General features: G+C 33.7%; 43 protein-coding genes. 41 read left to right on the forward strand and 2 right to left on the reverse strand.

What is annotated here, in order from left to right:
- Positions 1–290 precede the first annotated feature (290 nt).
- The 29 genes from BMX60_RS04785 to BMX60_RS04925 all read left to right on the forward strand — a co-directional run bounded on the left by BMX60_RS04785 (position 291) and on the right by BMX60_RS04925 (position 30,836).
- Entirely contained in the window at positions 291–1,037 is a 747-nt protein-coding gene (locus BMX60_RS04785; protein WP_091349727.1) for a hypothetical protein, read from the forward strand.
- Positions 1,038–1,158: 121 nt separating this feature from the next.
- Positions 1,159–1,506: a phage holin family protein gene (locus BMX60_RS04790; RefSeq protein WP_091349729.1), complete on the forward strand. Its 348-nt coding sequence runs from the start codon at positions 1,159–1,161 to the stop codon at positions 1,504–1,506.
- Between the two features lie 22 nt (positions 1,507–1,528).
- A complete protein-coding gene (locus BMX60_RS04795; protein WP_091349731.1) occupies positions 1,529–2,539 on the forward strand; it encodes an alpha-hydroxy-acid oxidizing protein in 1,011 nt (336 codons plus the stop codon).
- Positions 2,540–2,614: 75 nt separating this feature from the next.
- Positions 2,615–4,183: a bacillithiol biosynthesis cysteine-adding enzyme BshC gene (gene bshC / locus BMX60_RS04800; protein WP_091349733.1), complete on the forward strand. Its 1,569-nt coding sequence runs from the start codon at positions 2,615–2,617 to the stop codon at positions 4,181–4,183.
- 30 nt (positions 4,184–4,213) lie between these two features.
- Complete coding sequence (gene bshB1 / locus BMX60_RS04805; protein ID WP_091349735.1) at positions 4,214–4,915, forward strand: bacillithiol biosynthesis deacetylase BshB1; 702 nt, start codon at positions 4,214–4,216, stop codon at positions 4,913–4,915.
- Between the two features lie 2 nt (positions 4,916–4,917).
- Entirely contained in the window at positions 4,918–6,030 is a 1,113-nt protein-coding gene (gene bshA, locus BMX60_RS04810) for an N-acetyl-alpha-D-glucosaminyl L-malate synthase BshA (RefSeq protein WP_091349737.1), read from the forward strand.
- Positions 6,031–6,128: 98 nt separating this feature from the next.
- Complete coding sequence (locus BMX60_RS04815; protein ID WP_091349740.1) at positions 6,129–6,509, forward strand: hypothetical protein; 381 nt, start codon at positions 6,129–6,131, stop codon at positions 6,507–6,509.
- Between the two features lie 135 nt (positions 6,510–6,644).
- A complete protein-coding gene (locus tag BMX60_RS04820) occupies positions 6,645–8,270 on the forward strand; it encodes a putative manganese-dependent inorganic diphosphatase (protein ID WP_091349741.1) in 1,626 nt (541 codons plus the stop codon).
- A gap of 226 nt (positions 8,271–8,496) precedes the next feature.
- The gene (locus BMX60_RS04825; protein ID WP_207648393.1) at positions 8,497–8,955 is read left to right on the forward strand and encodes a HutP family protein; all 459 of its coding nucleotides are present in this window, start codon (positions 8,497–8,499) and stop codon (positions 8,953–8,955) included.
- A gap of 1 nt (position 8,956) precedes the next feature.
- Entirely contained in the window at positions 8,957–9,325 is a 369-nt protein-coding gene (locus BMX60_RS04830; protein ID WP_091349744.1) for a PRD domain-containing protein, read from the forward strand.
- 304 nt (positions 9,326–9,629) lie between these two features.
- Positions 9,630–10,049, forward strand: a complete 420-nt coding sequence (locus tag BMX60_RS04835; RefSeq protein ID WP_177159703.1) for a PTS sugar transporter subunit IIA — start codon at positions 9,630–9,632, stop codon at positions 10,047–10,049.
- A 3-nt stretch (positions 10,050–10,052) separates the two neighbouring features.
- Entirely contained in the window at positions 10,053–11,159 is a 1,107-nt protein-coding gene (locus BMX60_RS04840) for an ABC transporter ATP-binding protein (protein WP_091349748.1), read from the forward strand.
- A 62-nt stretch (positions 11,160–11,221) separates the two neighbouring features.
- A complete protein-coding gene (locus BMX60_RS04845; RefSeq protein ID WP_091349751.1) occupies positions 11,222–13,387 on the forward strand; it encodes an alpha-amylase family glycosyl hydrolase in 2,166 nt (721 codons plus the stop codon).
- A 63-nt stretch (positions 13,388–13,450) separates the two neighbouring features.
- Positions 13,451–15,178, forward strand: a complete 1,728-nt coding sequence (locus BMX60_RS04850) for a glycoside hydrolase family 13 protein (protein WP_091349753.1) — start codon at positions 13,451–13,453, stop codon at positions 15,176–15,178.
- Between the two features lie 171 nt (positions 15,179–15,349).
- Positions 15,350–16,591, forward strand: coding sequence for an extracellular solute-binding protein (locus BMX60_RS04855; RefSeq protein ID WP_091349756.1), 1,242 nt, complete (start codon positions 15,350–15,352; stop codon positions 16,589–16,591).
- A gap of 81 nt (positions 16,592–16,672) precedes the next feature.
- Positions 16,673–17,989: an ABC transporter permease subunit gene (locus tag BMX60_RS04860; protein WP_091349760.1), complete on the forward strand. Its 1,317-nt coding sequence runs from the start codon at positions 16,673–16,675 to the stop codon at positions 17,987–17,989.
- Complete coding sequence (locus BMX60_RS04865) at positions 17,986–18,831, forward strand: sugar ABC transporter permease (protein WP_091349763.1); 846 nt, start codon at positions 17,986–17,988, stop codon at positions 18,829–18,831. Before BMX60_RS04860 ends, BMX60_RS04865 begins: the two co-directional genes overlap by 4 nt.
- 342 nt (positions 18,832–19,173) lie before the next feature.
- The gene (locus BMX60_RS04870; RefSeq protein ID WP_177159704.1) at positions 19,174–19,605 is read left to right on the forward strand and encodes a PTS sugar transporter subunit IIA; all 432 of its coding nucleotides are present in this window, start codon (positions 19,174–19,176) and stop codon (positions 19,603–19,605) included.
- Complete coding sequence (locus tag BMX60_RS04875; RefSeq protein WP_091349767.1) at positions 19,577–20,056, forward strand: PTS sugar transporter subunit IIB; 480 nt, start codon at positions 19,577–19,579, stop codon at positions 20,054–20,056. The genes BMX60_RS04870 and BMX60_RS04875 overlap by 29 nt, the downstream gene beginning before the upstream one ends.
- Before the next feature lie 3 nt (positions 20,057–20,059).
- On the forward strand, positions 20,060–21,166 hold the full coding sequence (locus BMX60_RS04880) for an ABC transporter ATP-binding protein (protein ID WP_091349770.1): 1,107 nt from the start codon (positions 20,060–20,062) through the stop codon (positions 21,164–21,166).
- Positions 21,167–21,262: 96 nt separating this feature from the next.
- Positions 21,263–22,150 carry a glucodextranase DOMON-like domain-containing protein gene (locus BMX60_RS04885; RefSeq protein WP_091349773.1) on the forward strand — a complete coding sequence of 296 codons (888 nt, stop codon included), beginning with the start codon at positions 21,263–21,265 and terminating at the stop codon, positions 22,148–22,150.
- Positions 22,151–22,245: 95 nt separating this feature from the next.
- Positions 22,246–23,940, forward strand: a complete 1,695-nt coding sequence (locus BMX60_RS04890; RefSeq protein ID WP_091349776.1) for a baseplate J/gp47 family protein — start codon at positions 22,246–22,248, stop codon at positions 23,938–23,940.
- An 11-nt stretch (positions 23,941–23,951) separates the two neighbouring features.
- A complete protein-coding gene (locus BMX60_RS04895; RefSeq protein ID WP_091349780.1) occupies positions 23,952–24,794 on the forward strand; it encodes a carbohydrate ABC transporter permease in 843 nt (280 codons plus the stop codon).
- A 23-nt stretch (positions 24,795–24,817) separates the two neighbouring features.
- Positions 24,818–26,101: an extracellular solute-binding protein gene (locus BMX60_RS04900; RefSeq protein ID WP_091349783.1), complete on the forward strand. Its 1,284-nt coding sequence runs from the start codon at positions 24,818–24,820 to the stop codon at positions 26,099–26,101.
- Positions 26,102–26,225: 124 nt separating this feature from the next.
- Entirely contained in the window at positions 26,226–27,458 is a 1,233-nt protein-coding gene (locus BMX60_RS04905; RefSeq protein WP_091349788.1) for an MFS transporter, read from the forward strand.
- A gap of 67 nt (positions 27,459–27,525) precedes the next feature.
- The gene (gene trxB, locus BMX60_RS04910; protein WP_207648394.1) at positions 27,526–28,440 is read left to right on the forward strand and encodes a thioredoxin-disulfide reductase; all 915 of its coding nucleotides are present in this window, start codon (positions 27,526–27,528) and stop codon (positions 28,438–28,440) included.
- A gap of 12 nt (positions 28,441–28,452) precedes the next feature.
- Positions 28,453–28,776 carry a thioredoxin gene (gene trxA / locus BMX60_RS04915; RefSeq protein WP_091349791.1) on the forward strand — a complete coding sequence of 108 codons (324 nt, stop codon included), beginning with the start codon at positions 28,453–28,455 and terminating at the stop codon, positions 28,774–28,776.
- A 167-nt stretch (positions 28,777–28,943) separates the two neighbouring features.
- A complete protein-coding gene (locus BMX60_RS04920; protein WP_091349794.1) occupies positions 28,944–29,792 on the forward strand; it encodes a DegV family protein in 849 nt (282 codons plus the stop codon).
- A 408-nt stretch (positions 29,793–30,200) separates the two neighbouring features.
- The gene (locus BMX60_RS04925) at positions 30,201–30,836 is read left to right on the forward strand and encodes a 4Fe-4S binding protein (protein ID WP_091349797.1); all 636 of its coding nucleotides are present in this window, start codon (positions 30,201–30,203) and stop codon (positions 30,834–30,836) included.
- 109 nt (positions 30,837–30,945) lie between these two features.
- On the opposite strand, the gene BMX60_RS04930 is transcribed toward BMX60_RS04925, so the two are convergent.
- The gene (locus tag BMX60_RS04930; RefSeq protein ID WP_242945711.1) at positions 30,946–31,131 is read right to left on the reverse strand and encodes a 4Fe-4S binding protein; all 186 of its coding nucleotides are present in this window, start codon (positions 31,129–31,131) and stop codon (positions 30,946–30,948) included.
- Positions 31,132–31,329: 198 nt separating this feature from the next.
- Here BMX60_RS04930 and spoIIP point away from each other — a divergent pair, with 198 nt between their 5' ends.
- The 10 genes from spoIIP (at position 31,330) to BMX60_RS04980 (ending at position 40,189) form a co-directional block, all read left to right on the forward strand.
- Positions 31,330–32,493, forward strand: coding sequence for a stage II sporulation protein P (gene spoIIP, locus BMX60_RS04935; protein WP_091349802.1), 1,164 nt, complete (start codon positions 31,330–31,332; stop codon positions 32,491–32,493).
- Between the two features lie 87 nt (positions 32,494–32,580).
- The gene (locus BMX60_RS04940; protein WP_091349805.1) at positions 32,581–33,327 is read left to right on the forward strand and encodes a PTS sugar transporter subunit IIC; all 747 of its coding nucleotides are present in this window, start codon (positions 32,581–32,583) and stop codon (positions 33,325–33,327) included.
- Positions 33,320–34,054 carry a PTS system mannose/fructose/sorbose family transporter subunit IID gene (locus BMX60_RS04945; RefSeq protein ID WP_091349808.1) on the forward strand — a complete coding sequence of 245 codons (735 nt, stop codon included), beginning with the start codon at positions 33,320–33,322 and terminating at the stop codon, positions 34,052–34,054. The genes BMX60_RS04940 and BMX60_RS04945 overlap by 8 nt, the downstream gene beginning before the upstream one ends.
- Positions 34,055–34,070: 16 nt before the next feature.
- The gene (locus BMX60_RS04950) at positions 34,071–34,805 is read left to right on the forward strand and encodes a phosphatase (RefSeq protein WP_091349809.1); all 735 of its coding nucleotides are present in this window, start codon (positions 34,071–34,073) and stop codon (positions 34,803–34,805) included.
- Positions 34,806–34,819: 14 nt separating this feature from the next.
- Entirely contained in the window at positions 34,820–35,758 is a 939-nt protein-coding gene (locus BMX60_RS04955; RefSeq protein WP_091349812.1) for an ROK family protein, read from the forward strand.
- A 54-nt stretch (positions 35,759–35,812) separates the two neighbouring features.
- Complete coding sequence (locus tag BMX60_RS04960) at positions 35,813–36,535, forward strand: PHP domain-containing protein (RefSeq protein ID WP_091349813.1); 723 nt, start codon at positions 35,813–35,815, stop codon at positions 36,533–36,535.
- A 12-nt stretch (positions 36,536–36,547) separates the two neighbouring features.
- Positions 36,548–37,396 (forward strand): RNase adapter RapZ, encoded by an 849-nt coding sequence (gene rapZ, locus BMX60_RS04965; RefSeq protein WP_091349816.1) that lies wholly within the window; start codon positions 36,548–36,550, stop codon positions 37,394–37,396.
- Positions 37,397–37,444: 48 nt separating this feature from the next.
- Positions 37,445–38,779 carry a gluconeogenesis factor YvcK family protein gene (locus BMX60_RS04970; protein ID WP_091349819.1) on the forward strand — a complete coding sequence of 445 codons (1,335 nt, stop codon included), beginning with the start codon at positions 37,445–37,447 and terminating at the stop codon, positions 38,777–38,779.
- 180 nt (positions 38,780–38,959) lie between these two features.
- On the forward strand, positions 38,960–39,928 hold the full coding sequence (whiA, locus tag BMX60_RS04975; RefSeq protein WP_091349821.1) for a DNA-binding protein WhiA: 969 nt from the start codon (positions 38,960–38,962) through the stop codon (positions 39,926–39,928).
- 3 nt (positions 39,929–39,931) lie between these two features.
- Positions 39,932–40,189 (forward strand): HPr family phosphocarrier protein, encoded by a 258-nt coding sequence (locus tag BMX60_RS04980; RefSeq protein WP_091349823.1) that lies wholly within the window; start codon positions 39,932–39,934, stop codon positions 40,187–40,189.
- Between the two features lie 24 nt (positions 40,190–40,213).
- Here the strand turns inward: BMX60_RS04980 and rpmE are convergent, their stop codons facing one another.
- Complete coding sequence (rpmE, locus tag BMX60_RS04985) at positions 40,214–40,417, reverse strand: 50S ribosomal protein L31 (RefSeq protein ID WP_091349825.1); 204 nt, start codon at positions 40,415–40,417, stop codon at positions 40,214–40,216.
- Positions 40,418–40,726: 309 nt separating this feature from the next.
- Between rpmE and rpoN the strand changes: the two genes are divergently transcribed.
- The gene (gene rpoN, locus BMX60_RS04990) at positions 40,727–42,121 is read left to right on the forward strand and encodes an RNA polymerase factor sigma-54 (protein WP_177159705.1); all 1,395 of its coding nucleotides are present in this window, start codon (positions 40,727–40,729) and stop codon (positions 42,119–42,121) included.
- Positions 42,122–42,192: 71 nt separating this feature from the next.
- On the forward strand, positions 42,193–42,705 hold the full coding sequence (locus BMX60_RS04995; RefSeq protein WP_091349830.1) for an HD domain-containing protein: 513 nt from the start codon (positions 42,193–42,195) through the stop codon (positions 42,703–42,705).
- Positions 42,706–43,028 lie beyond the last annotated feature (323 nt).

Consider the following 43,028-nt stretch of genomic DNA (forward strand, 5'->3'; position numbering starts at 1 on the left):
TATTTTCTGAGGGGATAGAGGGTGTGGGGTTACACCCAATCAGAGTAAACATAGCTTAAGCTGTGTTGACTGATAAATAATTTTGTTAAAATATTTGATTATTTCTATTGATTTTAACAAAATTAATAACCTTGGAATTGTAGATGGTAATCCTTCTGGAGTTTTAGTAACTCAATTATTTATTCAAAGATAATTTTCATCACCCCATTTGGCTGGGGTGTTTTTTATCACCTTTTTTCTTCACCTACATACTATGGTAGAGAAGATAGAAGAAAAGGAGGTTATCCGGTATGGAAGATAAATTTTTTGAGGAAAACATTTTAGAAGATGTAAATGAAGAAGATATGACTAGACATTATAAGCCTAAGCCACCAATTCCACCAAAACCCTTTGAAATTGATTGTATTATAGTTAAAAAAGTATATGATGCTTGCCGTCAACAAGAATGTCAGTTCTTTGAGTTTCCATGGTATTTACCAAATGGCTGGGATGAAGAGGATGTAGCTTATGCTTATACTAAAATAGTACCAAGTTCTGTGACCTATGAAGTAATAGATAGGGAGTTAATCGATGGAGGTCCTTTAGCAAGGGTGCAAGTAGAAGTTTGTGCTCAAATTGAAATGTATGTTGTGAATCAACAAGGAGTTAAAGTAAAAGTAATACCACCTGTTAAAGTTAATAGTAATAATAGTAACAATAACAATAATAATTACAACCTTATTAAGAATATAGTTTGCTTTGAAAAAGATGTTATACTATACATGCCAGATTTAGACAAGATGGAAGTAATAGTAGAAGCTATTTTCCAAGTAGCAGGGGAACCAGTTTTAGAATATCCAGAAGAAGGTCCTGCTCTAGCCTTTATCCCAATTGGTGCTTTCATAATTTTAAAATCTGTAGCTCAAGTACAGCTTCTTGTTCCAACTTATGGTTTCTGCCCTCTTCCCCCTCTTTGCGAAGAGTTCCCAGATACAGACCCATGTGATGATTTCCAACAACTACCATTCCCAGATTTCTATCCACCACAACCTAAATAATCTTAGAGGTCACAGGCTATCCTGTGACCTTATCAATTTAAACATAAATTTTGGCAATTGGTGGTTAATTTCAACATTTTATGATAAAATTAATGTAAAATAATGTAGAGGAGTGGCGGAAATGAGAGGATTAGTTTGGAGATGGGTAATCAATGGTTTAGCCTTATTTTTAACAGCACAGCTTTTTGCAAGTATTGAAATTAAGTCTTTTGGTTCAGCCTTAATCGCCGCTTTAGTATTAGGGTTAGCCAATGCTGTAATCAGACCGATAATTAAAATAATAACTTTCCCTATAACTATCTTGACTTTAGGATTGTTTACTTTTATCATCAATGGTTTTATTTTGTGGTTGGTACAAGCTAATGTTACTGGTTTTGTTATCACCAATTTTTGGTCTGCAGTATTGGGAGCTATTGTTTTAAGTGTTATTAGTGCAATTTTAACTTCTTTAATTTCTGACCAAAATTAAAAAGTGCAAGGAGAGATCTAATATGCCTACAGAAATCAGAAAAAAAGCAAGGGAATTGATGACTGGCTATTGTAAAGTTTGTCCTGTTTGTGATGGTAGGGCATGTAAAGGCCAAGTACCAGGTATGGGTGGTGTCGGTACAGGAAGTTCTTTTTGGGCTAATTTAGAGAGTTTAGCAAAAGTTAAACTTAATATGAGGACTATCCATGATAAAAAGGATCCTGATACTTCCACAACTATTTTTGGAAGGAAAATTTCCCTTCCTGTAATGGTTGGGCCTATGACAGGGACTACCTATAACATGGGTGGAAAAATAGGGGAAAAGGAATTTGTTTCATATCTCGTTGAAGGAAGTTTAAAAGCTGGGTCCCTTGCTATGACCGGCGATGGAGCGGATCCTGCTATGTATAATTCTGGCCTTGAAGCTATTAAGGAATTTGGCGGAGGAATTCCCATTATTAAACCCCGTTCACAACAGGAAATTATATCTAGAATTAAAGAAGGGGAAAAGGCAGGGGCAGTTGCAATAGGTGTAGATATCGATGGGGCCGGTTTAGTAACTATGGCATTAAAAGGTCAGCCGGTAGGTCCTAAAACTGTTGCAGAACTGAAGGAATTAGTTCAATCAACGGCTCTTCCTTTTATTTTAAAAGGGGTTATGACTGTTGATGAAGCGGAATTGGCAGTGGAAATTGGAGCACAAGCTATAGTTGTATCTAACCATGGTGGCAGGGTATTAGATAGCTGCCCAGGGGCTGCAGAAGTTTTACCAGAGATAGCAAAAAGGGTAAAAGGTAAAATAACTATTTTTGCTGACGGTGGTGTAAGAACGGGAATAGATGTCTTAAAAATGTTAGCTTTAGGTGCTGACTGTGTATTAATTGGCCGACCCTTTGTTACTCAAGCCTTTGGTGGAGGTGCCCAAGGGGTAGAGGAATATTACAAGGTTATTCAAAGTCAGTTATACCAAGGTATGATTTTAACTGGCTGTGGTAGTATAAAAGAAATTGATGAAAGAATTATAAGGAAATAGGTAAGATAACCCTATGTATGCTTTTTGGGCATCCATAGGGTTTAACTTAAATGATTAAAAATAAGGGGTGCAAAAATGGAAAATATTTACTACAATTACATAGAAAAGGATCCTAAAGCCCTGTCTTTATTTTCTTATCCCCCTAATTTCCAAGGTTTAAAGGACAAAGTGGCGGACTTAAAGGATAAAAGGGTATCAATAAAACTATGTCATTATTTAAGGGAATATAACAAAAGTTTAGGTTGTAGTGAAAAAACATTGAGAAATATTGATAAGCTGGAATCTGGTGCAAAGGTTGTAATTACAGGACAACAATGTGGCTTACTAGGTGGTCCTATGTACACTATCTATAAAGCTTTGACAGCGGTAAAGTTAGGGGAAAAAATAGAGAAAGAAACAGGGGAACCTATAGTACCAATTTTTTGGGTAGCTGATGAAGATCATGATTGGTTAGAGATCAATAATACGATCCTTTTAGATCGAGAAGGTAACCCGAAAAAATTTATTATAGAGGGAGAGGGTAGTGATTTACCTGCTTACAGGCGGGAAATAGGGGAAGAAACCCTTAATAGATTAATTTCTTTTATTCAAGATTTAGGTTTTTCCACCGAGTATTTACCGAAAATCATCAACTTATTAGAAGTCACCTTTGATAAAAATTACAGTAATTGGTTTGCTAAGTTACTTACTAAATTATTGGAAGGAACAGGTATAGTTTTGGTGGATTCTAAGGCAAAGGTTATCAAAACTGAAAGTAACGGAATATTTCAGGAAATGGTACTAAAGAGAGAGGAGTTAATGAAGGAACTGGAGAAGACAAATAAACAAATCCAGTGCCTAGGCTATCCTCTGCAAAACCCTATTGACTATAATTCTGAAACTAATCTCTTTTTACTAAAGGGAAATTATAGATATAAATTAAGAAAGGAAAAGGAAGTTTTTTTAATTAAAACTGGGGAAGTTTTCAATCAAGGGGAAATAATTCAATATATCGATGAGGGGTTAATAAGCCCTAATGTTTTTTTAAGACCGGTAATTCAAGATGTAGTTTTTCCAACTTTAGCTTATGTGGCAGGTCCTGGAGAAGTAAATTATTTAGCTCAAATAAAAGATATGTATAAAATCTTAACTGGATTTAATTTACCTGTTATTTATCCAAGGCAGAGTTTTTTACTTATAGAACCCCATGTAAAGAAATTTTTAGAAAGATATTCACTGAATTATCCACATATCCACAGTTTAGAACGGTTTAAAAGGGAAGTTATCCACAATAGCCTTTGGGAAGGATTAGAAAGGGATTTTCAGGAGTTAAGAACTGACATTATCCACCAATATAACAGACTTATCGACAAAATATCAACAATAAATCCACAGTTATCCACACTTGGTGATAAAAATCGACAGTTAATTCTCAAGCAAATTGATTTTTTACAAAACAAAACTTATAATGCCCATAAAGAGAAATATCAAGGAATGATCAGAAATATAGAGAAAATCCAAAACAACTGTTATCCTTACAACATTGAGCAGCAGAGAATTGTAAGTCCCTTTTATTTCCTTTTAAAGTATTATCCTAATTTAATCGAAAAAATTACTGAAAACATCCAGTTGGAAAATTTTAAACTACAATATGTTGAATTATAATTCTAATATAAGGTAAAGGGAGGTATTTTTGTGATAGACATTATGGCAATTGGAGCCCATCCCGACGATGTGGAAATTGGGGTGGGAGGGATTTTAGCAAAGTATAAAGGGTCAGATGTAAAAACAATGATCGTTGATTTAACAAAGGGGGAAATGGGGACAAACGGGACACCTCAAATAAGGGAAAGGGAAGGGAAAAGAGCTGCGGAAATCTTAGGCTCTAAGCGGGTGGTTATGGACTTACCCGATGGAAAAATTAAAGTAAGTGAGGAAAATTTAATAAAGGTTATCGAACTCATTCGCCAGTTTAGGCCTCGAATAATCTTAACCCACTATCCTGATCCTGAGCAACATCCCGACCACTATAATAGTGCCCTTTTAGTTAGGCAAGCTGCCCACTTAGCAGGTCTTGCCAAGTATCCTGCCCAGGGAGAAAGATTTCGACCAGAGAGAATATATCATTTCTTTTTACCAAAGTATCTTCAACCTTCCTTTATAGTTGATGTAACCGATAGCTTCCCTATTAAAATGGAGGCTTTAAAGGCCCATGAATCCCAGTTTTTATCTAGGGATAAGGGATTGCCAACTAATGTCAATAGAGAAGATATTTTCGAGGGAATTGAAACTATCGCTAGATACCATGGCCAATCTATCGGTGTTAAATTTGGTGAAGCTTTGTATTATAAAGGGGTATTAGGGGTAGACAATATTATGAATATAGGTATGTTGTAAAGATGTTGAAAATAGGAATTACTTGTTATCCTTCCTATGGGGGCAGTGGTGCTATGGCCACAGAATTAGGAAAGACTTTAGCTGATAAAGGTCATATTGTCCACTTTATTAACTATGAAGTGCCTTTTAGATTAAATGGCTATCACCAAAGGATAGTCTATCACCATTTAGAAATTCCCACTTACCCTTTGTTTAAATATCCACCATATACCTTGGCCTTAGCTTCCCGGATTGCAGAAGTAGCCCTTAATGAGAAATTAGATATAATCCATGCCCATTATGCCATCCCCCATTCAATATGCGGTTATTTAGCTAAGCTTATGGTACCTAATTTAAAATTAGTTACTACCCTACATGGTACCGATATTACTTTAGTAGGTAACGATCAGACTTTCTTCCCTATAACTAAATTTGCCATAGAAGCTAGTGATGGAGTAACCGCAGTTTCCCAAAGTCTTAAAGAAGATACATACAAAATTTTTGATATTAAAAGGGATATCCAAGTTATTTATAATTTTGTCGATACTGCTAGTTATAAAAGGGAAAGAAATTCTAAATTAGTTAATTGTTTAGGTCTTAATGGGAAAAAAGTTGTAATTCACATTTCAAACTTTCGACCTGTCAAAAGAATTACCGATGTTATAGAAATATTTAAAGGAATTAGTGAAAAGGTAGATAGTGTTTTATTGATGATTGGTGATGGGGTGGAAAGGAGTAAAGCTGAAAAGCTGACAGCCAAGTATAATTTAGATGTAAGGTTTTTAGGGCAACAAGCTAATATCATTCCCTTTTTATCAGTAGCAGATCTTCTACTTTTACCATCGGAACAGGAGAGTTTTGGCCTCGTTGCTTTAGAGGCCATGGCTTGCAATGTACCCGTTGTAGGAAGTAAAGTGGGAGGTTTACCAGAAGTGATAAAAGATGGAGATAACGGCTATTTAGTTGAAGTTGGGAATATAGGCCTTTTTGTTCAAAAAAGTTTAGCTATTTTAACTAATGATAATTTAAGAGAGATAATGGGTAATAAAGGAAGGGAGAGGGCAGTTAAATATTTTGACCAAGGGAAGATTATAAAAGAATATGAAGAATTTTATTACCAAATTTTGAAAGGATAAGAGGAATTTTAACTTTTTTATAGTAATATATATTTAATAGAATTTGATCACTTTTAACTTTTAAAGTGAAATTTATAGATAAAGGAAGGGAAAAAAAAGTGAATGATTCGTGGCCTAGGTTTAAAAGTTTTGTCTTTTGTACTATGATATTTGTAGTTTTCGGTACCCTAATGAGTTGGGTACACATCATGGGGGAAGTAAAAGGGATAGATGAACCTGTTGGAAAAATAGTATTTCTATTAGCAGTTATATCTATCGCCTTGATATTATTAGTGCAAAAGCTGGACTTGAGATGGATCGCGAGAATTTCCTCAATTATTGTGTTGTGTATACTTTACTATATTTTTACTGTAAACTCCCGTTATGATTTACCAGTAACAACATATAGAGAAACGGTAGGGCTTTTGGGTGAAGGAATTTACTTTACCACTATTTCTAGCCTACTTACTATTATAATTTCAGCTTTAGGAAGTAAATAATAATATTTAAGCAAGGTGTATTGCAGTATTACCATATACCTTGCTTTTTTTATTCATTTAAGGGAAAGCTAATACTGGACAGTTAGGGAGAGGTGTTATATAATATTTAGGCTAAAATTAAGGAGGTATTGGAAGATGGATGGAGAAATAATTGTTTTAGGTCATAAAAATCCTGATACTGATTCTGTGGCTTCAGCCATTTCATATAGTGCTTTAAAAAACAAATTAGGTCAAAAATGTGTTCCTAAGGTATGTAGTGCTATAACGGGAGAAGCTAAACATGTTTTAGAGTTACTGGGAATTGAACCACCAGAAGTTCTAGATACTATGGAACTAAAGGTAAAAGACTTTATGAATAGGGAGCATCCTTATCTTTCAGAAGAAGAGACCCTAAAAAATATAGGTTATATTATGGGAAAAGAAGGAGTAAAAACTATCCCTTTAGTGAATAAAGAGAATGTTGTAACTGGTATTATAACAGCTGGGGATTTCGCTAAATTATATTTACAAGAAATATCTAGTGGTGAAACTATTTCTACAGGTATTGACCTTGAAAGTGTACAGAAAACTTTAAATGGAACTATATTTTTAGGGGATAAAGATCAATTAATATCTGGACGGATAATTGTAGGGGCTATGGGAGTTGAAAAACTACTTAGTCATTTAGGGGAAAATGATATTTTACTTATAGGTGATAGAGAAGATTGTCAAATTCAAGGATTAGAGTATGGAATCAATGCTTTGATAATAACTGGAGGAGCAAAGCCCTCAAAGAAAGTCTTAGAATTGGCCCAAAGGAAAGGAACCCCTATATTAGGCTACGATGGAGACACTTTTTCCGCTGCCCGCTTAATTTCTTTAGCCCGTAAGGGAAAGGAAATTATGACAAAAGAGCCATTTACTGTCGATGTAAATACTACAGTCACAACAGTTAAGGAACTGTTTAATCAAAAAAAGTACAGGTCTTTTCCAGTAGTTAATGAAAAGGGACAGTATCTAGGAATAGTGACTAAAGGGGAAATTTTAAATGCACAGCCTAAAAAAATAATATTAGTTGATCATAACGAGAAATCCCAAAGTGTTGACGGTTTAGAATGGGGTGAAATAATTGAAATAATTGATCATCACCGTTTAGGAGATGTACAAACGAAAAAACCTATTTTTATAAATTGTAAACCAGTAGGGAGTACTGCTACGTTGGTAACGGAAATGTATCTTCAAAAGGGAATTATCCCAGAGAAAAAAATAGCTGCTTTGCTATTAGCTGCCATTTTATCTGATACCGTCATTTTAAAATCCCCTACTACAACTTCCCAAGACAAAGAGATGGCCCTATATTTATCAAACTTAACGGGACTAGATATCAAAGAATTTGGTGGGAAAATCTATGGATGGTCAGAAAATCTAGAAAAGATTACACCTTATGAAATTGTCACCGGTGACTTGAAAGAGTTTTCCTTTTTAAAAGGTAGAGTGGCTCTGGGTCAATTTGAAACAACCGATGCAAGAAAAATTTTAGAAATGAAAAACTCTATTTTAGGAGAAATGGAACGAATAAAAAATAAAAAAGGATTAGATCATATACTAATGGTAATTACTGACATAGTAGAAGGTAATTCCTACATGTTTTCCATCGGTAGTTTAAATACCTATGTAGAGCTTGCTTTTTCTAAACCAGTAGATGAAATTATTTATTTACCAGGGGTAATGTCAAGGAAATTACAAATTGTACCACCATTAAGTGAAGCATTAAATGTATAATTTGCTGAAATGAGAGCAAAATAGATAATGGTTAATGACTTACTTTCATTAGCCCCCTGTGAATACTCCGAACAGTATAGGCCGCTGTTCGGAGCATTATTTTTTTTTAGTTTTCTGGAAAAAAGTTAATTATAATTGACAGAAATTAGTTTGCATTGTATATTTAAAATGTATTAACATTATTATTTTAATGTATGAAAGTTAGAGAAGATATGGGGTGAAAAATTTGCTAGACATAACTAAAATTCTTGAGGGTGAAGAAGGGAAAATACCTATTGGTAAAGCAGCTTTGGCATTAGCTATGATTGCCGATGATTCAGACGATGCCCTTGTAGAATTACTAAATGGAAAAGACTTATTAGCTGTAATAACCAGGGCAGGTGGTAAAGGGGAAGAGGTAAAAAATAAGGTTTTAAGAAATTCATTAGCTGCAGCAGTAAATAGTGCTGTTATTACTGATAACATTCAAGATAGACGGGTATTAGCCCGCTGTGTAGAAAGGGCATTGGCAGGTTTAGGTGGTCCTATGACTTCCATTTCTGGAGCAGGGATGAAAATTGGTATTGTTAGAGATGATGCCCATTTAGCAGTGGCTATCTATGGGAAAATAGGGATACCTGGACTTAATGTAGACCATGAAATCTCTGGTTTAGGAGTACATTATTACGGTTTATTAGGTGATTAAAATGTGGCTACAAGAAATGGAAGAAAAATTTTTGCCTTTAGTTTCTACTAAGGATAAAGAACAAAAAGATTATTTAATATCTTTACTTAAGAAAGTAGATGAAAGTTTAGCTGCTAAGGGTTTTAAAGGATTGACTTTTTTTCACAGTGTAACTTTGTATAACCACTTAGCTAATCTTTGTACCAGAGGGATACTTGAAGAGCTGGATGAAGGGGTTTTTGGAGATCTTTCTAAAAAATATCCACAGGCTTATGAAATAGCAGAAAGTATACTATCCCTGATGGAAGAAAAGTTTCCTGGTGTAAACCAAAAGGGAGAAAGACAGCATTTAACTATTTTATTATCTGATTTAACTAAAGTCAAAAATTAATTTCAGGAAAACTTGAAACCTTATTGGGTTCCAAGTTTTTTCTTTTTTATGATTATGAGAAATTATTATATATTTTAAAATATAAAATTAAGATGTTTTTTTAAAAAAAATATTTTTTAAAAAAAGGATATTTTGTTTTTATGTAGAATATATAATAACAAGAAAAAATTCTGATAAAGATTATGGATTGATAAGATAATTATAATAATATAATTTTAGGGTATAAGAAAAATAAGTAAAATAATAACCCACCCTTTGTTTAACATTGGGGTGGGTTTGTCTTTTTTAAGGAAGGATGGTAAAAATGGTGGGAATAGTGATTGTTGCCCATGGCAACTTAGCCCAACAATTTATAAAAACCAGTGAGATGATTTTAGGTAAACAAAAGAACTTGTTGGCTGTAAATGTATTACCTGAAGATAGTTTGATAGAGCTTCGAGTAAAAGTAAAAGAAGCTATAGAAAAGGTAAAAACAGCTAATGGAGTCATTATATTCACTGATATTTTTGGAGGCAGTCCCACCAATGCCAGCACTTACTTATTGCTTGATGGAAATGTGAGAGTTATAACTGGAGTAAACTTAGCTATGCTTCTAGAGACTTTGGCAAATAGAAATAAGTCTTTAGATAGATTGACTCAATTGGCTTATAAAGCAGGGAGTGAAGGTGTCCAAATAGTACAAGTAGAACAAAAAGGTGAACAACTTGAATTTAAAGGAGGTTAGAAAATGGCAAAAGTTGTTTTGAAAAACATTTCCAAATACTATGGAGATGTAATGGCGGTAAATGACTTTAATTTAGAAATCCAAGACAAGGAGTTTTTAGTTTTGGTAGGACCATCCGGTTGTGGTAAATCCACTACTTTAAGGATGATTGCAGGTCTTGAAGAAATAACCGATGGGGAGCTGTACATAGGAGATAAAAAAGTAAATGATGTTCCCCCTAAAGACAGGGATATAGCAATGGTTTTCCAAAATTATGCCTTGTATCCCCATATGAACGTTTATGAAAATATGGCCTTTGGACTTAAGCTTAGAAAATTTAGTAAAAGTGAAATTGACCAAAGGGTGAAAGAAGCAGCTAGAATTTTAGGAATAGAGAACTTGCTAAAAAGAAAGCCAAAGGAGCTTTCCGGTGGTCAAAGGCAAAGGGTAGCATTAGGTAGAGCTATAGTAAGGAATCCTCAAGTTTTCTTAATGGATGAGCCTTTATCTAACCTTGATGCTAAATTAAGGGTCCAAATGCGTACAGAAATCAGTAAATTACACCATAGGTTACAAACAACAATGATTTATGTAACCCATGATCAAACAGAAGCTATGACTATGGGAGATAGAATTGTAGTTATGAAAGATGGAGTAGTACAACAGGTGGCATCACCTCAAGAAATTTACGATAACCCCAAAAACGTCTTTGTTGCAGGTTTTATAGGTTCTCCTGCGATGAATTTCATAGATTCTGTCATAGTAGAAAAGGACAGTGACTTGTACTTAAAATTTGCTGGAGTAGAAATAAAAATACCTTCAGGTAAAAGTAAAGTATTAAGAGAAAAGGGTTATGTAGGAAAAGAAGTTATCATGGGTATTAGACCTGAAGATCTCCATGATGAACCGGTATTTATTGAAAGTTCACCGGAAAGTGTCATAGAACCAGTAGTAGAAGTAGTTGAAAAAATGGGAGCAGAAAACTATCTATATCTCGTGTTAGGGGAAGTTCAATTAACAGCTAGGGTAGATGCAAGATCAAAAGCAGTTGTTGATAGTAAAATTAAAGTAGCTTTAGATATGAATAAAGTCCATATTTTTGATAAAGAAAGTGAAGAATCAGTTTTATAAGTTTATCTTTCCTTAATTATTAAAAAAATGAAAAATATCTAGTTAAGAAGGGAGAAGTTTTTATGATAAATAAAAAAAATAGTATAGGTAAAGCAATATGTATTTGTTTATCTATTCTTTTATTGTTTGGAGTGTTAAGCATTTTTCAACCAGTAACAAATGCCACTCAAAATTCACTAGAACATATCAAAGAGCATACAAGTGTTAATAATCAAGTAAATTATGCTACTGATGTTATATATCAGATTGTAACAGATCGTTTTTTAGATGGCGATAAATATAATAATCCAACTTGTGAAAACCTTTATTCTGAGGACGGGGCTGATTTGCGTAAATATTTAGGTGGAGATTGGAGAGGTATTATACAAAAAATTGAGGATGGATATTTACCTGATATGGGAATTTCAGCTATTTGGATTTCTTCACCAGTAGAAAATATATATGCTGTTCATCCGCAATTTGGAACATCTTATCATGGTTATTGGGCAAGGGATTTTAAAAGAAATAATCCTTTTTTTGGGGATTTAAATGATTTTAGAGAACTTATAGCGGTTGCTAATGAACATGATATAAAAGTAATTATTGATTTTGCACCTAATCATACTTCTCCAGCAGAAGTTAATAATCCTAACTATGCTGAAGATGGTAATTTGTATAATAACGGAGAATTTGTAGCTTCTTATTCTAATGATTTAAATGAAATTTTTTACCATTTTGGAGGAACTGATTTTTCAACTTATGAAGATAGTATATATAGAAACCTGTTTGATTTAGCAGGATTAAATTTAAATAATAATTTTGTTGATCAATATTTACGTGATTCGATAAAATTTTGGTTAGATCTCGGTGTTGATGGTATTAGAGTGGATGCTGTTAAACATATGCCGTTAGGATGGCAGAAATCTTTTGTGGATACCATTTATAATCATAAACCTGTATTTGTTTTTGGTGAGTGGTATTTAGGTAAAGATGAATATGATCCTAATTATTATCATTTTGCAAATAATAGTGGTATGAGTTTATTAGACTTTGAATTTGCTCAAACTACACGTAGTGTGTTTCGAAATCATGAAAAAAATATGTTTGACTTATATGACATGCTAAAAAATACGGAAAACAACTATGAACGTGTTGTAGATCAGGTAACTTTTATTGATAATCATGATATGGATCGCTTTCACTATGATGGAGCAACTAAAAGAAATGTAGAAATTGGATTAGCATTTTTACTAACATCAAGGGGAGTTCCAACTATTTATTATGGTACTGAACAATATTTAACAGGAAATGGTGATCCATATAATCGTAAGCCTATGTCGTCTTTTGATCAAAATACAAAAGCATATAAAATTATTCAAAAATTAGCACCTTTAAGGAAGTCTAACCCAGCCCTTGCTTACGGAACAACACAAGAACGCTGGTTGAATAATGATGTTATTATTTATGAACGTAAATTTGGAAATAATATTGTTTTAGTGGCAATAAATAGAAATTTAAGTCAATCTTACTCTATAACTGGTCTCAATACCAAACTTCCTGAGGGTTATTATTATGATGAGCTAGACGGATTGTTATCAGGTAAAAGTATTACTGTTAACCCTGATGGTTCAGTGAATCAATTTATAATTAATCCTGGAGAAGTAAGTATATGGCAATTTGCAGGGGAAACTATTACTCCACTTATTGGGCAAGTTGGACCTATTATGGGTCAAGTAGGCAATAAAGTGACTATTAGTGGTGTTGGTTTTGGTGATAAAAAAGGTACAGTAAATTTTGGAGAAATAGATGCAACAATTATTAGTTGGACTAATTCAGTTATACAGATAGAAATACCATCAGTACCAGCAGGGAACTATGAGATTACTGTTTCAAGTGAAGGTGGGGAAAAAAGTAATAGTTATAATTTTGAAGTGTTAACTAATAAACAAATCCCAGTAAGATTTGTTGTTAATAATGCATATACATCTTGGGGGCAAAATGTATATCTTGTTGGCAATGTTCATGAATTAGGAAATTGGGATCCAAATAGGGCAATAGGACCATTTTTTAACCAAGTAGTTTATCAATATCCTACTTGGTATCTAGATATTAGTGTTCCAGCTGATACAACATTGGAATTTAAATTTATTAAAATAGATGAATCTGGGAATGTGATTTGGCAAAGTGGATTAAATAGAGTGTATACTACACCGGAAAAAGGAACAGATACAATTTATTTTGAATGGTAAATTATTTAATTTTATTTTTCTCTTTATTAGTAATATTAATAGGTATTTTGAAAGGGGTATGTAATGTTAATACAAGCTATTCACCATTTGCCTAAAAATAACTATGCATTTATAGTCAATGATAAGGAAGTAGAGATAAGGATTCAAACTGGGCCAGAAGTTAAAAAAGTGGAGATTATTTACGGGGATAAATATGATTGGGATTCTACTGTCTCACAATTAGATATGACAGTATTAGGACGAGACGAACTTTTTACCTACTGGTATTGTAGACTGTACTGCCCAGCTAAAAGAATAACTTATGGATTTAAAGTTTATGGTCCAGATCAGGTTATATGGGTTAAAGAAACTGGTTATACTAGCGAGCCTATTGAAGGTCATAGAGAGCTTTTTGATTTTCCTTGGGTACATGTAAGTGATGCCTTAACTATTAGTGACTGGGTTCGGGATGCAGTTTTTTATCAAATATTTCCTGATAGATTTGCTAACGGAGATACTAGTAATGACCCCACAAACTTAACACCCTGGGATAGTCCCCCGACTCCTACATCTTTTTATGGAGGGGATTTGCAGGGGATTATAGATAAACTAGATTATTTAAGCGAATTAGGTATAAATGCAATTTATTTGACTCCAATTTTTACTGCGCCTAGTAATCATAAGTATGATACCGTGGATTATAAAACAATAGATCCCCATTTTGGAGACTTATCAACTTTGAAGAAGTTGGTAAATGCTTGCCACAATAGGGGAATTAAGGTGATTTTAGATGCTGTTTTTAATCATATTGGGTGGTATTCTCCTCAGTTTCAGGATGTTTTGAAACATGGAAATCAATCTAAATTTGCAGACTGGTTTAATATTTCCGATTTTCCCCTTCGTACCCATCCCAATCCTAACTATGAATGTTTTGGTTTTGTAGCTTCTATGCCTAAGCTCAACACTACAAACCCTGAAGTTAAAGAATTTTTGTTGGATATTGCTGAGTATTGGATTAAAGAGGCAAATATAGATGGTTGGCGTTTAGATGTGGCCAATGAAATAGACCATCAATTTTGGCGGGATTTTCGCCGTAGAGTAAAAGCAATTAAACCCGATGCATATATAGTAGGAGAAATAATGTTTTTTGCAGGACCTTGGCTACAGGGAGATCAATTCGATGGAGTAATGAATTATAGATTAACAGAAGCATTGATTGATTATGTTGCTGAAGGGAAAATTGACAGTAAAGAATTTACACACCAACTCAATAAAGTATTATTTTATTATCAGCGGTCAGCAATGTTAGGTAACTTAAACCTGTTAGATAGCCACGACACACCTCGGTTTCTTACGAGGTGCAAGGGCAATAAAAAATTGTTTAAGCTGGCGGCAATGTTAATGTTTTCTTTGCCAGGTGCCCCTTGTATTTACTACGGAGATGAGATCGGAATGGAAGGGGGACATGATCCGGATTGTCGTAGGGGGATGATCTGGAACAAAGCCAAACAAGATGGTGAGTTGTTAGATTGGTATAGACGTCTAATAGCAGTTCGACGAAATCACCCTGCCTTTAGTCGAGGAGATATTGAAGTTCTTAATCTTGGAAATTTGGCAGCTTGGAAAAGATGGTGGCAGGGAGAGGAATATTTAGTACTGGCTAATCCTTCCCTTGAGGAAGTTAAGATTGATGGTAATCAGTGCGAAGGATATTATATAGACTTACTTAAAGGAGATAAGGTGAAAATAGATAAGTATTTTTTACTTCAATCTCAGATGGGGCTGATACTAAAAAAATTGGAAACTTATTAGATAAGAAGATTAATCATTGTAGTAATTGGATTTTTAAAAACTGCATATTTTTTATTACAAAATTGTGCAATCGATTTCCCGAAGTATTTGTATGTTAACTTTTATGTAAGGAGTTAAAAGGCTACCACCTTTTAACAATATAACTAAAAAAATTTAAAGGGAGTGATTTTTGTGAGAAAGTTTGGATTAGTAAGTCTAGTTATGCTGCTAGTGATGGGTCTTCTTGCTGGTTGTGTTTCTAGGCCCAGTGATAACGGGGGAGGTGAAACTGTAATACCAGATAAGCCTGAAAAGCTAGTGATTTGGGAATCTGATGAATGGGTGAAGAATGTAGAAAAAATAGCGAAAAAATTTACAGAAAAGTATGGTATAGAGGTTGAAGTTGTTGGAGTGTCAGAGTTAGAACAGCGAGATACACTAAAACTAGATGGACCTGCTGGTTTAGGAGCAGATGTTGTTACTTGGCCCCATGACCAGATAGGGGAAGCAGTGATGGCAGGAATAATTATTCCTATAGATGAATGGATAGAAGAAGGAACTTTGGAACAGTTTTATGAAGGGGCAATAATGGCAATGCACTATGACGGTTACCTCTATGGTCTTCCTAAAACTATTGAGACCACTGCCTTAATTTACAATAAGGATATAATATCTAATCCACCACAAACATGGGAAGAGTTGTGGAGTGTTGTAAAAGAACATACAAATAAAAATGATAATCGATTTGGCTTTTTATTTGATTTTAAAAACTTCTATTTTGTACACGGATTTTTCGCCGGTATGGGTGGATATGTATTTGGTTTTGAAGATGGAGTTTATGATATAGATGATATTGGTCTTAACAATCAAGGTGCTGTAGCTGCTTTGGAACTGATAAAAGAGTTTACAGATGGTGGTTATCTACCTTTATCAACTGATTATGATGTAATGCAAGATCAATTTAACTTGGGAAGGACTCCAATGATCATTAATGGTCCTTGGTCTATTCAGGGTTTTAAGGATGCAGGTATTAATGTTGGGGTTGCTCCTTTACCTACATTACCTAATGGCAACAATCCTATGCCTTTTTCAGGTTATAAAGGTTGGTACCTAAGTGCCTTTAGTGAGCATCCTTATTGGGCGACAAAATTAATTGAGTTCCTAAGTAATAAAGAAAGTTCAGAACTGAGGTTTACAGATACAAATCAGATTCCTCCTCGCCATGATATTACTTTTAATGATGAAATAGCAGCTGCCTTTTTAGCTCAAGGGGAATTCGCTATACCTATGCCCAATATACCTGAAATGAGGGTAGTTTGGGGTAATGTTAGTGATGCTATTGACTTAGCTACTAGAGGAGAAATGGGCTCTCAAGAAGCACTGGATCAAGCAGTTAAGTTTATTAGAGATGGTATTGCAGAAATGCACGAGTAAGGAACATATTCATTACCTGTCCTGTCCTTAGGGACAGGACAGGCAATGAATATAATTAACTTGGGGGTGAGTTTAAAAGTAATGAAAGTTAAAATTGTTTCTCAACAACCGGAACAGATTTATGGCACTAGGCATGCTAACATTGCTACAATTTTAAGCTTGCTGTTTATGGGGCTAGGGCAACTTTATAATCGCCAGTGGATAAAGGGTTTTAGTCTGATGATATTTCAGATTTTTGCTTTAATTATAGGATTTAGACCTATGCATTATGCATTATGGGCGATAACTAGTTTAGGGGAGCAGCCAATGCGAGATCATTCCCTGTTTTTGATGATAGATGCAATTATTATTTTTATTATTTTTGCTTTATTTTTAGCAATATATATTAGTAATGTGGTCGATGCTAGAAAAACAGGGCGATTGCTGGATATGGGAATTCCTGCACCAGGGATAAAACAAAGTTTAAATACTCTAAAAGAAAAGGGTTTTCCTTTATTGCTGCTAACTCCGGGTTTTCTTTTGTTATTGTTTTTTACTGCAATGCCGCTAATTTTTGCTATTTCTATCGGTTTTACCAATTACACTGCTAGTACCTCTCCTCCACGACATATTTTGGAATGGGTCGGTTTTACTAATTTTGTTAGAGTCTTTACACTGGAAGCATGGCGCACTACTTTTTTTCAAGTGTTAGGTTGGACTTTAATATGGACAGTTGTTTCTACTTTATCAACTTTTTTATTAGGTTTGTTGCTAGCGATATTGCTTAATCATCCCAAACTTAAGTTTCGTCGCCTGTTTAGAACACTACTTATATTACCTTGGGCCATTCCGGGGTTTATATCTATATTGGTTTTTCGGGGATTATTTAATGATCAATTTGGTCATATAAATCAAATGCTAATTAATCTTGGATTAGGAAGGATACCTTGGTTTACCGATGGATTTTGGTCTAGAATAATGGTATTACTAGTCAATCTTTGGTTAGGTTTTCCTTGGTTTATGATTCTCTGTTCTGGTGTGCTCCAGAGTATATCTTCGGAAATTTATGATGCCGCTGAGGTAGATGGTGCTTCAGGTTTTCAAAAGTTTTGGAGAATCACCCTACCCCTGGTATTATATAGTGTGGCACCTTTATTAATAATGTCCTTTGCCCATAACTTTAACAACTTTAACGTTGTATACCTATTAACTGGAGGTGGCCCTGCATTGGTAGGATCTAGAGGGGCTGGAGCTACAGATATTTTAATTACCTGGGTATTTAAGATTACTTTTGATGAGTTATTCCGATACAATTATGCTTCTGCTATATCTTTAGTGATATTTTTCTTTGTTGCCGGTGTTTCTATATGGAACTTTAGGAGGACTAGACAATTCCAGGAAGAGGATGTGATATCATGATTCGGTATAAAATAAAAAATCATTCCTTTAATTGGGGGTTAATAGTGACTTATCTGGTGTTAATTATTATGGTAGTCATTGTATTTTATCCAATAGCTTGGATTGTATCAAGTTCTCTCAATCCTGGCAGAAGTCTTTCTGGTAGTCAGTTGATACCCAGAAATCCTACTTTGAATCATTATCGGATTTTATTTACTGAAACAAACTATCTATTGTGGTATAAGAACACCCTTAAGATTGCCGTTATAAATTCTGCTGTATCAGTAGTGTTAACTACTATGACCGCTTATGCTTTTTCCCGTTTTCGATTTTGGGGGCGTAAGGTAGCGATGATGACCTTTTTGATAATTCAGATGTTTCCTGGAGCAATGGGTATGATAGCCATTTACGTTCTCCTTCTTAGACTTAACTTATTAGATTCCCATTTAGGACTAATCTTGGTATATGCTGGGGGACAGATACCTTTTAATACCTGGATTATGAAAGGCTATTTAGATACAATTCCAAAGAGCATCGAAGAAGCTGCCTATATTGATGGGGCAGGGCATTTGACAGTTTTTTATAGGATTATGTTACCTTTAGCTTTACCTATAATTTCAGTAGTTGCTTTGTTTAATTTCTTTGGTCCTATGTTTGATTATATTTTACCTCGAATTGTTCTCAGAAGTCCGTCTAACTACACCTTAGCTTTAGGATTACACCAATTTGTAAGTCATCAGTTTGCAAATAACTTTACACGGTTTGCTGCTGGAGCTGTACTAGTTGCTTTCCCTATAGCTATAGTATACCTTATGTTACAAAAGTTACTTATCTCTGGTCTTACTCGAGGAGCAACAAAGTAGCTGTTTTATCGGATAAATATAAGGGGAGGCTCCCCTTTTTTTGTTATCCTCATTGATGGGAGGAAAATCAATCATATTTTTTTGACATATTTACATATAGATATAATAAAGTTAATACTAATAGATATAATAAAGTTAATACTAAAAGCTTGGTAAAATAAGTTTAGCGGCTATCAAATATGGCATAGTATTTGACATTTTTTAAATTAAGTAATATAATCATATTAGTTAATAAATATAATCATAATAAAATAATTGGGTATAAGGAAATAACGAAAATAATAACCCACCCTTTGTTTAACATTGGGGTGGGTTTGTCTTTTTTAAGGAAGGATGGTTAACATGGTGGGAATAGTAATTGTAGCCCATGGTAATTTGGCTGAACAGTTAATAAAAACAAGTGAAATGATCATGGGTAAGCAAAGGAATTTGATTCCTGTAAATGTTTTGCCTGAAGACAGCTTAATAGAGCTAAGATCAAAAGTAGCCAATGCCGTTAAAAAGGTCAAAACTGATTACGGTGTTTTAATCCTTACAGATATTTTCGGAGGCAGTCCCACCAATGCCAGTACTTATTTGTTATTGACAGAGCCTGTGAAAGTGGTAACTGGAATCAATTTATCTATGCTGTTAGAAACCTTGACAAATAGAAATAAACCTTTAAGCATTTTGGCTGAGATAGCCTATCATGCAGGTAATAAAGGAATACAAATAGTACAAGTTGAACAAAAAGAAGGTGAACAATTTGAATTTAAAGCTGGTACGGATCGATGACCGTTTTATTCACGGTCAAGTTGCAGTTGCTTGGACAAAATTTTTAGATATAAATCAAATTATTGTAGCTAATGATGAAGTTGCCAATGATGAATTTCAAAAAACTTTAATGGAAATGGCTAAGCCACCTAATGTGCAAGTAGATATTTTATCTATTTCTGAAACAATAGAAAAAATTAATGCAGATTTTTTTAAAAACAAAAATATAATTCTACTAGTAGATAGTCCTGGAGATATTTTAAAGATGGTTAATGGGGGAGTAGATATTAAAAAAGTAAATATTGGGGGAATGCGGCATAAAGAAGGCAGGAAACAGATTACCCGTACTGTAGCTTTAAATAATGAAGATAAAGAAACATTTAAAAAACTTGCTAATCTAGGTATTGAATTAGAACTTAGAGCTATTCCTACAGATTCAAAAATAAATTTTATGAAACTATTAGGAGGTTAAAAGATGGCAAAAGTAGTTTTAAAAAACATCTCTAAGTATTATGGAGATGTAATGGCGGTAAATGACTTTAATTTAGAAATTCAGGACAAAGAGTTTATAGTTTTAGTTGGACCTTCCGGTTGTGGTAAGTCTACAACACTTAGGATGATTGCAGGTCTTGAAGAAATAACCGATGGAGAACTGTACATTGGAGATAAAAAAGTAAATGACGTTCCACCTAAAGACAGGGATATAGCTATGGTTTTCCAAAACTATGCCTTGTATCCCCACATGAATGTCTACGAAAACATGGCCTTTGGACTTAAGTTGAGGAAATATAGTAAAGAAGAAATTGACCAAAGGGTTAAAGAAGCAGCTAGAATTTTAGGAATAGAGAACTTATTAAAAAGAAAGCCTAAGGAACTTTCTGGTGGTCAACGGCAAAGGGTGGCACTAGGTAGGGCTATAGTTAGAAATCCACAAGTTTTCTTAATGGATGAGCCTTTATCTAACCTTGATGCTAAATTAAGGGTCCAAATGCGTACAGAAATCAGTAAATTACACCATAGGTTACAAACAACAATGATTTATGTAACCCATGATCAAACAGAAGCTATGACTATGGGAGACAGAATTGTAGTTATGAAAGATGGAGTAATACAACAGGTGGCATCACCTCAAGAAATTTACGATAAACCAAAAAATGTCTTTGTTGCAGGTTTTATTGGTTCACCAGCTATGAATTTTATAAACGCTACTATTATTGAAAAAGGTAGTGAGTTGTATTTAAAATTTGAACAAGTAGAAATAAAAATTCCTTCAGGTAAAAGTAAAGTATTACGGGAAAAGGGTTATGTAGGAAAAGAAGTCATCATGGGTATTAGACCTGAAGATTTACATGACGAACCAGTATTTATTGAAAGTTCACCGGAAAGCGTTATAGAACCAGTAGTAGAAGTAGTAGAAAAAATGGGAGCAGAAAACTATCTATATCTCGTGTTAGGGGAAGTTCAATTAACAGCTAGGGTAGATGCAAGATCAAAAGCAGTTGTTGATAGTAAAATTAAAGTAGCTTTAGATATGAATAAAGTCCATATCTTTGATAAAGAAAGTGAAGAATCAGTTTTATAAGTTTATCTCCTCTTAACCATGGAGGTAAAATATATTTCCTGGACCGGGTAGGGAAGGGAAAATATAAAGCAAAAAAAAATAAGGGGGTAAATCCTAGTGAAAAAGTTTTCTGTTTTACTTGCTATTCTTATGGTTTTATTATTAGCTGTTTCAGCTAGTGCTCAAGAGGTTATTTTTGAAATGGCTGACCCAATTGGAGATGCTAAAGGTGATGGAAATTATACCCATCCAACATCTGGAGACTTCGGTGATAGAGTAGCTGAAATGTTAGACTTAACTAACTTTAGAGTTACTGATTTAGGAAACAAAGTGGAATTTAGATTGAGCTTTGCTTTAGAACCAAACTATGTTAATCCATGGGGTGGTGGAGGATTAAACTTCCACAGAATCGATATCTACCTTGTAACTGGAGAAGAGGGAGGCAAAACTGAAACCTTTAGAGATGGTGCTTTTGTTAAATTCGCTGAACCTTGGAATAAGTTAATTAAAGTATTAGACTGGGATCGATCTAGAATTTTTACAACCTCTGATGATCCTGCCGATGGAGATGCTGGAATTGGAGTAAGTGATGACTTCACTGTTAAAGTAGAAGGTAAAGATATAGTAATAACAGTGGCTAAAAGTATTATTGGTGAAATTGATCAGTCTACTAAATACTACGTATTAGTAGGTCACCAATGTGAATTTGGTGATGACAATTACAGGGCTGTAGCAGAAGTAGCTGGAGAATGGCAAGGTGGTGGCGGTGACGATACTAACTTCAATCCAAACGTATATGATATGCTAGCAGAAACTGCTGACGAACAATATAGACAATTAGGTTCATGGGAAATTGGTAAATTAGCTGTTATTAAACCAGTAGGTGGAAAATCTGCTGGAGCTGCTGGCTCAACAACCACTATCATCGTCGTTGTAGTTGCCCTTGTTGTTATCGCCGGTGGTGTATACTTCTATATGAAAAAAGGTAAAAAGGTAGCTGCTTAATAATTTTCCCCCAGTGGCCAAAAGGCCACTGGGTCCCTACCCAAACCTACCCGGGAAATAAGGGGAGATACTAATTTTTAGTAAGGAGGATTAACATGAATTTAACAACACCTTCTAGCAAAGTACCTACAATCCCTCCCATTAATTTAGAATTACCTACAGAAGGGAAAAAGGTCTACCTAGTAGATGAAAGTGTTTTGCTCTATTCCATTACTGATGTAGGGAAAAAAATCAAAGAAGGTATTGTTGTTGTTGCCACTCCTTTTATCCAAAGAATTAAGGATTTAGCCCTAAATGCTGAGGACGAAGGAGTTAAAAAGAAAGCCCAAAAGGCTCTAGCTTTTATTGAAAAACATAAAGATCAAGGGCAAACTGGGTTTACTGTAAAGAAAAACACCTGGATTTTTGTGGATATCGATTTGCCATATGAAGGAAACGATACCATTTTCCGAGTTTTTCAGGCCTTTAGCAATACCGAAAAAGACTCACAAGTTATAATAACCACATCTAATGTAAAGGTACAGATTAAAGCTGACAGAGATAAATTACCTAACTATAGGTTGGTAATAAAACAGCCGCTGTTTAAACGCTATGATTTAAAAGAAACTATATCAGCATATACTTTTTTAGCACCATTTTTAATTATTTTCTTTACATTCTTAGCCTTTCCTTTCTTTTACTCTATGTTATTGAGTTTTTATGAATGGGATATGGTAAATCCAGCAAAATTTGTTGGACTTGCCAATTATAAAAGGGCATTATTTAATGACCCCCATTTCTTCTGGGGAATCAGACAAACTTTGTTGTTTGTCATTATAGGAATGCCTTTTGGAATCACAGTCTCGTTAATATTGGCTTTACTTTTAAACAACAGGCTAAAATTTAAAGAAGTTTATAGAACTGCATATTTTTTGCCTAATGTATTAGATATGCTTGTTGTGGCAATAATCTGGGTATTTATTTATAATCCCCAATATGGTGTTTTGAAAACTGTTTTAGAAAGTATAGGGATAACCTATTTTTCAGAAACAGGGATTTTAGGAAACCATTTAACAGTAATCCCTGCTATCGTACTAATGACAACTTTAAAAGGGGCAGGGGGAGGTATGATCTTCTTCTTAGCTGCTTTGCAAAATATTCCTAAAGACCTCTATGAAGCGGCGGAGATAGACGGTGCCTCTTCATTTAGACAGTTTAGAAGTATCACATTGCCGATGATTAAACCTATTATGTTGTTTATGGTAGTTACTGGTTTTATAGGATCCTTTGGTATGTTTACTGAAATTTATGCTATGACTGGTGGTGGACCTACTGTTCAAAGGGGAGCTGCTAGGGCACAAGGTGAAGTTGTATTTTATGGAGAGCCAGGAACAGTAATTCCTGAAGGAACAAGGGTAGTTAAACCTCCAGCCTTTGATGGTGATGATACTTATGTTTATATTACCCAAAGAACTGTAACAATTCCTCAAGGAAGTAATCAAGTGACTGCTAGGGTAAGGGCACAACATACAGGAGAATATTATAATACACAACCCTTTACTATTACCCAAATACCTAACCCTCCACCTGGGGTCAATAAAGTGGAAAATCCCGCTGAAATTACAGGTGGTAAAAATGGTGTAACTAGAAGCTTTACAAGAGTTATTGGTTATCACATGATGTCAATGGCCTTTTTAAGTGAAAGTCCACAATTTGGTTATGCCGCTGCTATGTCATTTTTGATACTTTTAATAACTTTAGTAATAACCTTTATAAACTTTAAATTCTTTGGCTCCGGTGTGGAGTACTAGGGGGTGAAGCGATGAGTGTTGAAAGAAAAGATCTATGGTATTACATTAAATATATTCTAATTTACACATTATTGACCCTTGGAGCAATATTTGTCCTCTTTCCCTTCTTTTGGATGTTATCTACTGCTTTTAAACCCTTAGGAACCCACTTTACCATCCCCATTGAGTGGATTCCCCGTAATCCCACATTAGAAAACTACAGAATTGTTTTTAGGGAATATGCTTTTGGTAGGGCATTTTTCAACTCCTTTATAGTTTCAGTTTCAGCTGCGGTAATGGTGGCAACTATGTCTACTATGGCGGGGTATGCCTTTGGTAAGAAGAATTTCCCTGGTAGAGATCAATTGTTTTGGTTGCTGCTTTCAACAATGATGATCCCAGGCTTGATGTTTATGATTCCCCAGTTTATAGTAGTGAGAAACTTGGGGTGGATGAACACCTATAGGGCAATGTTTTTACCCCATACTGCAAATGTCTTTTTCGTCTTTTTAGTTCGCCAATACGTGAAAACAATACCTAATGAGCTTCTAGATGCAGCTAGGATTGATGGTGCAGGGGAGTGGCTAGCCTTTAGAAATATTATTTTACCATTGGCAAAACCAATTATTGCAACAATGTTTTTATTGACCTTTCAAGGTCAATGGACTAACTTCTTATGGCAGTACATCGTTGCACCTAGGGAATCGATGATGACTTTACCCGTAGCTTTAGCCAGGTTTCAAGGGCAATATGGTACTTATTGGACATTGATTATGGCTGCCGGGTCCCTATCTATCATTCCTATAGCTATTATCTTCTTATTTGCCCAGAAGTACTTCATTGAAGGTATACAGATGGGGGCTATTAAAGGTTAATTATGAAAAAAGGAGGAGTTTAAATGAAGAGTTTTTCTAAAATTTTAACCATTGGACTTCTTGCTGTCTTCACTTTAACAGGTTGTTTTGGAGGCAGTAAAACTTCTGGAGAATATGAATTACCTCCAGAGAGAGAACCAGGTACAAAAGTAGAACTTACTTTATGGGAAACCTATAACAATGAAGAGCATGCCGTTTTTATGGAGATTGTTAGAAAGTTTGAAGCTCAAAATCCTGATATTAAAATTAATGTAGAGAGGATTCCGTGGGGCGGTCACTGGGGAAGAATAGCGACAGGTCTTGCTGTTAACGAAACTCCAGATATCGCTAGGGTAGACGTAGCTTATGTAGCTACTTTAGCAGACAGGGGAGCTATAGTTAATTTAGATTTATTAGGTGCTGATAAAGTTGTTAATGAATATGTAGATGCTGCTATTCATTCAAATATTTTCCGGGGTAGTGTGTGGGGCTTACCTGACCAAACAAACACCACAGTACTTTTTTATAACAAAACATTATTTGATGAAGCTGGTGTTGATTATCCAACTTTTGAATGGACATGGGATGATTTAATTGAAGCAGGTAAAAAAATTACAGGAATTAGACCTGGGATATATGGATTTGCTATGGGTAATACCCTTTGGGAAACATTCCCATATTTCGGAACCTTTGGTGCTAAATTTTTAAATGAAGATGGAACTAAATGTATCCTTGATTCTCCTGAAGGTATTCAAGCATTAAGTTTAAAGGTAAGTTTAAACCGTGAACATGGAATTGAAGCTGGAGCTTGGAGAGAAGGTGCAGTTGGGGCGGAAGACGGATTCTTAGCTCAACAATATGCTATGATTATTACTGGTCCTTGGAAAATAGCGGAATATAGAAATGCTGGTATTGATTTTGGAATTTCTCTAGTTCCTAGAGGACCAGCTGGTACTGCATCTAACGTAGGTGGTACTAATATGGTTATTTTCCGTAATTCAAGATATCCAAGGGAAGCCTATCAATTCTTAAGATTCTTAACCAGTGTTGAAATGCAAGCTTACTGGGCAAATGAATTAGGCCAAATTCCTGTAAATAAAGGGGCCTTTGACCTTGTAGATACTGATAAAAATCCATATCTAGAAGTTTTAATGGAACAAGCAAAATACGCCATTGCAAGACCAGTTTTAGTAAACTATGCTAGGGTTGAAGAAATTATCAATGCTGAAATGGCCTTAGCTTTAAGGGGAGAAAAGAGTCCAGCTCAAGCTTTAAGGGATGCCGTTAAAGCGATAAATGAAGATCCAGATATCTTTCCTAAAAATTAACAATTAGGTAAAAAAGCCTTCCTGAATTGGAATTTTTCAGGAAGGTTTTTAAATTAATATTTGATTTAAAAACTAATCATGCTAAAATATATTTAGACTACAAAAAAATTAGGGAGTGGAGTTAATGTCTGAAAGCTACCTTAGCATGATTAGGAAAATGTCCCTTAACTTAAAGTATTATTTTATTGCCTCATTTTTTGCCTATTTAGGTCTTGGGGCAGGGAATGTTTTAGTTAATCTTTTTTTAATGGAAAAAGGGTATGGAGAAAATGTCGTCGGTGTATTTTTATCTATTAAATTGTTTACAACTGGAATCCTCGCTCTACCTGCTGGAATCCTTTGTAATAGAATGGGCTATAAATGGAGTTTAAAAAAAGGTTTATTTTTTATAGGTATAGGGATAATAATCCTTACCTATTTTAATGGTCTAGTAGCTATATATCTAAGTAGTTTTTTGTGGGGATTAGGGTTATCTGTTTTTGCAGTTTCCGCTCCTCCATTTATTCAAGATAATGCAGAAATGAAACATCGTCAGCAGGCTTTTAGTATCAATTTTTCAGTAATGATGTTTTCTAACATGATGGGTAATTATATCTCAGGAAAAATGGCTGAAGTCCTCCCTTATGGAATTTTGAAAAATTATCAAGTAACCCTTACTGTTTTTGCCCTTTCTACTTTTATAGGGATTATTTTCTTAGCTAATATTAAAGAAAAAGTAAAAGGGGAAGAGAAGTTTAATTTAAAAAATCACATTGTAGGAATAACATCTCTAGTTAAAAAAGATAATAATATTGTTAGACTTTTATTGTGCCATGGTATAATTGGTATGGGAGCAGGTTTAATAGTTCCACTACTTAATGTATTTTTAAAAAATAATGTAGGTGCTACTACATCTCAGATTGGGACTATTATGTCTCTATCCCAAACTACAACTGCCATTGCCGGTCTAATCACACCTTATATAGTCCTTAGATTAGGTAAAGTTAAAACAGTTACTACTTTAAGACTTCTTTCAATTCCTTTTTTAATAGCAATTGCCCTTTTGCAAAATATTTATTTAGTAGCAATAGCTGTTTTTGTAAGGAGTAGTTTAATGAATATGACCCATCCTGCTGAATTGGAATTTTCAATGGGATTAGTGGGTAAGAATAACAGGGCCTTTTTAAGTGCACTCTTAAAAACCGTTGAAAGTGTAGGAAGGTCTTTTAGCGTATTAGCAGGTGGATACATTATGGCAAATTTAGGGTACTCCCTTCCATACTATATAACTTGTTGTCTTTATTTCATCGCTGTAATTCTTTTCTATTCTTGGTTTAATTCTGTAGAAATTGAAAATAAAATTACAATAAGTAATTGACAAAGGAAAAAATAACTAGTAAAATAATAGTAAAAGAAATACCCCTTAGGGGTATAGGAGGGATAATATGATTTACGATTGTATAATAATTGGTGCAGGACCAGCTGGCTTATCTGCTGCTTTATATGCTGCTAGGGCAGAGTTAAAAACCCTCTTAATAGATAAACAAGGGCCAGGGGGGCAAGCTGCTACCACCCACCTTGTAGAAAACTATCCTGGAGTACCTTCAATTACAGGACCTGACTTGACATCTAATATGTTTAGCCAAGTTATGGAACTGGGAGTTGAATTAGTTGTAGAAGAAATTCAAAATATCTCCCTAGATGGAAAGATTAAAGAAATAGTGACAGATGGTGGAGAATACAAAGGTAAAACTGTGATTATCGCCACTGGAGTAGAACCTAAAAAGCTCGGTGTAGCTGGAGAAAATGTTTTCAGAGGTCGAGGGGTATCCTATTGTGCAACTTGTGATGGAGCTTTTTATAAAGGGAAAAGGGTAGCCGTTATAGGTGGTGGAGATTCTGCTGTAGAAGAAGGAAATTTTCTTACAAGATTTGTTGATAAGTTATATATAATCCATCGCCGTTCAGAGCTCCGAGCTACAAAAGTGGTACAAAAAAGGGCCTTTAACAATCCTAAAATAGAGTTTATTCTAAATTCTGTAGTTAAAGAAATTAAAGGGGATACAAAGGTAGATGGGGTAATAATTGAAAACCTAGTCACAGGTGAGAAAATGGATCTGGAAGTAGATGGAGTTTTTATTTACATAGGTAATACCCCAAATACTGAATTTTTACAAGGTCAAATAAACTTAGATGAACAGGGTTATATTATAACAAATGAAGAAATGGAAACTAATGTTCCTGGAGTGTATGCAGCAGGGGACATAAGGGTTAAATCTTTAAGGCAAATTGTTACCGCTGCTGCTGATGGTGCTATTGCAGCAGTTAAAGCGGAAAAATATATTGAAAACTTAGAATAGGAGGATGATATTATGTCAAAGGCGTTAGAAATAACCAGTGCTAATTTTAATCAAGAGGTTTTAGAAAGTGAAGTTCCTGTATTAGTTGATTTTTGGGCTCCATGGTGTGGTCCTTGTAAAATGTTATCACCAATTATTGATCAATTGGTTGATGAATATGGTGATAAACTAAAAATAGTTAAAGTTAATGTAGATGAAAACCCAGATTTAGCAGGGGATTATGGAATCATGAGTATCCCTACATTAATTCTTTTCAAAAATGGAGAAGAAGTTGAAACTATTTCTGGATTTATGCCTAAAAATAAATTGATGGAAAAAATTAACCCTAAATTATAATTTAATTAAATAGAAAAATGATATAGAATTCTGAAATTACCAAGGTAATTTCAGAATTTTTTTTGACACTTTTTTATAAAAACACAGGTCATATATATTGAAAGAAACTAAACTTTATTGGGAAAAATAAACAATAAAGTTATTTTGTAAGTTAGAGGAGTGGTAGTGTGAAAATCAAATTTGTTGTGGATAGTACTTGTGATGTTCCTAAAGAATTGGTGGAAAAATACGATATAGCAGTTGTTCCTTTGAGTGTTCAATGGATGGGGGAAACTTTTAGAGATGGTGTAGATATGACTAGTGATGAGTTTTATGAAAAGTTAGTTACGGTAGCAGATCATCCCAAAACCTCTCAACCTCCTGTAGGTGCCTTTTATGAAGTCTATAAAAAGGCCTTGGAAGATGGGTATGAAAAAATTATTTCTATCCACATTACTTCAGGATTTAGTGGAACCTGTCAATCTGCAGAAACAGCAGCGGAGATGGTAGGTAGGGATAAAGTAGAAATAATCGATTCTAAATCTGCTTGTATGGGTGCCGGTTGGCTGGTTGTTAAAGGTATTGAAGGGATGGAAAAAGGCCTTGAATTTGAAAAAATAGTCGAGGAAATAAAAAAGACTATAGAAACCACTAGGGTAGTAATTTATCTTGATACCCTTGAATATGCCATAAGGGGAGGAAGGATTAGCAAATTAAAAGGAATTGTAGGCTCCCTTTTAAATGTAAAGCCAGTAATCTATTTTGAAGATGGTATGGTTAAAGAATATTCAAAATCTAGGGGGAAAAATAAAGCTATAGAATCCTTTATCGATGCCTTTGAAAAATTATTTAATGTAGATGAAAAGAAACCGATTAGAATTGCTTTAGCCTATGGTACAGATAAAGAATACGCCCAAGAAGTGTTGGAAAGATTAAAAGAAAAGTATAATGTTCAACAAGGTTATATATTCCAAACAGGAATAGCTATTGCTGTCCACGGAGGACCTAATCTTTTGGCTGCCTGTGGAACTTGGTAACAGGACTACTGCGGTAGTCCTTTCAGTTTGTAGACAAAGTCTTTTTTAAAAGGCTGTGGTAATTAAACATTCTAACAAAGTTTTGCGTCGAGATTTAAGGCTTCTATCTAAAAGGAAGAAGGGTACCGCTCTAATTCGCCGTCCATGGCTCAATAGAGCTTTCGGAACGTCCTGTTCCTCACCCCTTCTTCCTTTTATCTAATCAGCTCTTAAATCTATCTCCTCAACTTAATCGTATCTTTATTTAATTACCACAGCTGATGATGGCTTTGTCTATAGTTTGTCTTCAGCCTGACAGGACTACTGCGGTAGTTTTTTTTACTTGACAAAAAGTATAAAAAAGCTATAATAATAATTGTACTATACCTATGTAGGGTATACAAAAATTATAAGAAGGAGGAAAAAATTATGATACAAAACATAAGAAAAATATCACAAATTTTTGGGGTAATTTTCACATTAGTTCTTTTGGCTGCTGGTATTTGGTATTTTAATTTTATATTAGTAGCTTCAGGATTATTGCTCTCAGTATTCATGGGTAGGTATTTTTGTGGATGGTTTTGTCCAATGGGAACCTTCGCAGAAAGGGTGTTAGTAAAGATATCTAAAAATAGGCCACCCCATAAAATATTTAGCAGTAAACCCTTTCAATATGCCTTTGCAGTATTCTTTTTTGCTGCTATATTTATTGCAAGGAAAAACTTTCACTCCCTTTATGTTGTTTTAGGGATGATGTTATCTGTTGGGATAATGGCAACTTTATTAGCTATATTTTACCAACCGAGAACCTGGTGTGGATCCCTTTGCCCATGGGGGACTGTTATGACAACAGTAAGCTTTAACAGAAGGTTTAAACTTGAAATCGGAGAAGATTGTAAAAATTGTAGAGTGTGTACAAAGGTATGTAATATACCTCAACAATTACACCAAAGTTTAGATGAAAGAAAAGAAAAATCAGGCAAAGTTTATATTGGAGATCGTTGTATAAACTGTTTGGCCTGTGTAGAAAAGTGTCCAACAAAACAAATTAAAATAAAAGAATGACCAGCAAAAATTGGTCATTCTTTTATTTTTTATTTATACCCTTATTAGTTTAAAGTATCCATTTCCAAATATACTTTTTACATAATCTACTTTAGTGTTGGTAAACTTTTTAAATCATTTCTATGGCCCTTTGTGGGCAAACTTTAGCACATTTACCACAACCAATACATTTTTCTTCATCAACTTTATAAGAATTAATTGTCTCATCAAAATAAATGGCATTAACAGGACAAACCCTTTTAGCTGGGCAAAAAGGAGATTTGTCACACTTAGAAGGTTTTATATATGCTATCAAAATAGTCCCTCCTCTCAGTTGGTGATTTTTATTATAATACTACATATACAGGGTATAGGTATATTATAGCATTGGAAATCACAAAATTCAATATATTATTTTAAACAAAAGAAAGTTTTACTTAAAAAATAAGTTTAATATTTTAGTGGAAAGGAAAACCTATATATAAACTAAAATTTTAAACAGAGGTGAACTTAGTTGAAATCCAAAGTTATTATAGTCTTATTTACAATTTTTCTCTTTTCTTTTTCTGGTATAGTACTTGCAGAAAATGAATTAGAAGATGGTAGTTATTATACTTTATACGATGAGAATAATAATGTCTTATTAAGGACTGGGATAGTTATCCACGTTGGAGATAAATTCATCGATCATAACAATATTCATTATGTAGTATATAAAGTAGATTCGGTAAATTTAAAAGCCTGGGCAAAAAAAATAGATCCAGATGAAGTAACAACATTTACTATAAGTAATTTTGCCCAATTAAAAGGAGCAGATCAAAGGAGAATAGGACTATATTATACCCATAGTGGAGAAAGCTATGTTCCTTCTGATGGCTATGCCCAAACGGATAGAAGGCGAGGTGGCATATACAAAGTAGGAGAAAGACTAGCTCAAAGGTTGGAAGAACTAGAAGTAGAAGTTATAAATAATCGTCGTACCCATTTTCCTTATGCTGGATCCTATCGCCGGTCTAGAAGAACGGCAAAGGAAATAATAGATAAAAAAGTAGATGCTATTTTTGATGTTCATCGGGATGCTACACCAGTAAATGAATATTTAGAAGAAATAAATGGTGAAAAAATTACTCAAGTTTTAATAGTTGTTGGCAGACAAAATCCAGCTTTCAAAGTAAATGAAGAATTTGCTTTAAAATTAAAAGCAGTGGGAGATGAAATGTATCCTAAGCTTGTTAAAGGTATTTTTTATGCTCGAGGTGGGTACAATCAAGATTTACATCCTAGGGCTTTATTGTTGGAAATAGGAGCCCATACAAATAAAAGGGAGCATGCAGAAAGGGGAGCAGAGCTTTTTGCAGAAGTCATTACTAAAACCCTATATGGAGATTTAGAGGTACCAAAAGCTACGGAAGAACTAGAAGAAAACCCTAAATCATTGGAAGAAGAGGAAAACAATGACCCTCCTAAAGTACAATCCACTGTAAACAGTGGTGGCACTGGAAGAGGAGGACTATTAAAAGGCATGATGATAGTTTTATTATTAACAGTTATAGGTGGAGGGGGCTATTTACTAATTAGTGTAGGAGATACTCGGGAGATAGAAAGAAAAATCAGGAATTTTCTATCAAAGGAATTTGCTAATGCTTTAATTGGGAAAAAAGGTAAAAAGGAAAAGTAAAAGTTGACACTATCAGAAAAGGGGTATATCATAAAATTAGAAAATTTTCTTTGAAATGGGTAAAATTTGATTTAGGGGGGAGGAAAAATGTTTTTGAAGTTTTTTTTAGCAGCCTTGATTTCTGCAATTACATATATTGATGCAACAGCTGTAGGACAAACTATGATTTCTCGCCCCATAGTTTCAGCACCTATTATTGGTTTAATTTTAGGTGATTTACAAACTGGTATTTTAGTTGGAGTATTGTTGGAATTATTATGGGTTGGTACACTACCTGTAGGTGCAACAGTACCACCGGAATCAACTTTTGCCGCTGTAAATACAGTGGCTATTGCTATCCTAACTGGTTTTACCGATGTAAGTAGTTTAATCTTAATATTTATCTTTTTAATACCATTTCTTTACATAGCTAGTTTTTTTGAGGATAAAATTAGAGGTAAAAATAACAAATTGACTATAATAGCTGAAAAACTAATAGAAGAAGGGAAACTAGATAAATTAGTCCGATTACATTTTTTAGGTTTGTCTCGATTTTTTAGCAAAACATTTATCATTTCCTTAATTGCAGTTACAATAGGTTATTATATCATCCCCCCAGTTTACCAAGATTTACCACAATCCTTTTATAATACATTGGAAATAGGAGGCAAAATACTACCTATTTTAGGGGTCGCAGTAGTTATAGATTTATTGATAAACAAAAGAAATCTGTATTTTTTATTTTTGGGTTTACTCTTAGGATTATTTAATGTTAATCTTTGGTTATTATTGCTAATTAGTATTGTTGCTGTAATCCTTTACCTTTTATTTTTAAGGGGGGGAGATTTTGAATAAATTTTATCTCTTAGTAAAAACAGTATTTAGAAGTATGTTTATTCAAGGTTCCATGAACTTTGAAAGGATGCATAACCTAGGAATAGTTTATATTTTATTACCAGCATTAAAGGCTATTTATAAAGATGAAGAGAAATTAAAGGAAGTTCTTAAAGGGCACTTAGAGTTTTATAATTGCCATCCATATATGTCATCATTTGTATTGGGAACTGTTATAAAATTAGAAGAGAAAAGACAAAGGGGTGAATTACCTAATCCAAAGTTTATCAGTCAAGTGAAAACTGGAATGATGGGACCATTAGCTGCGATGGGAGACTTGTTTTTTTGGCGTACTTTACGACCAATGGCAGCAGTTATTGCTGTAACCTTTGCTTTAAATGGATATCTATATGCTCCTTTGATCTTTTTAGTACTATATAATATACCCCATATCTATATCCGGATTGTTGGGGTATTTTTAGGGTATAAAGAAGATATAAAAATTATCAATAAAGTACAATCCTTTAATGTCAATAATATTGTTAAGGCATTTGGGGCAGTTGGTATCTTTTTCTCAGCAGTTCTTTTTGCTAGTATAATTAATTGGGATATTATTACAATTTCAGCATTTTACTATTTTGCTGTTTTGTTATTTGCTTTGTTTTTCCTTAGAAGAGGAATTAAAGTGTTAAATGTTTTTGCTATCTTTATGGTAATTACTTTTATTTTTCAAATAATAAAGGGATAATGGGAAGGTGATGATATTGAAAATAGTAGCAGATTTGCATACCCATACCATAGCAAGTGGTCATGCTTATAGTACTTTATTGGAAATGGCTAAAGCTGCCAGTGATAAAGGGTTAGAAATGTTGGCCACTACAGATCATGGACCGAATATGCCGGGAGCACCACACCCCTATTATTTTGGTAATATGAGGGTTGTTCCTAAGGAAATATATGGTGTGGAAATTCTTAGGGGTGTAGAAGCTAATATCTTGGATGAGCAGGGAAATATCGATTTACCCCTTCATTTTCAAAGGAACCTCGATATCTTGTTAGGTGGGTTCCACTTCCCTTGTTATAATTCAGGTAGTGTAGAAGAAAACACAAGGGCTGCAATCCATGCTATGATCCATTCTAAAATCGATGTTTTAGTACATCCAGGAAATCCTGAATTTCAGTTAGATGCAGAGAAGGTAGTTCAAGCAGCTAAAGAAAATAATGTATTAATAGAGATAAATAATAGTTCTTTAGGGGAAGGAAGTAGAAAGGGAAGTTATGATAATTGCTTAGAGATAGCCAAGGCTGTTGCCAAGTATAATTGGATAGTATCTTTAGGAAGTGATGCCCATATTGTTTTTGATGTGGGGAACTTTAGTAAAGCATTAACATTAATTGAAAAAGCTGGGTTAACAGAGGAAAATATAATTAATACTGATATTAAAAAAATAAAAGAGTTTTTAAAATCTCGAAAAAGACCAAGATTCATTGAAGGTTAAGAGGAGGAATAATCATGGAAGAGTTAATTATTGGTGTCGATTTAGGAGGTACAAACATTGCTGCAGCTTTAGTAAAAAAAGATGGTAGTATTATAAAGAAAATTTCTAACCCTACAGAAGCAAACAAGGGTAAAGATGTTGTAATAACTAATTTAATAGCTACTATTGAGGAACTGTTAGGTTATGTAGACCATAATAAAAAAATAAAAGGTATTGGTATCGGAATACCAGGTGTTTGTGATATAGAAAAAGGTCTAGTTAAATTTGCACCAAACCTTTTTTGGGAAAATGTTGAGATAGTGAAGATATTAGAAAGCAAGTTTAATTTGCCAGTCTTTATTGACAATGATGCCAATGCCGCTGCCTTAGGAGAAGTATGGTGTGGGGCTGGTAAAGGGAAAAGAGACATTGTCTGCATTACCCTTGGTACTGGAGTAGGTTGTGGAATTATTTTAAATGGAGAAATTTTTCACGGGGCAGGCAATGGTGCTGGAGAATTAGGACATATAACTGTAAAGGAAGATGGTCCTAAATGTAATTGTGGAAATAATGGGTGTTTAGAGGTATTAGTAGCTGCACCAGCTATAGCAAAAAAGGGTAAAGATGCTTTGTTAAAGGGTGATACTTTATTAAGGGATATCACTGATTTAGAAAAATTAACGGCTAAAGATGTATTTGATGCTGCCAAAAAAGGAGATAAAATCTGTCTAGATATAATTAAGGATGTGGCTAATAATTTGGGATTAGCTATTGCCAATGTCATAAATATATTAAATCCTCAAATGATCATCATTGGTGGCGGAGTAGCGGCAGCAGGGGATATCTTGTTTAAACCTTTAGAAGAAGTTGTTGCTAAAAGGGCCTTGAAAGATTTATATAAAGATGTAGAAATAGTTCCTGCCCAATTAGGAAATGATGCAGGAATTATTGGAGCTGCAGCATTGGTTAAATAAAGTAGTAAATTTATCAAAAAGGGGGAAAATTATTTTAAAAAGGAGGAACCCCCTTTGAAAATAATAGGTGATTATCATACCCATACAAAATATAGTCACGGGAAGGGAACTATAGAAGAAAATGTAGTTATGGCAATTAAGAGAGGTTTAAAAGAAATTGGAATTGCTGAACATGGGCCTAGAGTTTTATTTGTGGGAGTATCAGAAAAAAAATTACATAAAATTGCCGATGAAATAGAAATTTTAAGAACAAAGTATAAAGAGATAAAAATTCTCTTTAATATTGAAGCTAATCTCTTGGATATTCATGGTAATATTGATGTTCCTCCTAGTATTTTACCTCGTCTAGATATGTTACTTTTAGGCTTTCATCCCAATATACTCCCTACTTATCATTATTTGCCTTTAGTATATAACAACTTTTTAGCTTCTCTCAGTTCCCAAAATTTAGAAAAGGCTCGAGATCTTAATACAACGGCTTTAGTTAATGCTGTTAATAAATATAAAATTGATATTATTACCCATCCTGGCCATAGAATCCATATAGATACTGGTCGTTTAGCAAAGGCTTGTGCTAATAGGAAAACTGCTTTAGAAATAAATTGCCGACAGGGTCAGAAAATCGAAGACTTTGTAGAGGTAGCTTTAAAAGAAGGGGTAAAATTTTATATAAATACAGATGCCCATAAACCTGAAGATGTGGGGAATTTTCATGAAGGAATAGAAATTGCTAAAAAGCTAAAGATACCTAAAGAATTCATCGTTAACTGTAACTGAGGAGGAAACTTTATGGAATTTGTTATTGTTACAGGAATGTCTGGAGCAGGGAAAACATTGGCATTGAGGAGTTTTGAAGACCTGGGGTATTTTTGTATTGATAATCTTCCCCCTGCCCTCATTCCCAAATTTGCTGACCTTTGTGCTCAATCGGAAGGTAATATCACAAAAGTAGCAATTGTAGTAGATATTCGGGGAGGTCAGTTTTTTAAAGATTTAAATTTTATCTTACAAAATAATGGCTTCCAATTTAAAATTCTCTTTTTGGAAGCTAAAGATGATGTATTAATAAGGCGTTTTAAAGAAACCCGTAGAACCCATCCTTTAGCTTTAGATGATAGAATAATTGATGGTATTGCTAAAGAAAGGGAAATGTTGGAGGGGCTTAGGGATAAAGCTAATATAGTTATAGATACATCGGATTTCACTGGACATCAATTAATTGCTAAAATAAAAGAACTTTTTAAAGGTACTGATACAAAGGATTTATTGATAACTATTATTTCCTTTGGTTTTAAATATGGAATTCCCTTAGATTCTGATATGGTCTTTGATGTTCGTTTTTTACCTAACCCTTTCTACGATGAAAATTTAAAAAATTACACTGGAAATGATAAAAATGTTCAAGATTATATTATGGCAGCTAAGCAGACATCGGTCTTTTTGCGTAAATTAGAAGATATGATCGACTTTTTGATTCCTTACTACAAAGAAGAAGGCAAAAGTCAATTAATTATCTCTATTGGCTGTACTGGTGGAAAACATCGTTCTGTAACAGTAGCTAATAAATTAAAGGAAAAATTACAAAGGGATGGGAAATTAGCCAAAACATTCCATAGAGATATTGATAAAGGAAAATAATTTGGGAATGTACTATTAGAAGTTCTGGGAAAAAACGGGGGGATATTTATGAAGTGGTTATACCCAGGTTTAGGGATAAAAAGGTGGATTTTAGTTACTATTTTATCCCTATTTCTTTTCTTATTTAATTTTACAACGATAATTATAGGGGTTAACGATATTGCCACTTTAGGAAAGAGGCTATTTGAAGGGGTTTTTAATTATTTAGGAGATTATGTATATATCATTTCTATAATTTCAGGGATTACAAGTCTGTTTATCTTAGTTTTTGCTGTTATTAAGACTAACCAGGCAATAATAAGGGTTATCCTACCTAATGACATTGAAGATGCTAAAGTAGTAGATCTTATGTATAGTAAGCGATTTTTAGGACGGGGGCCCAAATTAGTAGTTATTGGCGGAGGAACAGGGCTCTCTGTTTTATTGAGGGGGCTAAAAAATTATACATCTAATATCACTGCTGTGGTTACAGTAGCTGATGATGGAGGAAGTTCAGGTAGAATTAGGGGAGAAATGGGAATTTTACCTCCTGGAGATATTAGGAATTGTTTAATTGCTTTATCAGAATCAGAGCCTGTTTTAGAAAAGGTATTTCAACATAGGTTTAAAACGGGGATTGGTCTAGAAGGCCATAATTTTGGTAATTTGTTTTTAGCTGCTTTTACTGAATTAATGGGATTTGAGCAGGCGGTAAAGGAAATGGCAAAGGTTTTAGCAGTAAGGGGTAAAGTCTTACCTGTAACTTTAGAAAATATTGTTCTTCAAGCTAAATTAAAAGATGGTACAATAGTTCGGGGTGAATCTAATATTTCTAAAAGTCAAATCCCTATTGAAAAAATAAGTATTATTCCTAGCTATGCAAAAGCATTAGAAGATACTATTCAAGCTATCCAAGAAGCAGATGCTATCATTTTAGGTCCTGGCAGTTTATACACTAGTATCATCCCAAATCTTTTGGTTGCCGGTATTGAAGACGCTATTAAAAAAAGCAAAGCACCGGTATATTATGTTTGTAATATCATGACACAAAGGGGAGAAACGGAAGGGTATACTGCCCCTGATCATCTAGAAGCCATATATAAACATACAAAGTCTAGATTTATAGATTATGTAGTAGTTAACAACAAAGATATAACTTCTCGGCAAAAACATTTATATATTTTAGAAAATTCTATTCCAGTAAAAATAGAGAAAGAAAGGTTAGCAGCTATGAAGATTAAACTCCTTGAGGGTGATTTGCTAGCTCAAGCAAATCAGGTTCGCCATGATCCAGATAAGTTAGCACGAATTATTCTTGCTAACTTGTTAAAAGAACATTATCGGAGTAAATCCTTTATTGATGGAATTCTTTTGGAAAGAAAGTTATCATTAAGGTCTAATTAGTTAATAAATCAAAACCCTAGCTTCATTTTCGGGCTAGGGTTTTGATTTTAAGGGGGTATGAATTTCACTTGTCTATTAGTATTATTAACAATAAATTTAATATTTATTCAGAAAAAATATTTGAGAAAGGGCTGTAATTTGATATAATTTTTCTAAAGAAAATGTTAAGGGATGATAAAAATGGCAATTACTTCTTTTTCTGCTAATATAAAATCTGAATTATGTCGTATCAAAAGCCCCCTTTGCTGTATTAAAAGTGAATTAGCTGCCCTTTGTCTAATTAACGGTACAGTGCAAATAAATTCTCGACAAGGGATTGTATTAAATGTTATCACTGAAAATGCCACTATTGCTAAAAGGATATATACCCTTATTAAGGAAGCCTTTGATATCAACAGTAGTATTTTTGTTCGCCGTAAAACAAAACTTAAGAAGAATAATAGTTATCTAGTTGAAGTTAGCGGGAAGGAAAATGTAGAAAATCTCTTAGATAATCTGTACCTTTTAGGTAGTGGTCAAGGGGTAAAAGAAAGGATTCACAATCAGCTGTTGAAAAAACGCTGTTGTAAAAGGGCTTTTATTAGAGGAAGTTTTTTAGCATCTGGTTCTGTAAATAATCCCGATACAACTTCATATCACTGTGAAATAAATGTAAGTTCAGCTAACCATTGTGAGTATTTAGTAAGTTTATTTAAACTTTTCCATTTACGGGTTAAAAGTTTTCAAAGGAGAAATAATTATGTAATTTACCTAAAGGATAGTGATGATATAGTGGATTTTCTCAATATCATCGGTGCCCATAATGCTTTACTAACCTTTGAAAATGCCAGGGTATATAAAGAAATGCGGAACAATGTAAACAGAGTCGTTAACTGTGAAACAGCTAATTTAAATAAAATTGTCGATGCAGCTCAAAAACAAATAGAACAAATAAAAATTATCGAAAAAACCATAGGTCTTGATAATTTACCACAAACTCTAAGGGAGGTAGCTTTAGAGAGGTTAAAGGATCCTTCCTTAAGCTTAAAAGAAATAGGGGAAAGATTAAATCCGCCTGTAGGAAAATCAGGAATAAATCACAGATTTAAGCGTATACAAAAAATAGCAGAGGATCTTATTCAGAATAATTTAAAAGAGGGGGAGAAATAAAAGGTGGTAGAAACTAAAGGGGTTATAAAGATACCCATAGGGTTACACGCAAGACCAGCTGTAATTTTCATTCAAAAAGCTAGTGAATTTACCAGTAATATAAAATTGATTAAAGATGAATTTGAAGTCGATGGGAAAAGTATAATGGGGGTAATGTCACTAGCCTTAGGACATGGTGAAGAAGTAACTATACGGGCAGAAGGGGAAGATGAACAAGAAGCAGTAGAGACACTAATTAAACTTTTAGAGGAACTAGCATAAAAAGATAAACGGCATTTCAGCCGTTTATCTTTTTTTATTGTATTTTTCTACGAACTTCTCAATTCTACCGGTAGTATCTACAACCTTTTGTACTCCAGTATAAAAAGGATGGCAATTAGAACAAATTTCTACCTTTAAATCTTTTTTTGTGGAACCTGTTTCATATTTTGCCCCACAGGCACATTGAATAGTGGTGGTTTGGTAATTAGGATGGATACCAGCTTTCATAAATTTGACCTCTCCCTTCGTTATGTATAAAAAATTAAGATAATTTAATAATAACATAATTATGAATATATGTAAATAAAATAAATTATTTTAAAGAGTTTAAATATATTAATAACAAAATATAACAGGAATAAAAACTTAGATTAATAGTATAGTTAAAAGGAAAAAAGAAGTTTATATAGAATATAATAATATGGGAATAAGTATTATCCTAAGAACTCAATGAAAGGCTTTTATAAATTATTATAGAAAGTATTCGGTAAATAGTTGTGCTGGTTGTAGAAAATGAAAAAATTTAGGAGTGAGATTATGAAATTGGATTTTAGTTTACAGATCCAACAGGTACAAAAATTGTTAATGACTCCACAATTGAAGCAAGCAATTAAGATATTACAAATGCCTGCTTTGGAACTGCAAGAATATATTCAACAAAAGGTCGAAGAAAATCCAGTTTTAGAAGTTACTGAAGAACAGGAAAATGATATCTATATTGATAAAAAAGCCTTTGATAAAAAAACAAAAACTTCAAATGAAGATATTATTGATTGGCAAGAATATTTTAATGAAAGGCATTATGAAGAAGTTAGTTTTGGTAAAGAAGCGGTAGAAAGGGACAGTTTTGAAACTTATACAAAAAAGGAAGTAACTTTTTGGGAATATTTTGAACAACAAATGGGGATGCTCAATCTTTGTAAAAAAGGGGAAAAAATTGCTGAATATATTATAGGTAGTTTAGATGAAAATGGTTATTTACGAACTTCAGTAGAAGAAATTGCCCAGACCTTAGGGGTAAAAGATAGTGAGGTAGAAGTAGTTTTAAAGAAAGTACAGCAGTTAGAACCTGGTATAGCTGCAAGGAGTCTGAAGGAATGTTTGTTATTACAAATTCAGTATAGAAAAGATGCTCCTCTCCATACCCAATGCATAATTGAGAATTATCTTGAATTAGTAGGAGAAATGAAACTGCCTAAATTGGCAGAAATACTAAATTTATCATTACTAGAGGTTCAAGAAATAGTAGATTACATTAAAAAATTAAATCCACGTCCCGGTTTAGCCTTTGTTTCAAACATGGATAACCGTTATATTCAACCCGATGTTTATATTCTGGAGTATGGGGATGAATATATGGTAATTGTTAATGATAGTATTCTTCCTAGATTAAAAATCAATAATTATTATAAATCTTTATTAAATCATGGTAATGATCAGGAACAACAGTATATCAAAGATAATTTAAATAATGCATATAATTTATTAAAAGCCATAGAACAAAGGAAAAGGACTTTACAACAGGTAGTGGAGTTTATTGTAGATTATCAAAAGGAGTTTTTTAAATACGGGATTAAATATCTAAAACCTTTAAAATTAAAAGATGTGGCGGAAAGCTTAAATATACACGAATCAACAGTTTGTAGAGCGACAAATGGAAAATATGCAGATACTCCTAGGGGAATATTTGAATTAAAATATTTTTTTAGTGGTGGTTTAGGATCGAGTTGTGGAGAAGAAATTTCCACAATAGGTATAAAGAAGAGAATAATTGAAATGATAGAAAAGGAAGATAAAAGTAAACCTTTAAGTGATCAACAAATTGCAGATATTTTACAAAAAGAAGGTGTAAATATTTCTAGAAGAACGGTAGCAAAATATCGTGATGAAGCAAATATTCCTTCTTCTGCAAAGAGAAAAAGATATAAATAGTTAAAATTTAAGTCTTCCCTTTAACTTTTAAGGGAAGACTTAGTGCTAATAACCTTATTGGGGGTGTTTTTATGAAGCAGCGGATTAAACAATTCCTTAAAGCTATTACTGCAAAAATAGTTTTAGAAGATGAAGAATTTTTAAACAAATATTTAAAAGACCAAAGGTTAAAGGGGCTTTTTCGACAATTACCAGTTTTTGAACAGCGACATTCCTTAGATGTAGCATATACCATTTTGGAAAAGTATAGCCAAGTTTTAGATGATAATGAGAAAAATTTACTTATAAAAGGGGCATTACTCCATGATGTTGGTAAAATAGGGACAGGCTTAAATCCCTTAACTAAATCACTGGCAGTGGTAATTGATAAACTTTTTCCCCAAATAGCTAAAAAATTGACATTTATAAAATTTATTGATGGATATTATAATCATCCAATCAAAGGTGGTCAGATATTGAAAAAATATGATCTTCCACCAGATGTTATTTACCTGGTGGAAAATCACCATAAAAATAGTAAAAATCATTATGGCCACAGTGGTAAGCTCCTTAAAATATTGATGGATTGTGATGATTTGAATTAATAAATACAATCTTTTTCCAAAAGATCTTGACTTATAATTGGAATATTGATAACTTGACTTTATCAGTAAAAATAAGATAAAAAGGCCTAGAACCCTTGTTTTACAAAGGTTTTAGGCCTTTTGTTTTTTGCAAAAAGTTGTCGTTCTATACCCCTATTTTTTAGTTTGAGCAATAATTTTTTTTATTTCGTTTAAAGTCATAAATCTCTTTGAAAAATCGATACCTGTAATTTTTCCAAGGTCATCAACAACTTCATTAAAATAGTCAAACATGTAGTAATTTTTATCAATATACGTTCCTGTAATATTTTTCATCACATCAA

It is taken from the genome of Anaerobranca gottschalkii DSM 13577 (assembly GCF_900111575.1).
Taxonomy (GTDB): Bacteria; Bacillota; Proteinivoracia; order Proteinivoracales; family Proteinivoracaceae; genus Anaerobranca; species Anaerobranca gottschalkii.

Coding starts and splice junctions, on each gene's coding strand:
- BMX60_RS04995 (WP_091349830.1), top strand. CDS start 42,193: ATGAAGCAGCGGATTAAACAATTCCTTAAAGCTATTACTGCAAAAATA.
- BMX60_RS04940 (WP_091349805.1), top strand. CDS start 32,581: ATGTTTTTGAAGTTTTTTTTAGCAGCCTTGATTTCTGCAATTACATAT.
- BMX60_RS04790 (WP_091349729.1), top strand. CDS start 1,159: ATGAGAGGATTAGTTTGGAGATGGGTAATCAATGGTTTAGCCTTATTT.
- BMX60_RS04820 (WP_091349741.1), top strand. CDS start 6,645: ATGGATGGAGAAATAATTGTTTTAGGTCATAAAAATCCTGATACTGAT.
- BMX60_RS04970 (WP_091349819.1), top strand. CDS start 37,445: ATGAAGTGGTTATACCCAGGTTTAGGGATAAAAAGGTGGATTTTAGTT.
- trxA (WP_091349791.1), top strand. CDS start 28,453: ATGTCAAAGGCGTTAGAAATAACCAGTGCTAATTTTAATCAAGAGGTT.
- rpmE (WP_091349825.1), bottom strand. CDS start 40,417: ATGAAAGCTGGTATCCATCCTAATTACCAAACCACCACTATTCAATGT.
- BMX60_RS04840 (WP_091349748.1), top strand. CDS start 10,053: ATGGCAAAAGTTGTTTTGAAAAACATTTCCAAATACTATGGAGATGTA.
- BMX60_RS04880 (WP_091349770.1), top strand. CDS start 20,060: ATGGCAAAAGTAGTTTTAAAAAACATCTCTAAGTATTATGGAGATGTA.
- rapZ (WP_091349816.1), top strand. CDS start 36,548: ATGGAATTTGTTATTGTTACAGGAATGTCTGGAGCAGGGAAAACATTG.
- BMX60_RS04955 (WP_091349812.1), top strand. CDS start 34,820: ATGGAAGAGTTAATTATTGGTGTCGATTTAGGAGGTACAAACATTGCT.
- trxB (WP_207648394.1), top strand. CDS start 27,526: ATGATTTACGATTGTATAATAATTGGTGCAGGACCAGCTGGCTTATCT.
- BMX60_RS04925 (WP_091349797.1), top strand. CDS start 30,201: ATGATACAAAACATAAGAAAAATATCACAAATTTTTGGGGTAATTTTC.
- whiA (WP_091349821.1), top strand. CDS start 38,960: ATGGCAATTACTTCTTTTTCTGCTAATATAAAATCTGAATTATGTCGT.
- BMX60_RS04830 (WP_091349744.1), top strand. CDS start 8,957: ATGTGGCTACAAGAAATGGAAGAAAAATTTTTGCCTTTAGTTTCTACT.
- bshA (WP_091349737.1), top strand. CDS start 4,918: ATGTTGAAAATAGGAATTACTTGTTATCCTTCCTATGGGGGCAGTGGT.
- BMX60_RS04895 (WP_091349780.1), top strand. CDS start 23,952: ATGAGTGTTGAAAGAAAAGATCTATGGTATTACATTAAATATATTCTA.
- BMX60_RS04795 (WP_091349731.1), top strand. CDS start 1,529: ATGCCTACAGAAATCAGAAAAAAAGCAAGGGAATTGATGACTGGCTAT.
- BMX60_RS04890 (WP_091349776.1), top strand. CDS start 22,246: ATGAATTTAACAACACCTTCTAGCAAAGTACCTACAATCCCTCCCATT.
- BMX60_RS04865 (WP_091349763.1), top strand. CDS start 17,986: ATGATTCGGTATAAAATAAAAAATCATTCCTTTAATTGGGGGTTAATA.
- BMX60_RS04785 (WP_091349727.1), top strand. CDS start 291: ATGGAAGATAAATTTTTTGAGGAAAACATTTTAGAAGATGTAAATGAA.
- BMX60_RS04835 (WP_177159703.1), top strand. CDS start 9,630: ATGGTGGGAATAGTGATTGTTGCCCATGGCAACTTAGCCCAACAATTT.
- BMX60_RS04860 (WP_091349760.1), top strand. CDS start 16,673: ATGAAAGTTAAAATTGTTTCTCAACAACCGGAACAGATTTATGGCACT.
- BMX60_RS04905 (WP_091349788.1), top strand. CDS start 26,226: ATGTCTGAAAGCTACCTTAGCATGATTAGGAAAATGTCCCTTAACTTA.
- BMX60_RS04850 (WP_091349753.1), top strand. CDS start 13,451: ATGTTAATACAAGCTATTCACCATTTGCCTAAAAATAACTATGCATTT.
- BMX60_RS04870 (WP_177159704.1), top strand. CDS start 19,174: ATGGTGGGAATAGTAATTGTAGCCCATGGTAATTTGGCTGAACAGTTA.
- BMX60_RS04845 (WP_091349751.1), top strand. CDS start 11,222: ATGATAAATAAAAAAAATAGTATAGGTAAAGCAATATGTATTTGTTTA.
- BMX60_RS04900 (WP_091349783.1), top strand. CDS start 24,818: ATGAAGAGTTTTTCTAAAATTTTAACCATTGGACTTCTTGCTGTCTTC.
- rpoN (WP_177159705.1), top strand. CDS start 40,727: ATGAAATTGGATTTTAGTTTACAGATCCAACAGGTACAAAAATTGTTA.
- bshC (WP_091349733.1), top strand. CDS start 2,615: ATGGAAAATATTTACTACAATTACATAGAAAAGGATCCTAAAGCCCTG.